Raw genomic sequence first — 56,438 nt, 5'->3', positions numbered from 1 at the left:
GGCGCGCGCGGCGTTCTGCTTGCCAACACCAAGCAGAGCGTCAATCGTCTGTTCACCGTGCCGCTAATCTTCGCGGCAGCGCTGCTCAGCTTCGCGCATGGCTCGAACGACGTGGCGAACGCGGTCGGTCCGCTGGCCGCCATCGTGGATGTGGTGTCCAACGCGGGCGTCGTGAACAAGTCCGCGCCGATTCCGACCTGGGTCATGATGGTCGGCGCGCTCGGTATCGCGCTCGGGCTGGCGCTGTTCGGACCCAAGGTGATCCGCACCGTGGGGTCGGAGATCACCGAGCTCGACCAGATGCGCGCCTACTGCATCGCCATGGCGGCGACGCTGACCGTGATCGTGGCCAGTCAGATGGGGCTTCCGGTCAGCTCCACGCACATTGCCGTGGGCGGTGTGTTCGGGGTCGGCTTCCTGCGCGAATACCTGAAGAGCAACTACGATCGCATGGTGGCCGAGATCAAGGCGCATCACCCCGAGGGCGACCTCGCCGCGATCGAAGCCTTCATTGCCCGCTTCGAGAAGGCGTCGATCGAAGAGAAGGGCGAGATGCTGCGGGACCTGAAGGAGCGCTCCAAGAAGGCCGAGGACCCCGCGCACTTCTCCAAGACCGAACGCAAGGGGTTGCGCAAGGTCTATCGGCGCGAACTGGTGAAGCGCTCGCAGCTGATGCGGATCGCCGCAGCGTGGGTCATCACGGTGCCTGCGTCGGCGCTGATGGCGGCGATTCTGTTCTTCACCATCCGCGGCATGATGTTGCCCTGAGCGGCCTGCGGACATGAGCTTCGTCGAACTGCTGACGGTCCTGATGCTCGGTGGCATCGTCTGGTTCTGGTTCGACAGCCTGAAGGCGCGCGAGGCCGGTTTGGAGGCCGCACGACGCGCCTGTCTGCGGGAGGGGCTGCAGTTTCTCGATGAAACGGTGGTCGGCCACGGCCTCAAGCTGGCCCGTGACGAGCACGGCCACATGGTGCTGCGTCGAGGTTTCGACTTCGAGTATTCGCTGACCGGTAACGACCGCTACCGGGGCGCCGTGGTGATCGAAGGGCGCGAAGTGGTTCTTGTGGATCTTACCGAGCACCGGGCGCAGGTCGTCAGCCTGTTCTGAACGCCGGGCGGCTCATGGGCGGCCGTCCTTGCAGCCTCAGCCAGAGACTGCGCGCAGGAATTCGTTGCGGGCCTGCGCCGAGCGTTCGAACTCGCCACTGAAGGCCTGCGTCACCACGCGTTCGTCGCCGCGCCTGTCCTCGCCTAGCAGCAGGCACAGCTGCTCGGCTTCGATCACGCAGGCTGCGCCGGCGGCCTTGCCGTGCTGCATCAAGGCGTCGGCAATGTCGCGCGTCATCCATTCCTGATAGGTGAAGCGGTGGCCGATCGCATCGACCAGCCGTGCGATGCGGCCAAAACCGTGCAGGCGTCCGCCCGGCAGGTAGGCGACGTGTGCCACGCCACGGAAGGGCACCAGATGATGGGGGCAGACGCCATGCACCGCGATGCCGCGGACCACGACCATGTCGCGGCGCTCGTCCTCGAAGCCGTCGCCCAGTACCTCGGCAGGGTCGAGGTCGTAACCGCCGAGCAGGCGCTTCTGCCATAGCTCGCGTACCCGTTGCGCGGTGCGACCGGTGTGCGAGGTGGCGGCGTCGATGCCGCAGGCACGCAGCAGGTCGCCGATGGCGCGCTCGAACGCCGGCGCATCGAAGTCGCCGGTGCGGGCGATGCCGACGCTGCGCGGGCGGGGCGGGGCGGGGTGATCGTGCTCGTCGTGGTCGTGTCGGGACATGGCGTTGCTCCACGCGCGTCGGCGCAAACGGGGAGGCAATGATACGCGGATCGCGCGGCCGTGGCCCGAAACGGCCGGGGTGTCAGGCGATGAAGACGGGGTCGGAGAACACCAGCGTGCCGTCCTTGCGCATCATCAGGTTGTTCGCGTTCAGGATGTCGGGCAGCACGTGGTACTCCTCGACGAAGTCCGACAGGGCCTTGAGCGCCCGCTGCATGCTGTCGGTCATGGCCAGCGGATTGACGGTCAGGTGATACAGGGCGATGCGCCCCATGTCCATGCCCAGGCGGCTCCATTGCTCGCAGGCCGACCAATAGGTGTCGATCAGGCGCAGTGCGAGGTCGGCGGCGGCTGAGTCCTGTGCGAGCGGATACAGCTTCTCCATCTCGATCAGATGCAGCGGATAGCCCGAATGGGCGCGGCCGATGATGCCGTGGTCGGCGTAGATGACCGGGAAGTGCTCGCCGCACGGGCGGTCGTCGGCGGTATAGAGGAAGTAGTCGGCGGGCGAACTGACGATCTTGTAGACCCGTTCGCCATCGCCCTTGTCGAGCACGATCGAATACTCGCCGCGGCCGATTTCCGGCTTGCCGTCGAGCAGCGGGTGTGCCGGAACCGGGTCCGGCAGCAGAATGTCACCACGGCCGATGCGGGCGCGTGCTGCAGCGAGGTCGATCATGGGCTCGGCTCCGTGTGCTTACGCCATGATGTTATAGCCGGCGTCGACGAAATGGACCCCGCCGGTCACCAGGCGGCCGGCGTCCGACACCAGGAAGGCGGTCAGCGCGCCGATGTCTTCCGGCGTGACGAGTGCATGCATCGGCGAGCGCTCGACCGCAGCGGCCATCAGCCCGTCGAAACCAGCGATGCCGGAGGCGGCACGCGTCATCAGCGGGCCGGGCGACACGGCGTTCACGCGGATGCCCTTGGCACCGAGTTCGGCCGCCATGTAGCGGGTGGCGGCCTCGAGCGCGGCCTTGCACAAGCCCATCACGCCGTAGTTCGGGATGACCTTCTCCGAGCCGAGGTAGGTCATCGTCACCAGCGCGCCGCCGCCGGCCTTTGCCAACAGCGGTTCGGCCTTCTTGGCCAGGCGTACGAAGGAGTGGGTCGACACGTCCATCGCCAGCGCGAATCCGTCGGCCGACGTGTCCACCACGCGGCCGTGCAGGTCGTCGCGCTTGGCGAAGGCCATGCTATGCACCGCGAAGTCGAGCTTGCCATGGCGCGCTTCGATCTCGGCGAACACCGCGTCCATGGCTTCCGGCTGGGTGACGTCGAGCAGTAGCACGTCCTCCACGCCCAGGCGCTGGATGATCGGCTCGATGAAGGCGCGGGTCTTGTCGTTCTGGTAGGTGATGACCAGCTTCGCGCCGGCTTGTGCGCAGGCTTCGGCGACACCGGTCGAAATGGACTTCTCGTTGGCGATGCCCGTGATGAGACCGACCTTGCCCTGCAGGTTGACGATGGGATTCATGCTTATAGTCCTCGCAATAAAAGGGAATTTTGTGCGCTGCGCAAGCCGTCATCAAAGCATCGGACGATGACAATCTTTCGCATGTTCCGTGACGAAAGCGGCAGACGTCGATGAGTTGTAATGGAGTATATTCTGCAATGCAGCATTAACGAACCGCTGCATCACGCCTATTTGGCATTGAGAGTGCAACATGACACGCAACGCATACATCTTCATGGACTTCGACGGCGTCACCCACCCCTGGGGCGAGGTCGAGGATTTTCGCTGCCTGCCGCTCATCGAGACGGTTGTGCGCGAATTCGAAGAGGCGCGCGTGGTGATCGCCTCTGACTGGCGCATGCTGTTCTCGATGCAGAAGCTGGTCGCCCGCTTCTCCGAGGACATCCGTCCCCGCATCGTCGGTGCGACGCCGCACGTGCTGCCCAAGCATGGCGCCGAACTGCACGGCCTGCGCGAACGTGAGGCGATGTTGTGGCTGGCCCAGCACGAAGCCGACCATCGCAATGCCGCGTGGTGCGCGCTCGACGATGCGCCGGGCAACTGGATGACCCGTTCGCGCCTGCTGCTGACCGACTTCAAGCGCGGCTTCACGGAGGAGGACGCCGGTGCACTGCGGCGTCTGCTGCAGGATTTTCGCGACGGTCGCGAGAATCGTGCCGAGCCCGATTCGCCGTCGCTGTGGGCGCGCAGCATCGCCTGAATGCTGTGGCCGCCCGGTGTCCGATTGCCTAGCCGGTTGGCGCTGTGCACAATGTGCGCCCCTTTCCCGATACGCCGGCACCCATGACTGCGCCCGACTCCGTCCTCGCCCCCGATCCTCTTGCCGCCTGTGTCGATGCGCAGGCGCAACGCCAGGCCGCTCATCTGGCCCAGGAGGCCTTCGCACGCGTGTTTCGGCTCAGCGTGGGCGAAACCGACGAGATCCGCCTGCGCGGGGTGGAGCAACTGCGCCGCGAGCTGAGCGACTGGGCCGCGGCCGAGGCTGGCGAGGAGGCACGGGCGCTGCGCCTTGCCCTGCTGCTCACCGGCATGGATCAATGGGGCGTGGCGTGGAGCCAGGCCTTCGAGCTGGTCGCGATTCCCGGGCTGACCGAGTTGATCGGCTCGCTGCGTACCGGCCTCGATGAAGGCGACGAGGCGCGTTTCCTGCAGCAGTTCGAGGCCATCGGTCGTGCAGAGGAAAACGCCATCGACTTCAAGGTCGAGCTGCGGCGCGGCATCCATCTTGCGCTGTGGCATTCGTCGATCGCCACGCAGGATCGCGGTGAAGCCCTGAGGCTCGCGACCCAGCTCGGCAGCCGTCTGCTCGGCCTGCTGCGCGAGATGCCGGTTGCAGGCTGGCGCCTGGTGGCCGACGCGCTGGCGTTCATCCAGATCCGCTGCCTGGCCGACGGGCTCGCATCCGAAGGGATCGGCCAGGAAGCGACGCAGGCATTGCTCGCGGCGCTGTCGCGCGAGCTGCCGAAGGCGGAACGCGACCTGGTGATGGCCCATGCGGCGCGTGCCGTGATCGCCTGGCAGCAGGCCAATCGTCCGCCCGAGCAGGTGCATTGATGGCGCTGAAGGCAACGATCTTCAAGGCCGACATCCAGATAGCGGACATGGATCGCGGCCACTATGCCGACTACAGCCTGACGCTTGCGCGCCATCCGTCCGAGACCGACGAGCGCATGATGGTGCGCCTGCTGGGCTTCGCGCTGTTTGCGGACCCCGCGCTGGCGTTTGGCAAGGGCTTGTGCGTCGACGACGAACCGGACCTGTGGCAAAAGGACCTGACCGGCGCCATCCAACGCTGGATCGATGTCGGTCAGCCCGACGAAAAGTGGGTGCGCAAGGCCTGTGGCCGGGCCACCGAGGTCGTCGTACTGACTTACGGGCGTGCGCTCGAGGTGTGGTGGGCCGGCGTGCGCGACAAGCTTTCACGCCAGGCAACGCTCCGTGTGATCGAGGTTTCGCGCGAGGCAAGCAGCGAACTGGCGAAGCTGGCAGAACGCACGATGCGCCTGCAGTTCAGCATCCAGGACGGACATGTCTGGGTGACCAATGGCCGTGACACGGTGCAGATCGAGCCTCGCACCCTGTTGGGCGCCGACCGCGTCTAGCGCCGCCTGGCGCGCCGCTTAGGCGGTGGTTCGCAGAAAATCGGCGACGGCCGCTGCGGCGCGATCTGGATCTTCCTGCATGAAGCAGTGCCCACCCGGCAGCACCTCGCGGCGCGCGACGGGATTGCTGCGCGTCCAGCGCTCCACGGCGCGTGCGGCGAAGGGGTAGGTGTCCTCGCCACGTAGCACCAGCGTCGGCGTGGTGATGCGCGCCAGCGATGCCCATAGCCGGCGCGGATACGAACCGAAGATTTCCGCTTCACGCGACGGGCGGCATTTCAGCTCCACGCCGCCGCCCGGATGATCGCGCAGCGCGTGCTGCACATAGGCTTGCAGCGCATCGTCGCGCCAGCCCTTGAACATGCCGCGGTTGCGCAGGCCGTCCATCGCCTCTGCACGGCTGTTCCAGTGGTGCCGGCGCTTGCTCGCGCGCTGTGCCAGCGTATTGCGCGAGTACAGCCCCACGACGTCCGACAGTGCCATCAGCCCGATCATGGCGGGTGGAAACAGCACCGGGTCGAGCAGTACGGCACGCCTGAAAGTTTCCGGCGAGCGCGCGAGCATCAGCGTGCTGAGGACCGAACCGAAACTGTGGCCGACCGCGTGGACGTCCACGTTCCCGAAGCGTGGCTGATGAGCCCGCCAGGCCTCGAGGGCGAACTCGGCGCAATGGTTCCAGCCCGGGAAGCGTCCGCCGTGATCGCTGTCGCCATGGCCCGGTACGTCCGACAGGAAGAGATCGAAGCGTTCGGACAGGCGTTCGAGCATTGGTGCATAGGTGAGGCCGCAATAGCCGTTGCCATGCAGGAAATGGATCACCGGTCGGCCCGATGGCGGCGAATGGTGGCCGCGCAGGGTATGTCCATTGCCAAGGCGGTGCGACCAGGAGAGCAGTTTCATTCGGTTGGGAAGCGCGTGGGCAGGGGGTCAGCCGTGCTCCGCAGCGGCCTCGCCGGTTGCGGCGGTGTACCAGACGATCCAGCCGGGGACGTGCGCCGCGGGCATCGGCCGCGCGATGCCGTAGCCCTGGCCGAGTCGGCAGCCGATCTCGATCAGGGCCTCGGCATGATCCATGGTCTCGACGCCCTCGGCAATCACCTGGCGGTCGAACGCCTGGGCCAGATGGACCACGCTGAGCACGATCGCGCGGTCGTCGGCGTCGGACAGCATGTCGCGCACGAAGCTGCGATCGATCTTGAGCAGGTCGACCGGCAGGCGGCGGAAGTAGGCCAGCGAGGCGTAGCCGGTGCCGAAATCATCAAGGGCGAGCCGCACGCCCAATGCACGACAGGCCGTCAGCACATCGAGCGCCGCATTCATGTCGGTGATCGCGGTCGACTCGACGATCTCGAGTTCGAGCCGGTCGGGCGCGATGTCCGGATGTTCGTCGAGCATCGCCTTCAGGTCGGCGACGAAGTTCGCCTTGAGCAGATGGCGCGCACTGATGTTGACGGCCACCGGCAGGTCAAGACCCGCCGCGCGCCAGTTGGCGACCTGCTCGAGCGCCGTGCGGATGACCCATTCGCCCAGCGTGATCTCGAGTTCGTTGCCTTCGAGTGCAGGCAGGAAGTCGGCGGGGGGGCGCAGTCCGACTTCGGGATGGTTCCAGCGCACCAGGGCCTCGGCGCCTACCGGCCGGCGCTCGAACATGTCGACCTTGGGCTGGAAGTGGAGCACGAACTCGCCCTGCTCGAGAGCCTGCGCCAGCCGGCGCAGCAGTTCCTGCTTCTGGCGCAGCGAGGCCTCGACGCTGGAGTCGAAGACCTGCACGCAGTTGCGACCGCGCTGCTTTGCGAGATACATCGCCTGATCCGCATGACGCAGCAGGGTGTCGGCATCGACCCGGTCGTCCGGATACAGCGCGACCCCGATGCTGGCCGACACCGCCACGCTGTCGTCGCGCAACTGGACGGGTTCGCTGACCGCTTCCAGGATGCGGTCGAAGACGCTGTGGCTGTCGAGGTCTCCGAGCAGGATCACGAACTCGTCACCACCGAGGCGGGCAATGGTATCCACCGAGCGCAGCATCGTCTGCAGGCGGTCGACGATCTCCACGAGCAGTTGGTCGCCCGCCTCGTGGCCATACTGGTCGTTGATCGGCTTGAAGCCGTCGAGGTCGAGCAGGCAAACGGCGAGCGGCCTGCGGCTGCGGTCGGCGTGGGCGATGGCTTGGCGCAGGCGATCCTCCAGCAGGCGGCGGTTGGGCACGCCGGTCAGCGGATCGAAGTGGGCGATGCGGTCGAGTTCCTCCGCATGCGCCTTCAGGCGGCTGACGTCCGAGAAGACCGCCACGTGGTGGACCAGCCTGCCGTTGTCGTCGAGCACGCGGGTGATGGACAGCGATTCCGCGAACAGCTCGCCGTTCTTGCGTCGGTTCCAGACCTCGCCACGCCAGTGGTCGGTGGTCTGCAGGCTGCGCCACAGCTGCGTGTAGAAGTCGCGCGATTGTTTGCCCGAGCTGAGGATGGACGGGTTCTGGCCCAGCACCTCCTCGCGCGCGTAGCCGGTGATGCGGGTGAATGAGGGATTGACGTCCACGATGCGGTTGTCCGCATCGGTGATCAGGATGGCCTCGTAGCTGTTCTGGAACACGCTGGCAGACAGGCGCAGCGCGTCTTCCGACTGCTTGCGCTCGGTAATGTCCTCATGCGTGCCCGCCATCAGCTGCGGCGAGCCGTCGCGTGCGCTGGTGATCACGCTGCCGCAGGAGTGGATCCAGACCCAGTGTCCGTCCTTGTGCCGCATCCGGATGTCGTGGCGGAAACCCGGCACCTCGCCGGCGAAATGGGCCCGCAGCTTGCGCTTGATGGCGATCTGGTCGTCGGAGTGGGTGAGCCTGTGCCAGGTCTCGATGGTGACGGGGGCGAGCTCCTCGGGGGTGTAGCCCAGCATCTCGGCCCAGCGCCGATTGATCTGGAGTTCGCCGGTCGGGATCGTCCACTCCCAGGTGCCGACCTGTGTGGCGGCGATCACGTTGTCCAGTCGCTCGCGCTCGAGCTTCATCGCTACCGCCAGATGTCGGGCCTGACGGTTGGACCGGTCCAGTTGGCGGTTGCGTCGGGCGAGCCCGATGGCAAGTGCGAGGATGATGCAGCCGGCGCCGAGGAGCGAGATCACGACGGGCTGGTAGCGGTCGAAGACGTCCTGCCAGGTGAACTCGGGCAGTTGGTCGAACGGAGGGGCGCGCAGGCTGCGCATCGCCGATTCGACCGGGGCATAGTCGGCGGGGATGGAGAAGCCGTGAATGCCGGCGGCGATGGCGGCCGGGTCGTCGGCCTCGAGGTTGAGCAGGCGGGCGGCGATCACGCGCGCCGTCTCGCTGTTGACCTGTGGCAACGCGACCAGCGGCCATTCGGGATACAGGCGGGTGGACAGCGCGTAGGGAAAGCCCGGGAGATTCTGGCGGTTCAGGATGCGCAACTGCGAGATATCGGTCCGGCCCTCGCGTGCGAGATCCTCCAGCACGCCGGTGCGGACGAAACCGGCGTCTGCCTCGCCCTTGAGCACGGCATCGACGATTCGGTCATGCAACTGGGCGCTCGACTCGAACTGGATGCGGTCGAGATCGAGGCCGGCGTCGAAAAGCTCGAACGCCTGCGAGACGTAGCCACCGAGAAAACTGGGCGCCGGCGTCGCCACCCGCTTGCCGTAGAGGTCGTGCAGGGTCGTGATGTCGTCGCGGTCGTCGCGCACGATCATGACACCGCCGATGGCCGGCACGATGTGACCCTTCTCGGCACGGACCACGGTGGCGAGCGCACCGGAGAGCAGGTTGCCGGAGCGCAGGCTGATGTAGTGCGCCGGGTTCGTGAAAACGAAATCCAGTTCGTGGCGTTGCAGCGCACCTTCCATCTCGGCCGGGTTCAGGACGCGCAGTCGAACCTCGTGGCCAGGCACGGCCTGCGTGAGGTAGTTCGCGAGCGGCTGCCAGGTGCGCTGCATGATCGCCTTGGGACGATAGCTGAGCACGCCCAGGGTCAGGACCTCGCCAGCCCAGGCGCCCGGCGTGAAGATGAGGACTGCGAGCAGGAGGATGAGCCCGCGCCGCATCATGGACGCACTCCGGCCGGCAGGAAGCGGGGCGTCGTGAGGCCGTCCAGCGACGCGGGCTGGCCCAGTTGGCCAGACCGGAGCATCAGGTCGGAGACACGGCGGGCTGCATCGCGCAGGCGCGAATCGCCGGGGTCGAGATAGGCGCGATTGGCGTCGATGCCGGGCAGCGACAATCCACGGAAGGTGGGCATGACCGCTTGCCCGGGCAGGCCGAGGCGGCGGGCGAGACGGAAGGCCGTGTCGCCCGGGTTGCGTTGCAAGGCATGCAGTCCGCGAAAATGGACGGCGATGAGGTGGGTCAGGGCCTTGCGGTGAACGTCCAGCCAGTCACGGTGCACAGCCAGCACGTCGAAGATGGTCTCGGGGATGCGCCGGCTGTCGAACAGCCGGTGGGCATCGCCGGCGAGGAGGGTGCTCGCGACCGGTTCGTAGGTGATCAGCGCATTCACGCGGCCGTCCTGCCAGGCCTGCGCATGCTGGTCGATGCGCAGGGGCACGCGGACCACTTCACTGGCCTCGAGTCCGGCGTGCTGCAGCAGATGCGCCAGCATCACGCCACCCACGGCGGTTTCCTCGACACCGATGCGGGCCCCGCGCAAGGCGTTGAGCGCGGTAACCGACGGCCGCGCGACAACGACGTCGGCACCGAGCGAGACGTCGAACACCAGCACGATGGTCAGCGGCAGGCCCTGGTCGCGTGCGCGCAGGACTTCGTCCAGCGTCAGTGCGGCCGCAACCACGTCGCGGCGGGCAAGGGCGTCCAGCGATGCGGTGGCCGATGCCGTCTCGACAAGCCGGACCTGCCGGGTGTCGAGCCAGCCTTCGTCACGCGCGACGAACATGAACTCGTAGCCGGGCCACACGTGGCTCGCGACCGATAGCGGTTGCGCTGGCGTACAGCCACCCAGCCCGCCCATGCCTCCCAGCATGAGGCCCCCCACGAGCTTGCGCAGCAAGGTGCGCCGGGAATGCATCATCGACTGCGCGTGTCCGTGTCAGAAAGGGAGCGAAGGATACGATACGCGGCCACCGGTCCGCCGTGACCGAGTTGTCACACTGGCGCGACGGCCGCGATGTCTTCAGTCCTCGCGGCGCTTGCGCGGCTTGCCCGCGGAGTAGGGCGCGTTGGCCGGGCGCGAGAACGACTTGTGGTGCGCACCCGAGTCGGGCCGTGCGTCACGCCGGGGCGCAGGGTGGTCGTCCTTGCGCGGTGCACCGGCCGGGCGCTTGCCGTCCCGCTCCCAGTTCCCGCGGGGCTTTTCGCTGCGCGGGAACTTGTCGCCCCGCTCGCCGCCTGGCTGCTTCTGCCAGCCGCCTTCGCGCCGTTCGCCCGCGAAGCCTTCGTCACGTGGCGGCCGGCGGCGCTCGGGCGTGGCAGCGGCCTCGGCCGCGCTCAGGGCGCGGATGTTCAGCGCCATCTGGCGTACGCGCGTGCGCTTCAGGATGCCCATCAGGTCATCGGGCAGGTTGGCCGGCAACTCCACCGTCGAGAAGTCATCGAACAGATGAATCTGGCCGATGAACTTGCCCTCGATTCCGCCTTCGTTGGCGATGGCGCCGACGATCTCCTTCGGGCTCGCACCCTGGTTGCGGCCGACCTCGATGCGATAGCGCACCAAGGCGCCGTCGGCGAACGAGCGGCGGCGCGCGAGGATCTCGTCGCGGTTGGGGCGCGGCGTGCGCTCGCGCGGGGCGCCGGTGGTGAAGTGCTCTTCGCGCGGTGCGCGACCGCCGCTGCCGGGCTCGGCGGTGGCGAGGTCCCAGCCGCGGCCGGACTGTTCGATCTGCAGCGGACGTTCGCGCTGGGCAATGAGGGTCAGCGCGGCGGCGACTTCGTGGATGTCGAGTTCGTTTTCCTCGACCAGGTCGTTGACGACGCCCATGAAGAAGCCGAGATCCTCGCTGCCGATGGCGTCGACCACCTGGCGCTTGAACTGCGCCACGCGCAGGTTCGTCACTTCCTCGCTGCTCGGCAGTGCGATCGGCGTGATCGGCTGGCGGGTGGCGCGCTCGATCATCTTCAGCATGCGCGTCTCGCGCGGCGCGACGAAGAGGATCGCCACGCCTTCACGGCCGGCGCGGCCGGTACGGCCGATGCGGTGCACGTAGGCTTCGGTGTCGTAGGGGATGTCGTAGTTGATGACGTGCGACACGCGCGGCACGTCGATGCCGCGCGCGGCAACGTCGGTGGCGATGACGATGTCGAGCGCGCCGTTCTTCAGCTGCTCGATCACGCGTTCGCGCAGGCCCTGGGTCATGTCGCCGTTGAGGGCTGCGGCGGCGTAGCCGCGGGCGGCGAGCTTGTCGGCGAGTTCGTCGGTGGCGATCTTGGTGCGCACGAAGACGATGGCGGCATCGAAACTCTCTTCGGCGTCGAGGATGCGGGTGAGGGCGTCGAGCTTGTCGACACCGCGGACGAGCCAGTAGCGCTGGCTGATCTTCGACACCGTGGCGGTGGCGGCGCGGATCTTGATCTCTTCCGGTTCGCGCAGATGGCGGCGGGCGACATCGCGGATCACGTTCGGCATCGTGGCCGAGAACAGCGCCGTCTGGCGCTCGGCCGGGGTGTGCTCGAGAATCCACTCGACGTCATCGATGAAGCCCATGCGCAGCATCTCGTCGGCCTCGTCGAGCACGATGGCCTTGAGCGCGTCGAGCTTCAGGCTTTCGCGTTCGAGGTGGTCCATGACCCGCCCCGGGGTGCCGACGATGACCTGGGCACCTCGCGACAGCTGGCGCAGCTGCACCACCATGCTCTGGCCGCCATAGATGGGGAGGACGTGGAAATTCTTCAAGTGGTGCGCGTACTTGGCGAAGGCCTCGGCCACCTGGATGGCGAGTTCGCGCGTGGGGGTGAGCACCAGCACCTGCGGCCGCGTGTCGGGCAGGTCGAGGCGCGCCAGCATGGGCAGCGCAAACGCAGCCGTCTTGCCGGTGCCGGTCTGGGCCTCGCCGAGGATGTCGCGGCCCGCCAGCAATTGCGGAATGCAGGCGGCCTGGATGGGCGACGGCGTCTCGTAGCCGACTTCGGCCAGCGCATTCAGGAGGGGAGTGGGCAGGTCGAGGTCGGCGAAGCGCAGGGCAGCCTCGGGGCTGGCGGGTTCGGTGCGGGCAGAGTCGGTCATGGCAGTCGGGCCGTGGTGGCGGCGATGTGCAGCAGCGCTGCGAAGTCGCAATTATCGGCGATTCTGGCGCTGCAAACGAAAAAAGCGGCTCGTGGCCGCAGCGGGGCAGTTCGGCAAGGGCCCGGCGAGGGCGCCCCGGAAAAGCAAAAACGCGGCGCAAGGCCGCGTTTCGGATGAATCGATGGACGTCTGGGACGTCGGATCGATTACAGCGGGCGGATGTTGGCCGCCTGCAGGCCCTTCGGGCCGGTCTTGACTTCGAATTCGACGCGCTGGTTTTCGGCCAGGCTCTTGAAGCCCTTGCTCTGGATTTCAGAGAAGTGGGCGAACAGGTCGTCGCCGCCGTTTTCCGGGGTGATGAAGCCGAAGCCCTTGGCGTCGTTGAACCACTTGACGGTACCGGTTTGAGTGCTCATTTGCGTTCCATATAAAAAATGACTGGGCTTGCGCCCCAAAATGCAGGAACGATCAAGAAACGTAATCCAGAGGAATCAGACCGGCACGCGCTCTTGTAGAACACGCTGGGTAACCACCAGAACAACCACTGCTTGAATCGACTGCGAGCAGCACAATACACGGTTTCCAGGGCGTGGGGAATTTATTTCGCGTGGAAACCGCAAAAAAACATTTCGTGGCCATCTCGGCTGGGAACCCATTCCGATCGGGCGTGGAGTTCTGCATCGCAATTTGCCGCCGGGGTGGAATAATGCGCGCTGTTCCAAACTGGTGAATCCAGCATGCCTATACAGTGGTTTCCCGGTCACATGGCTTCGGCGCGCAAGAAGGCGGCCGATGCGATGGCGGCCATCGATGTCGTCATCGAGGTGACCGACGCCCGCCTGCCCGAGGCGAGCAGCAATCCGATGATTGGCGAGTTGCGGCGCTTCCGCAACCGTCCCTGCCTGAAGCTGCTGAACAAGGCCGATCTCGCCGATCCGGCAGCGACGCAGGCCTGGATGGACTTCTACAACCGCCAGCCCGGCGTGAAGGCGGTTGCGATCTCGGCGAAGAGTCCGTCCGATGCGGCGCGCGTGCCGGCGCTCTGTCGTCAGCTCGCGCCGCATCGCGATGACGGCACCAAGCCGCTGCGGATGATGATCATGGGCATCCCCAACGTCGGCAAATCGACGCTGATGAATGCCCTGCTGAAGCGCAAGGTAGCGAAGGTGGGTGACGAGCCGGCGGTGACCAAGCACCAGCAGACGCTCGATCTCGGGCCGGGCATGACGCTGACCGACACGCCGGGCATGATGTGGCCCAAGATCGACTACGACTCGGACGGCTACATGCTGGCGGCGAGCCATGCGATTGGCCGCAATGCGGTGATCGACGAGGAGGTCGCGACCTTCCTCGGCGGCATCCTGCTCGAGCGCTATCCGGCCCTGCTGGCGGCGCGCTATCGCGTCGATCCGGTGCAACTCGATGGGCCCGCGCTGCTCGAAGCGGTGGGGCGCCGTCGCGGCTGCCTGGTCAAGGGCGGCGGGCTCGATCTGGAGAAGGCGGCGCTGATCCTGCTGCAGGACTATCGCGACGGCGTGCTTGGGCGCATCAGCCTGGAAACCCCGGAATCGCGTGCGCGCATGATCGCGGTGGCGGATGCCGCGCGCGCCGAGGCCGCCGCAAGCGAGCAGGGCAGCGGAGACGACGGCGAGGAGTAAGGGCGTCGGCGCCCGATGTTGGCGCTAGACCTCGGCGACGATCGCGATCCAGCGCAGCCATTGGCCGCACGCATTGCGCGGCCCGCGCAGCGAGCCGTGCCAGGGGCCTTCGTTGCAGGTGCCGCGGCTGTTGTCAGGGTCGAGTCTTACGGTGTGACCGTCCGCCTCGAGCGCGCGTTTGCCGCCCCAGCGGTTGCAGGTGGGGCAGCGGCGGAGTTCGGCGGTCAGTGGTGCGGTCATCGGGGTGTATTCGGGGTGTATTCGGGACCGGGGGCGCCGGCAATGATAGTCCGTCGACCGTCCCGCTGCAGCCCGGCTGCGGCGGAGGTGGCGGGTGACGGTCGACGCTTTGTTATGATTCGGCGATGAAGAATTCCCGCTCCCGCTTCCTCGATATCCGCGGCTTACGCTTGCATCTTCGCGAATGGGGTGCCGCGGGCGCAGCGCGACTCTATCTGCTGCACGGCTGGATGGATGCGTCTGCGTCGTTCCAGTTCATCGTCGATGCGCTGGCACACGACTGGCACGTGATCGCGCCCGATTGGCGCGGCTTTGGCAAGAGTGCCTGGTGCGGCGCCGACAGCTACTGGTTCCCGGACTATTTCGCCGACCTCGATGCCATCCTGCGCGTGGTCGAAGGCGAAGACGAGGCGCCGGTGCGTCTGGTGGGGCACAGCATGGGCGGCAATGTCGCGCTGATGTACGCGGGGATCCGGCCCGCAAGGGTCGCCGGCGTCGTCGTGCTGGATGCCTTCGGCCTGCCCGACCGTCCCGCGGCCGAGGCGCCGGGGCGCTACCAGAAATGGTTGCGTGAATTGACCGAGGCGCAGCGGCCGCGTGTTTACCCCGACCACGACGCGCTGGCCGCACGCCTGCAGCAGGACAATCCGCGTCTTGTGCCGGAGCGGGCGCGCTGGCTCGCGCGCGAGCTGGCACAGGCCGACGGCGAAGGCTTTCGCATTGCGGGCGACCCTGCCCATCGCCGAGTAAATCCGATCCTGTATCGCCGCGCCGAGGCCGAGGCGTGCTGGCGGCGGGTTTCTGCACCCGTGCTGGCGGTGGAGCCCGAAGGTGACCGGCTGCGTGAGCGTTTCGGCATCAGCGACGCGGACCATGCGGCGGCGTTCGCCTGCTTTGGCTCGATCGAGGTCCGCACGCTCGCCGCGGCGGGCCACAACCTGCACCATGACCAGCCCGAGGCAGTGGCCGGAATCATCGAGGCCTTCTTCCTGTCCCAGCACGTATGACGATCCTTCTTTCGAAGTCCGGCGACCTCGCCGCTCTGCACGCGATGAATGCCGACCTGCATTGCCATTCCACCGTTTCCGATGGCTGGCTGGAGCCGGTCGAGGTGGTTCGCCGCGCCAAGACGAATGGGGTCGATCTGCTTGCATTGACCGACCATGACGAGCTTGGTGGGCTGGCGCTGGCGGCTGCGGCCGCAGCCGAATCGGGCGTCGGCTTCGTGGCGGGCGTGGAGGTCTCGGTGTCCTTCGCTGGCGAGACGATTCATATCGTCGGCCTCGGCATCGACCCCGGCAATCCGGACCTCATCGCCGGTCTGCGGCAGGTGAGGGCGGGGCGCGACGCGCGGGCGCAGCGCATGAGCGAGGCGCTGGCAGCGGTAGGGATTGCCGGCGCGCTGGAAGGCGCGCATCGCTTCGCCCGCAACCCGGCGCTGGTCAGTCGCGCGCATTTCGCCCGTCACCTGGTTGCGAGCGGTGTGATGCCCGACGTCAGGACGGTGTTCGACCACTACCTGGTGCGTGGCAAACCCGGCTTCGTCGAGCACGAGTGGGCGTCGCTGGAAGAGGCGGTGGGCTGGATCGTCGGTGCCGGGGGCATCGCCGTGGTCGCGCATCCGGCGCGCTATCGCCTGTCGGCGGCGGACATGACCCGGCTGCTCGACCGTTTCGTCGCTGCCGGTGGCGATGCCATCGAAGTGGTGTCTGGCGCGCACTCCGACGACGAGATGCGCCGCTTCGCCACCGTGGCCCGCCAGCGCGGGCTGCTCGCTTCGCGCGCGTCCGACTTTCATGGCGAGAAGGAAAGTCCGGTCGACCTCGGTCGCTGCAATCCATTACCCTCCGACCTCACGCCGGTGTGGTCGCGCCTGATCTGAGAAAAAAAGACAAGAACCATGGCCCAGTATTTTTCCCTTCATCCCGAGCAGCCGCAGCCGCGCCTGATCCGTCAGGCGGCCGAAATCGTCCGCGGTGGCGGCCTGGTGGTGCTGCCGACCGATTCCGCCTATGCCCTGGTGTGCGCCGTTGGCGACGCGAGCCAGCTCGAGCGGATCCGCAAGATCCGCGGCGTCGACGACCGCCATCACTTCACGCTGATGTGTCGTGACCTGTCCGAGATCGCGACCTATGCGCGCGTCGACAACAGCCAGTACCGGCTGCTGAAGGCGACCACGCCGGGTCCTTACACCTTCATTCTCGAAGGTACGAAGGAGTTGCCGCGGCGCGTGCTCCATCCCAAACGCAAGACGATCGGCCTGCGCATTCCCGAGCATGCCGTGATTTCTGCGCTGCTGGCCGAGCTCGACGGTCCGCTGCTCACGTCCACGCTGCTGCTGCCGGGCGAGGATCTGCCGCTGACCGATCCCGACGAGATCCGGGAGCGGCTGGAGAAGCAGGTGGATCTCGTGATCGAGGCCGGCTACTGCGGTCCGGAGGCGACCACCGTCATCGATCTCACGTCCGGCTCGCCGCAGCTCGTCCGGGCGGGGCGCGGCGCGCTCGAGCCCTTCGGCCTCAATGCCGACTGAGGGTCGACTGAGGGGCGCTCTGCTAGAATGCGCGGTTTCCAGCTGATGCTCCCATGGACTCATTGATCTCGACGCTGGCGATCTGGGCCTTGCCGGTGTTGCTCGCCATCACGCTGCACGAGGCTGCGCACGGCTACGTCGCCCGGCATTTCGGCGACCCGACAGCGGACCTCGCAGGCCGGATCACGCTCAATCCGCTGCGCCACATCGACCCGGTCGGAACCGTGCTGGTGCCAGCCGGCATTCTGGCGCTCAGCACGCTGTTCGGCGGGGGCGGAATCCTGTTCGGCTGGGCGAAGCCGGTGCCGGTCAATTTCGGTCGTCTGCGCAATCCCAAGGCCGACATGCTGTGGGTGGCGGCAGCGGGGCCGGCGACCAACCTGGTCATGGCGATCGGCTGGGCGATCCTGTTCCGGATCGCCATCTCGGGTGAGCCGGGCGCCTATACGCTGCCGATGATGAAGATGGCCGATGCCGGCATGCAGATCAACGCGGTGCTGATGGTGCTCAACCTGCTGCCGATCCCGCCGCTCGATGGTGGCCGCATCGCGGTCAGCCTGCTGCCGCATCGCCTGGCGTGGAGTTTCGCGCGCCTCGAGCCCTACGGCTTTCCAATCCTGCTCGTGCTGCTGTTCACGGGCGTGCTCGGAACGATCCTGTGGCCGCTGATCGCCGGTTTCCGGTTCCTGCTCGGCGTGGTGATCGGGGTCTGACGCGCGTGCGCTCATGAACATGCCGCTGGACCTGGCGCCTGTCGATGCGCCCGAGGTGCTCGAACAGGTCGTGCGCATCTACGGCGAGCCTCTGCTCGAACTGCCGAAAGACCTGTATATTCCGCCCGACGCGCTGCAGGTGTTTCTCGAAGCCTTCGAGGGGCCACTGGACTTGCTGCTGTATCTGATCCGCAAGGCCAACCTCGACGTGCTCGACATACCGATGGCGCCGCTGACGGCGCAGTATCTGGAATACGTCGAGGCAATGCGCGCGACGAACCTGGAGCTTGCGGCCGAGTACCTGCTGATGGCGGCGATGCTGCTCGAGATCAAGTCGCGCATGCTGCTGCCGCGGCCGCCGCGCGCGAGCGCGGAAGAAGAGGATCCGCGGGCCGAACTGGTGCGTCGCCTGATGGAATACGAGCGCATGAAGCTCGCTGCGGCCCGACTGGACATGTTGCCGCGGGCTGAGCGGGATTTCGAATGGGTCGGGGTGTTCGTTGCCGAGAAGGTGGTCGAGCGCCTGCCCGAAGTCAGCCTGCATGACCTGCAGTTGGCCTGGCTGCGGATCATGAAGAAGGCGCGCCTCACGCAGCATCATCGTGTCGGGCGGGAGCAACTGTCGGTGCGCGAGCACATGAGCGCAATTCTGCGCAAACTGGGCGATGGGGCCTTCGTCGTGTTCGACACCCTGTTCGATGTAAAGCTCGGGGCGTCGGGGCTCGTGGTGAGTTTTCTTGCGGTCCTCGAGCTGGTGAAGGAAAAGCTGGTCGAAGTGAGCCAGAACGAGGCGTTTTCGCCCATTTACGTCAAATTGGCCGATGCATCCCGCGACGACGCCTGAGGCTTGGCTGCGCGTCATCGAGGCGGCGCTGCTGGCGGCGCCGGCGCCGTTGCCGGTGTCGGAGTTGCGTCGCTTGTTCGACGAGGATCCGGGGCCCGATCTCGTGCGCAAGTTGCTGGACGAGCTGCGCGCGGAGTGGTTTGCCGCGGGGAAGGGGGTTGAATTGGTGCAGCTGGCGACCGGCTGGCGCTTCCAGACCCGCCCCGAGTACCAGATCTATCTGGACCGGCTGAAAGAAGAGAAGCCGCCGCGCTATTCGCGGGCGGTGATGGAAACGCTGGCGATCATTGCCTATCGGCAACCCGTCACGCGCGGCGACATCGAAGAGGTGCGTGGCGTGGCGGTGTCGCCCAACATATTGAAAACACTTGAATCGCGCGGCTGGATCGACATCGTCGGTCACCGCGACACGCCGGGTCGTCCGGCGCTTTTCGCCACCACCCGGCGCTTTCTCGATGACATGGGTCTGCGCAGCCTCACCGAGCTGCCTGCGCTGACCGAGATCGAAAAAATCATGGACCTTGTCGATGCCTCGCAAACCGAACAGCCCGTTCCGGCCCCCGCAGAAGAAGTCTGAAGCGATCGAGATCCTCGATCGTCCCGCGCGTTCGTCGCGCGGTGAACGCGGCGGCGCACGGGACGACGATGCCCAGCCGCAGGATCCGAATGCGCATCTCAATGCCGACCCGCGCGGTCCTCGTGCCTCGCGCGGCGGGCGCGGCGGAAGCCGTCCGGCGGGCGATCCGGCGCGGCGTGCGGATGCGCATGTTTCCGCACTCGGGCAGGCCGAGCGCGGTGAAGGAGCGTCACGCGGGCGACCCCAGGGCCAGGGGCGTGGGCGCAATGCGCCGACCACGCTGACCGAGCCCGAGCGCCTGCAGAAGGTTCTGGCGCAGGCCGGTGTCGCCTCGCGACGCGAGATCGAGGAGTGGGTGATTGCCGGTCGTATCTCGGTGAATGGCCTGCCGGCGACGCTTGGCCAGAAGATCGGGCCGGGCGACCGCGTCAAGGTCAACGGCAAGCTGATTCCGCTGCGCTTCACGCAGCGTTCGCCGCGTGTGCTGATCTACCACAAGCCCGAGGGCGAGATCGTGTCGCGCGACGATCCGGAGGGGCGTCCGACAGTGTTCGAGCGTCTGCCGGTGCTGCGCAAGGGGCGCTGGCTGGCGGTCGGTCGTCTCGACTTCAATACGTCCGGGCTGCTGCTGTTTACCAACGACGGCGATCTGGCGAACAAGCTGATGCATCCCCGTTACGAGCTCGAGCGCGAATACGCGGTGCGCCTGCTGGGTGAGCTGACCGAAGAACAGGCGAAGTCCCTGACCGAAGGCATTCAGCTCGAGGATGGTCCGGCGAAGTTCAACACCCTGCGTGACGAGGGGGGTGAAGGCGCCAACCACTGGTATCGCGTGACCATCTCCGAGGGGCGCAACCGCGAGGTGCGGCGCATGTTCGAGGCCGTCGGTCTCACGGTGAGCCGCCTGATGCGGGTGCGCTACGGCGCCGTGGAGCTGCCGGCGCGTCTCAAGCGCGGCATGTGGATGGAGATGCCCGAGGCCGATGCCTGCAAGCTGGCGGGGGTCGCCGCGCCGCAGCGGCAGGGGCAGGATGAAAAGCGCGTCAAGCGCCCGCCGAAGATGCATCGCACGACGCCGTCGCCGCGCTGAGCTTCGCCAGCGACGCTTCCATGCGTCAAGGGCCAGGCAAGCTGCTGCGTTGCAGCAGTTTGCCTGGCTGTCCGTTTTGCAGCTATAATTCCGCGGCTTTGATGGATGGCTTGGTTCTGATGGCGCCTTGCAGGTGCCTTGGTCGCGTCCGTCATTCGGTTGTGACCAGCGGCGTGTTCCCGGCAGGAACAATTGTTTGATGGGCGTTAGGCCCATTTTTTATTTGTGCGCGACGATTTCGCGCGTGGTGGAAGAAAGGCATGCGAGCAGGAATCGAGAATCTGATCGAACAGGTGGTGACCGGTCTCGGCTATGAACTCGTCGATATCGAGTTCTCGCCGCGCGGGCGTCTGCTGCGCGTGTTTCTCGACATCGAGCGCGGGATCACGGTCGACGACTGTGCAACGGTGAGCAACCAGTTGCAGCGTGTGTTCGAGGTCGAGAATGTCGACTACGACCGCCTCGAGGTGTCCTCGCCGGGTCTGGATCGCCCGTTGAAAAAGCTGGCCGACTTCGAACGCTACGCTGGCGAAGACGTTCAGATCCGACTGTCGCTGCCGGTCAATAATCAACGTAATTTTGCGGGTGTGCTCGGCGGTGTGCGCGATGGCGCCGTGGTGATCACGACCGAGAAGGGTGAGCAGTTGCTGCCCTTCGAAGACATCGAGAAAGCACGCCTTGTACCCAAATTCTGAGACTGTGGATGTGGAGGTTTTCCTGAAATGAGCCGCGAGATCCTGCTGCTTGTTGATGCATTGGCGCGTGAGAAGAACGTCGCCAAGGACATCGTTTTTGCCGCGCTTGAGTCCGCGCTGGCCTCCGCGACCAAGAAGCGCATCCATGACGACGCCGACGTGGTCGTGTCCATCGATCGCGATACGGGCGACCACACTTCGTGTCGGCGCTGGATCGTCATGCCCGACGAAGAAGTCACCAACGATGAAGCCGAGATGGGTATCATCGATGCGCGCGACATCAATCCCGACATCCAACTCGGCGAGTACATCACCGAAGAGCTCGAGCCGATCGACTTCGGCCGTATCGGCGCCCAGGCGGCCAAGCAGGTCATTCTGCAGAAGATCCGCGATGCCGAGCGCGAGCAAGTGCTCAACGACTTCCTCGAGCGCAAGGAGTTCCTGGTCTCGGGTTCGATCAAGCGCATGGAGCGCGGCAACGCGATCATCGAGGTCGGCCGCATGGAAGCCGTGCTGCCGCGCGATCAGCAGATCCCGCGCGAGAACCTGCGCGTCGGCGATCGTGTCAAGGCCTTCCTGCTGCGCATCGACCGCGGCGCCCGCGGTCCGCAGCTGATCCTCTCGCGTACCGCGCCCGAGTTCCTGATGAAGCTGTTCGAACTCGAAGTCCCCGAGATCGAGGACGGCCTGCTCGAGATCAAGGCCTGCGCCCGTGATCCGGGTCTGCGCGCCAAGATCGGTGTCAAGTCCAACGACCCGCGCATCGATCCGATCGGCACCTGCGTTGGCTTGCGCGGTTCGCGCGTCACCGCCGTCCGTAACGAGATCGGCGGCGAGCAGATCGATATCATCGTCTGGGCGGCTGATCCGGCCCAGTTCGTCGTCGCTGCCCTGCAGCCGGCAGAAGTCGTATCGATCGTGGTGGACGAGGAAGCTCACGCGATGGACGTCGTGGTCGACGAAAACAACCTGGCCATCGCCATTGGTCGTAACGGCCAGAACGTCAAGCTCGCGTCCGAGTTGACCGGTTGGACCATCAACCTGATGAGCGAGCAGGAGTCGGCCGAGAAGACCGCGCAGGAGCAGCAGGGTCTGCGCGCGCTGTTCATGGAAAAACTGGATGTCGACGAGGAAATTGCCGACATCCTGATCGAGGAGGGCTTCTCCTCCCTGGAAGAAATCGCCTACGTTCCGCTGGCCGAGATGCTCGAAATCGAGGCCTTCGACGAGGACACGGTCAACGAACTGCGCAATCGTGCGCGGAACGTGCTGCTGACCGAGGCGATCGTGACCGAAGAGCAGCTGGAGAATGTCTCCGATGATCTGCTCAATCTCGACGGCATGGAGAAGTCGCTTGCCGCCAAACTGGCCCAGCAGGGTATCCGTGCCCGCGACGACCTGGCCGACCTTGGGGTCGACGAGCTGGTCGAAATGGCCGGGATCGACGAAGAAAGAGCCAAGGCGCTGATTTCCGTTGCGCGCGCCCATTGGTTCGAAGAATGATGGGAGGGCAGTAATGGAAAATATGAGCGTGACCCAGTTTGCCGGCGAACTGAAGATGCCGGCCGCGGTACTGCTCGAGCAGTTGAAGCGTGCCGGTGTGGAAAAGAGCGGCCCGACAGACCTGCTGACTGAACAGGACAAGGCCCGACTGCTGGAGTACCTGCGTCGAGCCCACGGCGACACCGAGCCGAAGGGCAAGATCACCCTGACGCGCAAGCAGACGACCGAGATCCGCGCAACGGACTCGACCGGACGTGCTCGCACGGTGCAGGTCGAGGTGCGCAAGAAGCGCACGTTCGTCAAGCGCGACGAACTCGTGGCTGACCAGCCTGCCCCGGAAGTCGCCGCGCTGGCGGAAGAGCCGGTCGCGGAAGTCGTCGAGCCGGTGGGCGCGCCCGAGCCCGTCGCGTCCGTCGAGGCTGTCGCGCCTGTCGCTCCCGAGCCGGTTGCTGAAACGCCGGCGCCCGAGCCGGCTCCGGTGGTCGTCGAGCCCGAGCCTGCGCCCGAGCCGGTCGCCGAAGTTCAGCCCGAGCCGGAGGTCGCCGCGCCCGCCGCTGCGCCCCAGCAGCAAGAGGCGAAGCCGAAGACCACCACCACGCTGGTGCGTTCCAAGCCGCTGCCCCTCAGCGAGATCCTGGGCGACGAAGAGATCGCCGCGCGCAAGCGCGACGAAGAGCGTCAGCGCGCGCTCAAGGAACGCCAGGCGGCGGACCTGCGTGCCCGCCAGGAACGCGAAGCGGCTGCCCGTGCGGCGGCCGAAGCGCGCAAGGTCGAGGAAGAGTCCCGCCTGCGCGCCGAGCAGCAGAAGAAGGAAGAGGCCGTCAAGCCCGCTGCAGCCAAGCCGGGTAGCGGCACGCTGCACCGTCCGGCAAAGGCCGAAGACAAGGCCGGCAGCAAGGATGCCAAGCGTGGCACCGGTGCGCCGGCACGCGAGACCGACGGCGCCAAGCGCCGCGGCGGCCTGAAGACCCGCGGCGAGGTGGGTGCCACCACCGGCAGCAACTGGCGCGGTGCAGGCAAGGGGGGCGGCCGGCACGGTCGTCACCAGCAGGACGACCGCTCGAACTTCCAGGCGCCGAGCGAGCCGATCGTGCGCGAAGTGCATGTGCCGGAAACCATCACCGTGGCCGATCTCGCCCACAAGATGGCAGTGAAGGCCACCGAAGTGATCAAGGCCCTGATGAAGATGGGTTCGATGGTCACGATCAACCAGGTGCTGGACCAGGACACGGCGATGATCATCGTCGAGGAAATGGGGCACACCGCGATGGCGGCGAAGCTGGACGATCCGGATGCCTTCCTGGACGAGCACGACGAACACAAGGACGTCGAACTCCTGCCGCGTGCGCCGGTCGTTACCGTCATGGGGCACGTCGACCACGGCAAGACCTCGCTGCTCGACTACATCCGTCGTGCCAAGGTCGCTTCGGGCGAGTTCGGCGGTATCACGCAGCACATCGGCGCCTACCACGTCGAGACGTCGCGCGGCATGGTGACCTTCCTCGATACCCCGGGTCACGAAGCCTTCACGGCGATGCGTGCGCGTGGTGCCAAGGCGACCGACATCGTCATTCTGGTGGTGGCGGCGGACGACGGCGTGATGCCGCAGACGCGCGAGGCCATCCACCACGCCAAGGCGGCCGGCGTGCCGCTGGTGGTGGCGATCAACAAGATCGACAAGCCGGAAGCCAACCCCGACCGCGTCAAGCAGGAACTGATCGCCGAGAGCGTCATTCCGGAAGAGTACGGTGGCGACGTCATGTTCGTGCCGGTGTCCGCGAAGAAGGGTACGGGCGTCGACGAACTGCTCGAAGCCATCCTGCTGCAGGCCGAGGTGCTGGAACTGACCGCGCCGGTCGATGCACCGGCCAAGGGCCTGATCATCGAAGCCCGCCTCGACAAGGGCCGCGGCCCGGTGGCCTCGCTGCTGGTGCAGTCCGGCACCCTGCGCAAGGGCGACGTGGTGCTGGCCGGGGCAACCTTCGGCCGCATCCGTGCGATGCTGGACGAGAACGGCAAGCAGGTCGATGAAGCAGGGCCGTCCATTCCGGTCGAGATTCTCGGCCTGTCGGACGTGCCGTCTGCAGGCGACGAAGCGATTGCGCTCGCCGACGAGAAGAAGGCGCGCGAAATTGCCCTGTTCCGTCAGGGCAAGTTCCGCGACGTCAAACTCGCCAAGCAGCAGGCCGCCAAGCTCGAGACCCTCATGGAGCAGATGTCCGAGGGCGAGGTCAAGAGCCTGCCCCTCATCATCAAGGCCGACGTGCAGGGTTCGCAGGAAGCGCTGGTGCAGTCGCTTGTCAAGCTCTCGACCGACGAGGTGCGCGTCAATGTCATCCATGCCGCGGTCGGCGCGATCTCCGAGTCGGACGTCAACCTGGCGCAGGCTTCGGGTGCCGTCATCCTCGGCTTCAGCGTCCGTGCGGATGCTGGCGCACGCAAGCTGGCGGAGACCTTCGGCGTCGATATTCGCTACTACAACATCATCTACGATGCAGTGGATGAGGTGAAGGCGGCGCTGTCCGGCATGCTTGCGCCCGAGAAGCGCGAAGAGGTCATCGGCCTGGTCGAGATCCGCCAGGTGTTCACGATCTCGAGGGTGGGCTCGATCGCGGGTTGCTACGTGCTGGAAGGCGTGGTCAAGCGCGGTTCGCACGTCCGTCTGCTGCGCAATCACACGGTGCTGTGGACGGGCGAGCTCGAGTCGCTCAAGCGCTTCAAGGACGACGTCAAGGAAGTCAAGTTCGGCTACGAGTGCGGTCTGCAGCTCAGGAACTACAACGACATCCAGGAAGGCGACCAGCTCGAGGTGTTCGAGATCAAGGAAGTGGCGAGGACGCTGTAAGCCATGCCCAAGGAGTATTCCCGCAGCCAGCGCGTGGTGGAGCAGATCCGCCGCGAGCTGGCGGAACTGATCAGGCTCGAGGTGAAAGACCCTCGAGTCGGCTTCATCACGCTCACCGATGTCGAGATCACGCCTGACTACGCGCACGCCAAGGTGTTCTTCACCTCGATGACGGGCGAGGCCGACGTGCCCGAGATCCTGCAGGGCCTGCGTCGGGCGAGCGGCTTCCTGCGCCGCGAGCTGGGCCGCCGCATCCGGATCCATACGATTCCCGAGCTGCACTTCCACTACGATCGCTCGGTCGAGGAGGGCTCGCGCCTTTCCCGTCTGATCGATGATGTGGTGCGGGAGGACGAGGCCCGTCACCACGATGAAGACGGCGAAACCGACCATACGTCGGCTGGCGATGACGGAAGCGCGAAGTCCTGAAGCAGCGGCGCGTCCCCGCCGACCGAAGCAGCCGCAACGCAAGATCGTCCGCCGCCTCGTCGATGGCGTGCTCTTGCTCGACAAGCCGCAGGGCATGAGCTCCAACGGCGCGCTGCAGGCCGCGCGCCGTCTGCTCAACGCCGCAAAGGCGGGCCATACCGGCACGCTGGATCCGATGGCGAGCGGCCTGTTGCCGCTGACCTTCGGCGAGGCCACCAAGTTTTCGCAGATGCTGCTCGACGCCGACAAGACTTACGAGGCCGTCGTGCAGCTGGGTGTCGAGACCGACAGCGGCGATGCGGAGGGTGCGGTGCTGGCCAGGCATCCGGTGGCGGTCGAGCGGCCGCAGCTGGAAGCGGTGCTCGACCGCTTCCGTGGCGAGATCGAGCAGGTGCCTCCGATGTATTCGGCGCTCAAGCGCAACGGCAAGGCGCTGTATGAGTACGCCCGTGCCGGCATCGAGGTCGAGCGCGAGGCGCGTCGGGTCACGATCCATGCACTCGATCTGCTCGACTTCGCGTCTGATAGCTTCACGATCCGAGTGGCGTGCAGCAAGGGCACGTACATTCGCAGCCTGGCGATGGACATCGGCACGGCACTGGACTGCGGTGCGCACCTTGCGGCGTTGCGCCGCACGCGGATCGGATCGTTCGACGTGGCCAACGCCGTTTCGCTGGACGCGCTCGAAGCGTGCGCGGCCGAGGAGCGTGACGGCTTGCTGGCTTCGGCCGACGCGCTGGTCGCGGTGTACCCGGCGTTGCGGCTCGACGCGGAGCAGGCCCGTGGTCTGCTGCAGGGAAGAGTTTTGTCGCTGGGGCGGGCCGACACCGAAGGCTTGGTGCGGGTCTACGGGCCGAAGGGTTTCCTCGGTCTCGGGCAGTGGCAGGACGGGGGCAAGCTGGCCGCACGGCGGCTGATTGCCACCGATGGCGGGGCGCTCGACGCATCCGCATGATAGCGATTGAGTTTTTGGTGCGGCTTTGGGTATAATCCGCCGCTTCTGATTGGCAGAAAAACACGAGTAAAGACACACATGGCTCTTGATACCGCATCCAAGTCGAAGATCGTCTCCGACTTCCAGCGCGCCCAGGGCGACACCGGTTCGCCGGAAGTCCAGGTTGCGCTCCTGACCGCCCGCATCAACGGGCTCGCTCCTCACTTCAAGGCCCACGGCAAGGATCACCACTCCCGCCGCGGTCTGCTGAAGATGGTCAGCCAGCGCCGCAAGCTGCTGGACTACCTGAAGGGCCGCAACGCCGACAGCTATCGCAATCTGATCGAGCGTCTGGGCCTGCGCAAGTAATTGCGTCCGTGACCAGCCCGACAGCGCCGATCAGGGCGAAGTAAGCCATCAAAGCCGGTGCGTGCCCCTGCGGCACGGCCGGCTTTGTGCCGTCTGAGGCCGTGCTTGCGTCGGGTTCGTCTTCCAGCGGATAGGGGTCGCTCGACCCGAACACCGCGCGCAGTTGTGGTTCGCTGCACTCATTGTTAAAGGAATTCCCTTGCTGAACGCAATCAAGAAAACTTTCGCCTACGGCGCCCATACCGTCACGCTCGAAACCGGCGAGGTTGCTCGCCAGGCCGGCGGTGCCGTCATCGTGAACATGGACGAGACCGTGGTGCTGGCCACCGTGGTCGCCGCCAAGGAAGCGCGTCCGGGGCAGGACTTCTTCCCGCTCACCGTCGATTACGTTGAGAAGTTCTACGCGGCCGGTCGCATTCCCGGCGGCTTCTTCAAGCGCGAAGGCCGTCCGTCCGAGAAGGAAATCCTCACCTCGCGCCTGATCGATCGTCCGATCCGCCCGCTGTTCCCCGAAGGCTTCATGAATGAAGTCCAGGTGATCGTGACGGTGCTGTCGCTGAACCCCGAGGTCGATGCCGACATCCCGGCGATGATTGGCGCCTCGGCTGCGCTCGCCATCTCCGGCATCCCGTTCGACGGCCCGATCGGCGCGGCACGCGTCGGTTATGCCGACGGCCAGTACATCCTCAACCCCACGGCCACCGAGCTGCAGACGAGCCAGATGAACCTGGTCGTCGCCGGTACCCAGGCAGCGGTGCTGATGGTCGAGTCCGAAGCCCAGGAGTTGTCCGAGCAGGTCATGCTGGGCGCCGTCGTGTTCGGTCACGAGCAGATGCAGACTGCGATCAAGGCCATCAACGAGCTGGTCGAAGTCGCCGGCAAGCCCGAATGGGATTGGCAGGCACCGGCAGCCAACGAAGCGCTGATCGCCAAGGTCACCGAGCTGGCCAAGGCCGAGATGGAAGAGGCCTTCCGCATCACCAGCAAGCAGGAGCGTTCGACCCGTCTGGGCGAGATCCGCAAGCGCGTGATGGCCACGCTGAGCGAAGGCGTGGAGAACCCGTCGTCGGCCACCGAGGTGAAGGACATCTTCTTCAACATCGAGTCGGGCATCGTCCGCAGCCGCATCCTGAATGGCGAGCCGCGTATCGACGGTCGCGACACCCGCACCGTGCGTCCGATCACGATCCGCACCGGCGTGCTGCCGCGCACCCACGGTTCGGCGCTGTTCACCCGCGGTGAAACCCAGGCGCTGGTCGTGGCCACGCTGGGCACCGGTCGCGACGAGCAGATCATCGACGCCATCGCTGGCGAGTACAAGGAGCGCTTCCTGCTCCACTACAACTTCCCGCCGTTCTGCACCGGCGAAACCGGCCGTTTCGGCGTGACCAAGCGCCGCGAAGTGGGCCACGGCCGCCTGGCCAAGCGCTCGCTGGTCGCGGTGCTGCCGAAGGCCGAGGACTTCTCCTACACCGTGCGCGTGGTGTCCGAGATCACCGAGTCCAACGGTTCGTCGTCCATGGCTTCGGTCTGCGGCGGCTCGCTGGCCATGATGGATGCGGGCGTCCCGCTTAAGGACCACGTCGCCGGCATCGCGATGGGCCTGATCAAGGACGGCAACCGTTTCGCCGTGCTGACCGACATCCTGGGCGATGAGGATCACCTCGGCGACATGGACTTCAAGGTCGCCGGTACCGAAAACGGCGTGACCGGTCTGCAGATGGACATCAAGATCCAGGGCATCACCAAGGACATCATGCAAGCTGCGCTGGAGCAGGCCAAGACGGGCCGTCTGCACATCCTCGGCATCATGAAGCAGTCGCTGGCCTCGTCGCGTGGCGAAGTGTCCGAGTATGCGCCGCGCATGATCAACATGAAGATCAACCCCGAGAAGATCCGTGACGTGATCGGCAAGGGCGGTGCGGTGATCCGTGCGCTGCAGGAAGAAACCGGCACCGTGATCGAGATCGAGGACGATGGCGCGATCACCATCTCGTCGGTGAGCGCCGAAGGTGCCCAGGCTGCGAAGGCCAAGATCGAGGCGATCACCGCCGAGGTCGAGGTCGGCAAGATCTACGAGGGCACGGTCATCCGCCTGCTGGACTTCGGCGCGATCGTCAACATCATGCCGGGCCGCGATGGCCTGCTGCACGTCTCGCAGATCGCCAACGAGCGCGTCAACAATGTGGCCGACTACGTCAAGGAAGGCCAGGCTGTGCGCGTCAAGGTGCTCGAGACCGACGAGCGCGGCAAGATCCGCCTGAGCATGAAGGCGCTGCTGGGCGAGAACGCCGGCTGAGTGCGATGTGAGGGGTGGCAGTAAGGGCACCCCGCGCTGAACAAATGGGACGCTGCGGCGTCCCATTTTTTTCGCAGCCGTGGGTGGGCCTGGTCTTGGGGCGCGGTCGAAAAAAAGGACGCCGCAGCGTCCCCTTGTCGATTACGCAGTCCGCTTACTTCGCGACCTGGCGCTCCCGCATTTCTTCCAGCGTCTTGCAGTCGATGCACATGGTGGCCGTCGGACGGGCCTCCAGGCGCTTCAGGCCGATTTCCACGCCACAGCTGTCGCAGTAGCCATATTCGCCAGCCTCGATGCGACCCAGCGCCTCGTCGATCTTCTTGATCAGCTTGCGTTCGCGATCGCGGTTGCGCAGTTCCAGTGCGATGTCCGACTCCTGGCTGGCGCGGTCGTTCGGGTCGGCAAACACCGTGGCCTCGTCCTGCATCGTGTGCACGGTACGCTCGATGTCATCCATCAGCTCGCTCTTGAGCGTGCTGAGGATCTCGCGGAAGTGGCCCATCTGCTTCTCGCTCATGTATTCCTCGCCAGCGGCGGGAACGTAGGGCGGGAATTGCTTGTGCAGGGTATCGTCAGCCATGAATCAACTTCCGTAGGTTGGTGAATGGATAGAGGCGACTTAATAGCAGAATCGGCCTGATGCGGCAAGCCGAGGGGCATGAACGGCGCAGGTTCGGCACTGCGCGCACTGCCTGCGCCCGTGCGAGAATCGCGCCCTCGTTCAATCGCCCGGAGTTCCTCGATGCCCGTCTCGCAGCACACTGTCACCCAGCTGATCGTCCATCGCCTCGTCAAGGAGGCGGACAAGCCCGCATCGCTGGTCTGCCGACCCGCGGCCTGCGCACTGGATGCAGTGGCGGTGCGTCTGGTCGAGCGGCTCTGCGGGCAGTACGAGTCGCGCTCTGCGAAGGGCTTCGGACGTTTCGAGGAGGACGAGGAGGCCTTCCCGCTCGCACGCTGGCTGCGCGAGTTGGTGAGCGAGCAGGGGCTCGATTTCGTTGCCTTCTCGGGTCAGGTCGCGCAGCACCTGAAAGCGATTGCGGACGAGGAGGAATTGGAGCAGGGCGGCCTGGTCATCGTGGCGCGCATTGACGAAGGCGGTGCCGACTGCCTGTGGATCGCGCTGGTCGCGGAGGAGGCCGGAGTCGCGGTGAGCGGCGGACTCGACGTGAGCGATTGCCTGCACGTCGATTTTGCGGGTCTGCAGGCGGCCGGTCGAATCGATCTCGATGGCTGGCGACGAGGGGACGAGCGCTACATCGGATTCTTGCGTGGACGCGGCAAGGGTGGGGCCTTCTTCAAGCGTTTTCTTGGCTGCAGCGATGTGGTCGTCGCCTTGCAGGAGACGAAGAAGCTGGTGGCCACGCTCAGCCACTTCGCCGAGCAGCAGCAACTCGAGCCGACACGGCGCGACAGCCTGCTCGAGCGCGCCCACGATTATCTGGACTCACTGGGCGAGAACGGGGAGACCGTCAGCTTCGAGGAGCTGGCACAGGAAGTGTATCCGGAGCAACCGGCAAGGCTCGGGTCGGCGCTCAATGCGCCCGAGGCCCGCCTGGTCAGCGGGTTCGTGCCCAACCGGCGCGCGATCAGGCCGCTGGTCCGCTTCAGCGCCAGCGGCGAGCAGTGGAAGGTGGAGTTCGATCGCAGCAGCCTGCATTCGGGCGCCGTGCATTACGATCCAGCGACCGATACCTTGGTGCTGGCGGGCGTGCCCGACTATCTGAAGCGCATGCTCGAGGAAGGCTGACGGCCACGGTGGCGGGCCGGGGGGCTCGCAAAAAAGAAAAGCCCGAGCGCTTGTGGCGCTCGGGCTAAATCCACACCAAAGGAGGAAGTGGAGGAGACGGTTCGAATAATAATGCAGGGATTGTTGCGTTGCAACAATGCGACGTGCAAAATTTTTCTATCGACGCATTTCCTCGACTTCGGCCTTCTTGGGTGCTGCTGCGATCCGGTTCGATCAGAACACGAAATCCATGGTGACGCTTAAGACGGTCATGTCTCCGTCCCAGTCGGGGGTTTCGCCACGGTAGGGGAAGATCGATTCGGGTTTGCCGTCGATGCGGTCAATCTGCCCCTTGAGCGCGATCTGCGGCGCGACGTCCCAGCGCACGCCTAGCGCAAGAGTGTTCTGGTGCGCGTAGAAATTGCTGGTGATGAGGTCGATCAGCGGACGGGCGCCGGGCGGGATGGGCGACCGGATGTCCGGCGCGGAAGAGCGGATCTGCGAATAGCCGAGGTAGGGCGTGACCGAGCCAATACGGTAGGCGCCGATCACGTAGGCCGAGCGGGTGTCGCGATAGAACTCGCTGTCATGGACGACACGGTTCGCCATGGCCTGAATTTCGAGCGGGCCGTCCTCGTAGGCAAGGCCGATCGCGTCATAACGCGTCTTGCGTCCCTTGACCTTCAGTTCAGGCGCGATGGCGAAGGCATTGGCGCCCACCAGTTCGACGATCGGAATCTCGTGCTCGAAGCGGACCTGCGTCGTACCCAGGCGCAGTTGCCAGGGGCCGACCGTGTAGTCGAGGTAGCCGCCACGAATGTCCGAGCCGCGCAGGTCCCAGGTCAGCGAGTCCTTCATCGAGGTCTTCTCGGCTGCCTGACCGGCAAACAGCTTGGCCTCGAGCAGGCCTTTCCCGAGCGGGAAGGTGCCGGTCACGTCGACGCCATCGAAGTAGGAAAAGATGAGCTGGCCGTAGAAGTCCTGTGGCGGGCGCACGGTGAGATTGGCATAGCCGACGAGGCGGGAGTCGGCATGCATGTAGAAGTCCGTGCCCATCCGGCCAAGGCGGCCTGCCCATTGAGACGAGAACTCGTGGCGCAGGAAGGCCCATGAGATCTCGGGGCCATAGCTGCCGTCGTAACGATAGCGGCTCAGCGCCTGCACCACTGCGTTCGTCTGCGGCGTCAGGCGCATGTTGGCCTGAAGGCCAAGCAGCGAGTCGATCTTGGGGCTCCAGTTGGTCCGTACCCCATAGGCTTGCGAGAGGTCGCGCACGAACTCCGCATTGTCATCGTTGGAGCGTGCAAAGCCGAGCGTGCCGAAACCGAGCAGGCTGACGGATGGCGGGTAGGTGGAAGAGACAGGGCCCGGCTCGGCCTGGCCAGTCCGCGGGACAGTGCAAAGCACCATCGACAGGGCCATAGGCAGGCATGCTGCAAGCATGTGCATGGCGGGTGGGTGCCCGCGCCGCGTCACCGTAGTGCGCCGGCGAGTGTTGGCCAAGTCCATTTCAATTCCGCAAGACCGGTGGATATGCAGCGCAGTATAGCGGAATGATCCATGACAACGTCGAGGGCCAGGCCGCGCGCGCGGGACGCAGGCCGGCGCGGTGAGGGCGATGCAGGGTGAGGGTGGCAGGCTCGCCAGCCCCGCCCCGTGACCGTGCGGGTTCACGAAAAAAGCCCGCGGCGGAAGACCGCGGCGGGCTTTCGAGCTTTGGTCCGATGTCCGGTCAGCGCGCGATCGGCTTGTAGCGGATACGCTTCGGCTTCGCGCCTTCCTCGCCCAGGCGCTTCTTCTTGTCCTCTTCGTACTCCTGGTAGTTGCCGGCGAAGAAGGTCCATTGCGAATCGCCTTCGGCCGCCAGGATGTGCGTGCAGATGCGGTCGAGGAACCAGCGGTCGTGCGAGATCACCAGCGCGCAACCGGCGAACTCCAGCAAGGCGTCTTCGAGCGCGCGCAGGGTCTCGACGTCGAGGTCGTTGGACGGTTCGTCCAGCAGCAGCACGTTGCCGCCCTGGATGAGGGTCTTGGCCAGGTGCAGTCGGCCGCGCTCGCCGCCGGAGAGGTTGCCGACGATCTTCTGCTGGTCGCCGCCCTTGAAGTTGAAGCGGCCGATATAGGCGCGGCTGGGCATTTCGAAGCGACCCACGGTGAGCACGTCGGCGCCATCGGAAATGGCGTCGAACACCGTCTTGTCGTTGGCGAGGCCCTCGCGGGTCTGGTCGACCGCGGCGATCTTGACCGTGGCGCCGATCTCGACCGTGCCCGAATCGGGGGCGTCGCGGCCTTCGATCATCTTGAACAGCGTCGACTTGCCGGCGCCGTTGGGGCCGATGATGCCGACGATGGCGCCCGGCGGGATGCTGAAGCTGACGTTGTCCATCAGCAGCTTGTCGCCGAAGGCCTTGCTGACGTTGTGGAACTCGATGACCTTGTCGCCGAGGCGCTCGCCAGGCGGAATGAAGATCTCCTGCGTCTCGTTGCGGCGCTGGTACTCGACGCTCGCCATCTCCTCGTAGCGGGCCAGGCGGGCCTTCGACTTGGCCTGGCGCGCCTTGGGGTTGGAGCGCGCCCATTCCAGTTCGGTCTTCATCGCCTTCTGGTGCGCAGCCTCCTGCTTGGCTTCCTGCGCCAGGCGCTCGCCCTTCTGCTCGAGCCAGGACGAGTAGTTGCCCTTCCACGGGATGCCGTGGCCGCGGTCGAGTTCGAGGATCCACTCGGCGGCGTTGTCGAGGAAGTAGCGGTCGTGGGTGACGGCCACCACGGTGCCGGGGAAGCGGGTCAGGAACTGCTCCAGCCAGTCGACCGATTCGGCGTCGAGGTGGTTGGTCGGTTCGTCGAGCAGTAGCATGTCGGGCTTGGATAGCAGCAGCTTGCACAGCGCGACGCGGCGCTTCTCGCCCCCCGACAGATTGCCGATGACGGCGTCCCAGGGCGGCAGGCGCAGCGCGTCGGCGGCGATCTCCATCTGGGTCTCGACGTCGCTGCCGGCCGTCGACAGGATGTTCTCGTACCTGGCCTGTTCCTCGGCGAGCTTGTCGAAGTCCGCGTCGGGTTCGGCGTAGGCGGCATAGACCTCCTCAAGCTTCTGGCGCGCCTCCATGATCTCGCCGAGCGCGGATTCGACCTCTTCCTTCACGGTCTTGGCGGGGTCGAGCTCGGGTTCCTGCGGCAGATAGCCGATGCGCTGGCCGGCAAGCCACTGCACCTCGCCGTCGTACTCCTTGTCCACGCCAGCCATGATGCGCAGCACGGTGGACTTGCCCGAGCCGTTGAGGCCGAGCAGGCCGATCTTGGCGCCGGGAAAGAAGGAGAGGGAGATGTCCTTGATGATCTGACGCTTGGGCGGAACGATCTTGCTCACCCGGAGCATCGACATGACGTATTGGGCCATGGGGGAGAGGTCCTGCTAAGTCGGAAAGGGCGAGAGTCTACAGCATCCCCTCGATATCCTTCACCAGTTCCTCCGGCGCGGTCGTCGGTGCGTAGCGTTCGATCTGCTGCCCGTCGCGGCTCACCAGGAACTTGGTGAAGTTCCACTTGATGGCTTCGGTGCCGAGGATGCCCTTGGCGTGCTGCTTCAAGTACTTGTACAGGGGATGGGCGCCGTCGCCGTTGACGTCGATCTTGGCGAACATCGGAAAACTCACGCCGTAGTTCTTCGAGCAGAAGGCGCCGATTTCCTCGGCACTGCCGGGTTCCTGCGCGCCGAACTGATTGCACGGGAAGCCGAGCACGACCAGGCCGCGGTCCTTGTAGGTCTGGTAGAGCGTCTCGAGACCGGCATAGTGCGGGGTCAGCCCGCACTGGCTGGCGGTGTTGACGATCAGCAATACCTTGCCGGCGTACTCGCCGAGGGTGGTGGTGGCGCCCGAGAGGCGATCGACTTCGATTTCGTACAGGGTAGAAGACATGCGGGGCTCCTGAGTGAGGAGGGGGTCGGAAGCGCTTCGAGCCCCGCATGCGGAAAAAGTTTGACGCGCCGATGCGGTCGGGCGGCGGTGCTCGCCGCGTGATATTACTTCTCGAACTTACTTCTCGACGAAGGCGCGTTCGATCACGTAGTCGCCGGGCTGGCCGATACGCGGCGACATCGCGAAGCCGCGGGCGTCGAGCAAGGCGCAGCAATCGGCATTCATCGCCTGGCTGCCGCAGATCATCACCCGGTCCTGCGCCGGGTCCAGATCCGGCAGGCCGACATCGGCGAACAGCTTGCCGGACTCGATGACGTGGGTGATGCGGCCTGTGTTGCGGAAGGGCTCGCGCGTCACCGTCGGGTAGTAGATGAGCTGGTCGCGCACCTGCTCGCCGAAGAACTCGTTCTGCGGCAGCACGCGGGTGATGAAGTCCGTATAGGCCAGTTCCGACACGAAGCGCACGCCATGCACCAACACCACCTTCTCGAAGCGCTCGTAGGTCTCCGGGTCCTGGATCACGCTCAGGAATGGCGCGAGCCCGGTGCCGGTGGCGAGCAGGTAGAGATGCTTGCCCGGGTTCAGGTCGTGCAATACGAGGGTGCCGGTGGGCTTCTTGCTGACGACGATCGGGTCGCCCTCGCGCAGGTGCTGCAGGCGCGAGGTCAGCGGGCCGTCAGGCACCTTGATGCTGAAGAACTCCAGGTGTTCTTCGTAGTTGGGGCTGGCGATGCTGTAGGCGCGCGTCAGCGGCTTGCCTTCCACGTCGAGCCCGATCATCACGAACTGGCCGTTCTCGAAACGCAGGCCCGGGTCGCGGGTGGTGCGGAAGCTGAACAACGAGTCGTTCCAGTGATGGACGCTGAGGACGCGTTCGGTAAGCAGGTTGCTCATGGCGGTGCTTGTGCAGGCGGATTGACGATGGAGCAGATTCTAGGTGCGCTGCATTAGCGGTTAAGTGGATAATTTGAATATCCGTTACCGGAAAAATAGATATGCGATTCACCCTGCGCCAGATCCAGGCCTTCGTCGCCATCGCCAGCAGCGAGAACGTGTCACGCGCGGCCGAGGCGCTGAGCCTGTCCCAGTCCGCCACCAGCGCGGCGCTGGCCGAACTCGAGAACCAGTTCGACCAGCAGTTGTTCGACCGCCACGGCAAGCGTCTGCGCCTCAACGAGCAGGGCCGGCTGCTGCTGCCGCACGCCGTGGAACTGCTCGACCGCGCCGAGGAGATGGACGCCTTGCTGCGCGGCGAACGCGGCCTGGGCAGCCTGCGGGTCGGGGCCACGCTGACGATCGGCAACTACCTGCTGCCGCTCATCGTGTCGGGTTTCCTGCAGCGCCACCCGGAGAGCCGGGTCAAGCTCGAGGTGCGCAACACCGCAACCATTGCGGCGATGCTGGCGCGCTACGAGATCGACCTCGGGCTGGTGGAGGGGCAGGTGGTCGATGGCGAACTCGAATCGCAACCCTGGGTGGAGGATGAGCTGGTGGTTTTCTGTGCGCCGGAGCACCGGCTGGTCGGGCGTGGTAGCGTCGCCTTTGCCGAGATCGCCGCCGAACCGTGGATCCTGCGCGAGCACGGTTCCGGCACGCGCGAGACCTTCGATCAGGCCTTGCGGCACTGGCCGGGTGGCGTGGTGCCGCGGCTGGAGCTGGAACATACCGAGGCGGTCAAGCGCGCGGTGGAGAGCGGGCTGGGCCTGGGCTGCCTGTCACGTCTGTCGCTGCGCGACGCCTTCCGTCGCGGCAGCCTGGTGCCGCTGGAGACGCCCGAGCTGGACCTGAAGCGCCATTTCAGCTTCGTGTGGCATCGCGGCAAGTACCACAGCGCGGCCATCCGCCGCTTTCTCGAGGATTGCCGCGCCTTTGCCGCGGGTGCCCGGCGCAGCGACGAGATTGCACTGCCGGCCGTGCGCTGATGCCGGGTTCAGAACCCGGTCGGGACGGGAACTTCCTCTGCCGCATTCCTTCAGATCCACACAGGCCCAACGGGTGCGCGATCGCCGTCGGGCAGGCCCCGGGCTCGCGGCCTGTAATACACTCGACACCCCCAACCGAATCCCAACGTACGGTGCAGCCATGAGCGTCATCGAATCCGTCCGTCCTTTGCACGGCAAACTCACCGCCATCCGTCGCGACATCCACGCCCACCCCGAACTCGCATTCGAGGAACACCGCACGGCCGCACTCGTCGCGCGCCATCTCGAGGCGCTGGGCATCGAGACGCACCGCGGCATCGGCGGCACCGGCGTGGTCGGCGTCGTGCGCGGCGGTCGCAGCCTGCGTGCCATCGGCCTGCGTGCCGACATGGATGCGCTGCCGATCACCGAGCGCAACGCGTTCGCGCACCGATCCACCGTGCAGGGCTGCATGCACGCCTGCGGCCACGACGGGCACACGACGATGCTGCTGGGCGCGGCCGAGGCGCTGGCGGCGCGCAAGGATTTCGACGGCACCGTGTATCTGATCTTCCAGCCCGCCGAGGAAGGCGAGGGCGGTGCCCCCGCGATGATCGCCGACGGCCTGTTCGACCGCTTCCCGATGGAGGCGGTGTTCGGCATGCACAACTGGCCGGGCATGGACGCCGGCAGCTTCGCCATCCACAGCGGTCCGGTGATGGCCAGTGCCGACCGCTTCGACATCCGTTTCACCGGCGTCGGCGCGCATGCCGCCATGCCGCACCTCGGCGTCGATCCGGTGGTCGCCGGCGCCGCCTTCGTGCAGGCCGCGCAGACCCTCGTCAGCCGCAGCCTCGATCCGATCGACGCCGGCGTGGTGTCGATCACGCAGTTCCATGCTGGCGAGGCCTACAACGTCATTCCCGACCGCGCCGAGCTGTGTGGCACGGTGCGCACCTTCTCGGCGGAGGTGCGCGACCGGCTCGAGCACGGCCTGCGTCAGGTCGCAGAAGGTATCGCGCAGAGCCATGGCGTGCAGGTCGCCTTCGAATATCGCCGCGGTTACCCGCCGACCATCAACACCGCTGACGAGGCGGCGTTGTGCGCCCGGGTCGCGCGTGCCGTGGTCGGGCCCGACCGCGTCTTCACCGACCGTCGCCCCAGCATGGGCGCGGAGGATTTCGCCTATTTCCTGCAGGAGAAGCCGGGCGCCTACGTATGGGTCGGCAACGGTCCGGGCGAGGGCGGCTGCATGCTGCACAACCCCAACTACGACTTCAACGACGAAGTCCTGCCCACCGGTGTCGCCTACTGGTGCGAGCTGGCGCGCACGCTGCTGTCGACCGCGCGCTGAGCGGAAGGGATGATGAAGACGCTGCGCCTCGCCTTCCGCATGATGTTGCGCGACTTGCGCGCGGGCGAACTGCACCTGCTCGGGCTGGCGATCGTCATCGCGGTGGCCAGCCTCACCAGCGTCGGCTTCCTGGCCGACCGCGTCGGGCGTGCGCTGGACCGCGAGGCCAACCAGCTGCTCGGCGGCGACCTGCTGCTGCGCGCCGACCGCCCCTGGCCCGCCGGCTTCGCCGACGAGGCGGGCGAGCGCGGCCTGCGCACCGCCGAGACCGTGCTGTTCACCAGCATGGCGAGCACGGACGAGGCCGCGGTGCTGGCCGGCGTCAAGGTGGTCGAGGACGGCTACCCGCTGCGCGGCGCGATCCGCATCGCCCCCGGTCCCAACCAGCCGGATGAGGTGGCTGGCCGCGCGCCGGCGCCCGGCGAGCTGTGGCTGGACGAGCGCCTGTTCGCCGAGCTGGGCGTCAAGGTCGGCGACAAGGTGGGCCTGGGCGAGACCGAGTTCCGCGTCGGCGCCATGGTCAGCTTCGAGTCCGACCGCGGTGCCAACTTCTTCAGCCTGCTGCCGCGCGCGATCTTCAACCTCAAGGACCTGGACGCGACCGGCCTCATCGCCGAGGGCAGCCGCGCCACCTGGCGCCTGCACGTGGCCGGCGATGCGCAGGCTGTCGAAGCCTACGAGAAATGGGCGCGGGCCAACCTGGGCCGCGGCCAGCGTGTCGAGACGGTAGAGAACGCCCGGCCGGAGGTGCGCGCCGCGCTCGACCAGGCGCAGCGCTTCCTGCGCCTGGCGGCACTGCTGGCGGTGATCCTTGCCGCGGTTGCGGTCGGGCTGTCGGCGCGGCGCTTCATGGCGCGTCATCTCGACGGCTGCGCGGTGATGCGCGTGCTCGGTGCGCGCCAGTCGCAGGTGCTGGGCATCGTCGTCGGCGAATTCCTGCTGTTCGGCCTGACGGCGGCGGTGGTCGGCACCGCGCTCGGCTGGTCGGTGCAATGGGGGCTGGCAGGCGGACTGCGCGAGATCCTCGCCACCGAACTGCCCGCGCCCTCGCTGCTGCCGCTGGCGCATGGCGTGGTGGTCGGCATGGCGCTGCTGGCGGGCTTCGTGCTGCCGCAGTTGCTGCGCCTGGGCAAGGTCAGCACTTTGCGCGTGCTGCGGCGCGAGTTCGAGCTGGCCGAGCCGCTGTCCGGCACCGCCTGGGCCCTGGGCCTGGCCGCGCTGCTCGGGCTGATCTTCTGGATCGCCGCGGATGCGCGCCTCGGCGCGATGGTCGCGGCCGGCTTCGCGGTGGCGCTGGGGGTGTTCGCGCTCGCCGCGTGGTGGGTCTTGCACCTGGCCGGACGCCTGAAGGGGCAGGGCAGCCTGCGCGGCGGCGGCTGGCGCTACGGCGTGGCGTCGCTTGGCCGGCGCATGGGCGGCAGCGTCATTCAGGCCGCGGCGCTAGGCCTGGGCATGACGGCGCTGCTGTTGCTGACCCTGGTGCGCGCCGACCTGCTCGACAACTGGCGCGCGATGGCGCCGCCCGACGCGCCCAACCGCTTCGTCATCAACATCCAGCCCGATCAGCGTGCCGCCGTCGCCGACCTGTTCGTTGCCGAAGGCCTGTCGCGACCCAACATCCAGCCGATGATCCGCGGCCGCATGGTGGCGATCAACGGCGAGGCGATCGACCCCAGTCGCTACGACGAGGAGCGCACCCGCCGCCTGGCCGAGCGCGAGTTCAACCTGTCCTACGCCGCCGAGCTGCCGGGTGGCAACGCGGTCTCCGCCGGGCGCTGGCACGGCGCCGAACGAACGCCGCAGTTCTCGGTGGAGCAGGGGCTGGCGCAGACCTTCAATCTCAAGGTGGGCGACCGTGTCGCCTTCGAGATCGCCGGCCAGCGCGTCGAGGCGCCGATCACCAGCGTGCGCAAGCTCGACTGGGATTCGATGCGGGTGAACTTCTTCTTCATCGCCTCCGAGGGCCTGCTCGAGGCCTACCCCGCCAGCCTCATTACCAGCTTCCACCTGCCGGCCTCCAACCACGACTTCACCACTAGGCTGATTGGCGCCTTCCCCAACCTGTCGGTGATCGACATCGCCGCGGTGATCGCCCAGGTGCAGGCCATGACCGACAAGCTCATCCTCATCGTGCAGTTCGTGTTCGGCTTCGCGGTGCTGGCGGGCCTGGTGGTGCTGTATGCGGCGCTGCAATCGACGCACGACGAGCGCGAGTACGAACTGGCCATGCTGCGCACGCTGGGTGCGCGCAACCGCCAGGTGCGGCAGGCGCTGCTGGCCGAATTCCTCGTGCTGGGCGGCGTGGCCGGCGTGCTGGCCGGCGTCGGCGCCAGCGCCATCGGCTGGGTGCTGGCCGAGCAGGTGTTCAGGATGACTTATGTGCCGGCCCTGTTGCCGGTGGTGGTGGCGGTGCTGCTTGGTGCGGGTGGCGTGGTGGCGGGTGGCTGGCTGGGCACGCGCAAGCTGCTGTCGCGCCCGCCGCTGGCCAGCCTGCGCGCGTTGGCCTGACGGCGCCGCATGCTGCCGATGACCCCGTCCGAACTGTTGCTGGCCGGCCTGCTCGCCGCCGTGCTGGTGCTGCTGGTGTGGCTGCTGGTGCGCAGCTACACGCGCGAGCGCGCGGTGCGCGACCAGCTCGTCGATGCGCTGGCCGACCAGATGGAACAACAGCTCGGCGCCCAGCACCGCGAGATCCTGCGCGACCTGCACGAAGGCCTCGCGCGCCAGACCGACCGCATCGGCGAGCACGCCCGCGCCGACCGCGACCTGCTACAGCGCGGCCTCACCGCCGCCTCGATGCAGCTGTCGCGCGGCATGCAGGCGCTGACGCAGAGCGTCGACGGCCGGCTCGATACCTTGTCGGGGCAGGTGAACCAGCGCCTGGACGAAGGCTTTCGCAAGACCAACGAGACCTTCGCCAGCGTGATGGCGCGGCTGGCGACCATCGACGAGGCGCAGAAGAAGATCGACGGTCTCACCACCAACGTCGTCAGCCTGCAGGAACTGCTCGGCGACAAGCGTGCGCGCGGCGCCTTCGGCGAGGTGCAGCTCGAAGCGCTGGTACAGAACATGCTGCCGCCCGACGCCTTCGCCTTCCAGCACGTGCTGTCCAATGGCACGCGCGTCGACTGCCTGCTGACCTTGCCCGCGCCCACCGGCCTGGTCGCGGTCGACGCCAAGTTCCCGCTCGAGAACTACCACCGCATGTTCGATGCGGCTTCGGGCGAACTGGAGCGCCGTGCCGCGCAGCAGGCCTTCCGCGCCGACGTCAAGCGCCACGTCGACGCCATTGCCGGAAAGTACATCCTGCCCGGCACCACGTCGGATGGCGCGGTGATGTTCTTGCCCGCCGAGGCCGTGTTCGCCGAGGTCCACGCCTACCACCCGGAAATCGTCGCCTATGCGCAGCAGAAACGGGTATGGATCGTGTCGCCCACCACGCTGATGGCCGTGCTCAACACGGCCCGCGCGGTGCTGAAGGACGTCGAGACGCGCAAGCAGGTCCACGTCATCCAGGACGCGCTCGGCAAGCTGGCGAAGGACTTCCAGCGCTTCGACGAACGCATGGCGGCACTCGCCCGCCATATCGAGCAGGCCAGCCGCGACGTGCAGGAGGTGCAGACCTCCAGCCGCAAGATCAGCGCGCATTTCCACAAGATCGAGGCGGCGCGCTTCGACGAGCTGGAACCGGACGCCGACGCGGTTCCGCTGCCGCGGACTTGACCCCGGACAGGTACAGGCCGCGCGCAGCCACCTAGACTGGGGCTGTTCCCGATGACCTGCCGAGGCGCTCGCCCATGTCCAGATTCCTGCCGGTGTTGTTCCTGATCGGGCTGTTCTTCTTCATGTGGCTGTTCCTGTATGCGCACCAGCGCCGCGAGAAGCAGAAGCGCGCCCTGCCGTTGCGCGAGGACTACCTCGCGGCCCACGGCCATGACGAGCCGGCCTGCTTTGCCTGCGGCAAGGGGCCGTTGAAGGACGAGGGGCTGGGTTCGGGGCAGGACTCCCGCCGCGTCGTGTCGTGCGAGGGCTGCAACACCCTGCTGTATCGCTACGAGCGCCCGGCAGCGCCCGAATTCGAGTCCTAGTCCTAGTCCTGGTCCTGGTCCGGGTTTCGTCGACCCGGCGTATCGGGCGAAACCTGTTCCCTGTCGCGAGCCGTCCGTCCCCGTGATCGGTAAGATCCTTGCTCGTGGTCTTTGCCGGCAAAGGGAAGGGAAAGCGTGAACAAGGGAAACTGGAAGAGTCGTGTCCGCATGCAGCACCTGCGGACGGTGCTTGCCGTGGCCAGAAGCGCCAGCGTGTCGCGCGCGGCTGAGAGCCTCGGCCTGACCCAGCCCGCGGTGACGCGCATCATCCATGAACTCGAGTCCGAACTCGAAGTGCCGCTCTTCGTCCGTACCAGCCGCGGCACGCACTGCACGAACTTCGGGCAGATCGTCGCCGATCATGCCGAACTGGTCTTCGCCCAGCTCGATCGCGCCGAGGACGAGGTCCGTGAGGCGCGCGAGGGCTTGAGCGGCCGGGTGACGGTCGGGGTGCTTGTGGCGGGCGCGGCGTCGATCCTGCCAAGGGCGCTGGTCCGTTTCCAGCATGAGCGCCCGGGGGTGCGGGTGACGCTGATCGAAGGGACCTACGACTACCTGATCCCGCTTCTGCATCAGGGCGGGCTGGATTTCATCTGTGGCCGCCTCCCGGCCTACCGCTACCGCGAGGGCCTGGAAGTCGAGGCCTTCCACCAGGAGGAGGTGGCCCTGGTGGCGCGTCCGGGGCATCCCGTGCTGGCGGGCGGGCCTGTTTCACTCGCGGGCTTGCGCGCCTGGCCCTGGATCCTGCCCCTGGCCGACACCACGCTGCGCCAGCTGATCGACAATGCCTTCCTCGACCTGGGCTTGCCGCTGCCCCACATTGCCTGCCAGTCGGTGTCGGTGATCGCGAACCGGCGCATGCTGCTCGAGACGGACTGGATCTGTGCGTTCCCGCGTCAGGTGGTCGAGCCGGACATCGACGCGGGCATGCTGGCGCGCGTGCCGGTCGAGCCGCTGCTGTCCTTCGGGCCGGTCGGAATCTGCCAGCGGCGGGATGTGCCTCTGTCGCGCGCCGCGGAAGGCCTGGTGGCGGTCCTGCGGGGGGATTCGGAGGGCCGGGTATCGATTCCGGGCTGAGGCGGTGTCGCTGTCCGGTCATAACGCCAGGTAATGGCGGAGGACTGAAGATTCATTTCCGGTCATGGTCAATGCGGCGATAGACTGCCTCCCACAGAACGGGCTGCGTACGCAATGAGACGCAGCCGACCAGGAGGAGACCATGATCGATCTGCAGGATGTGCGCTATGTGCGCCTGGGTACGCGGGATATCGAGGCAGCCATCGATTTCGCGTGCAAGGTGGTGGGGCTGGAACTGGTGCGGCGGGAGCAGGGGTGTGCGTACTTCCGCTCTGACAGCAAGGACCATACCCTGGTCTATTTCGAGGGCGACCCGCGCGACCACACGCTGGCTTTCGAAGTCGCGCGCGGCGACGTGCTCGATGCCGCCGGTGCCGAGCTGGAGCGTGCAGGCATGGCGGTGCACGAAGGCAGTGCCGAGGAATGCGAGTTGCGCCGGGTGAAGCGCTTCATCCGCTTCCGCGATCTGACGGGCAATGCGATCGAGCTGGTCTGGCGCCCGCACGCGAGCGGCCGGCGCTACTTTCCGTCGCGGGATGCGGGCATCACCGGCTTCAGCCATGTCGGCCTGTGCTCGACCGACCCGGCGCGTGACGAGCGTTTCTGGACCGAGATCTGCAATGCACGGGTGAGCGACTGGATCGGCCCTTCGCCGCTGCTGCGCATCGACGACGTGCACCATCGCATCGCACTGTTCCCGACCGACCGCAGCGGCATCCAGCACATCAACCATCAGGTCGAATCCGTCGATGACATCATGCGCAGCTGGTACTTCCTGCAGGAGCGGGGCGTTCCGGTGGTGTTCGGCCCCGGGCGGCATCCGACCTCGGGCGCGCGCTTCATCTATTTCGAAGGGCCGGACGGCATGATCTTCGAGTACTCCTGCGGCGTCTCGAGCATCACCGACGAGGCCGCGCATCGGCCGCGACAGTTCCCGCTTGAGCCTTCGGGCTTCTGCATGTGGGGCTCGAAGCCGAACATCCGCGAGTTCCAGAAGTAGGTCCGCACCCGCGGCCATCTCACCGGACATTGTCATGATCAAGGACAGATTGGACGCGTCGGCAGACGCGACCGGGGCCGCGCTCGGCCCCGATTTCCGCGAAGCCCGCGAGCGGACGCTGCGGCGTGCCGCACGGGCCCTCGGCAAGCACGGGCTCGTACATGCCTACGGCCACTGCAGCCTGCGCGTCGACGACGATCATTTTCTCGTCTGTGCGCCCAAGCCGCTCGCCACGATCGCGCCGGGTGAGGCGGGTACGCTGGTGTCGATCCATGACGAACTGCCGCCGGATGTGCTCGGCGAAGTCAGGATTCATCGCGAGATCTATCGACGCCGGCGCGACGTCGGGGGGATCGTGCGCAGCATGCCGCCGAAGGCGATGTCCCTGTCGGTGATGTGCCGCACGCCGATTCCGACGCATGGCATGGGCGCGTATTTCGCACCCGCGATTCCGCTGTGGAACGATCCGCAGCTCATCCGCAACGACAGCGAGGCGCAGCGCATTGCCGGCCAGCTCGGAGACGCGCCGGCAATCGTGATGCGCGGCAATGGCGTCGTCGTGGCCGCACCCTCGGTCGAGGACGCGGTGGTGCTGACCTGGTACCTCGAGGACGCCGCACGCATCGAGCTCGACTGCCTGGCTGCCGGCGTCGCGCCAATCCGTCTCGACGAGGACGAGGCGCGCCGGCGTGCCACCCGGTCCGGGCGAATCTTCGAACGGATGTGGGACTTCCTGACCCATGGGGATCCGGAGTGAATCACGATCCGCGACCGCATCCGCGGATGACGGACCGGAGCTGGATGGCGCCTGGCGCCCAACGATCATCGATGCCAAACGCGCATCGAAGTAAGCGAAGAGGAGACGAAGAATGAAGATGCGCAAGATTGCCGCGGGCCTGTGCGCCGCGTTGTCGCTGGGGGCCGCGGCCTCGTCGGCCCAGGCCCAGGAGGTGGTCCTCAAGGTCGCCCACTTCCTGCCGCCCGTCACGCCCATGCACGCACAGGTCATCGTGCCGTGGTGCGACCGGATCGAAACCCAGTCGCAGGGCAGGATGAAGTGCCAGATTTACCCGGCGATGCAACTGGGCGGTACGCCGCCGCAACTGCTCAATCAGGTGCGCGATGGCGTGGCTGACATCGTGTGGACGCTGCCGGGCTACACGCCGGGCCGCTTCCCGCTGTCCGAAGTGTTCGAGCTGCCCTTCATCAGCACCACGCACGAGGCGACGGCGCGCGCCCTCTGGGATTTCGTCGAGAAGCATGGCGCGAAGGAGTTCGAGGGGGTCAAGCCCATCGCGACCTGGACCAATGGACCCAACGTGCTGAACCTGCGCGACCGCCGCGTGGATACGCTGGAGGACTTCAAGGGCATGAAGGTGCGGGCGCCGTCGCGCCTGGGCAACAAGATGCTGACCGCACTCGGCGCGACGGCGGTGGGCATGCCCGTGCCGCAGATGACCGAGGCGCTCTCCAAGGGCGTCATCGAAGCCGGCCTGGTGGCCTGGGAAGTGGTGCCGGCCACCAAGACGCACGAGTTGACACGTTTCCATCTCGAGTCCGGTGGCGGTCGGGCCATGACCACGGCGACCATGATCTACGTGATGAACCAGAAGAAGTACGACAGCCTGCCGGCGGACCTGAAGAAGGTCATCGACGACAACAGTGGTCGCGAGACGTCGGCCTGGGTGGCGGCGGAGCATCTCAAGGCCGATACGGTCGGTCGCAACGCGGCGGCGGCGCGGGGCAACACCATCTACCAGCTTTCGCCGGCCGAGTCGGTACGCTGGGAGGCGGCTGCGGCACCGGTCACCGCGGAATGGGTCCGCGAGACCTCGGAGAAGGGCGTCGATGGACGCAAGCTCTACGAGGAGGCGCGGGCGCTCGTGGACAAGTATTCGCAGTAGGTAGATGCGGGCGCGGCGCGAAGCGGGCGTCGCGTCGCGGAAGCCGACGGACTGCCCCTGCATGCCGGGGCAGTCCGTATTACCATGCGCACTCCGCGGTCTGTCGCGATTCCGACCTTTAGGAGTGATGCCATGAAGCTGGGTACCCCGCTTTCGTCCAGTGCTGTGCGCGTGATGCTGCTCGGCGCTGGCGAACTCGGCAAGGAAGTCGTCATTGCGCTGCAGCGACTGGGGGTCGAGGTGATCGCGGTCGATCGCTACGCCAACGCGCCGGGCCATCAGGTGGCGCACCGCGCGCACGTGATCCCGATGACCGACGGCGCCGCCCTGCGCGCGCTGGTCGAGGCCGAGCGCCCGCACCTGATCGTGCCCGAGATCGAGGCCATCGCCACCGACATGCTGGGCGAGATCGAGGCGGCCGGTCTGGCCGAGGTGATCCCCACCGCGCGCGCCACCCGCCTCACGATGAACCGCGAGGGCATCCGTCGCCTGGCGGCCGAGGAGCTGGGCCTGCCGACTTCGCCCTATCGCTTCGCCGATTCGCTGGAAGAGCTGCAGGCCGCCATCGACGGCGGCATCGGCTACCCGTGCATCGTCAAGCCGGTGATGTCCTCGTCGGGCAAGGGCCAGTCGATGCTGCGCGGGCCGGAGGACGTGAAGAAGGCCTGGGACCATGCGATGCAGGGCGGGCGCGTCGCGCAGAGCCGGATCATCGTCGAGGGCTTCGTCGACTTCGACTACGAGATCACCTTGCTGACCGTGCGCGCGTGCGATGCCGGCGGCGCGGTGCAGACCTATTTCTGCGAGCCGATCGGCCACGTGCAGGTCGCCGGCGATTACGTCGAGTCCTGGCAGCCGCAGCCGATGAGCCCGGTCGCGCTGGCCGAATCGCGGCGCATTGCCGCGGCGGTCACCGGCAACCTCGGCGGGCGCGGGCTGTTCGGCGTGGAGCTGTTCGTCAAGGGCGACCAGGTGTGGTTCTCCGAGGTCAGCCCGCGTCCGCACGACACCGGACTGGTCACGCTGTGCTCGCAGCGCTTTTCCGAATTCGAGCTGCACGCGCGCGCGATTCTCGGCCTGCCGGTCGACACCACGCTGCGCGAGCCGGGTGCGTCGGCGGTGATCTACGGCGGCATGGACGAGGCCGGTATCGCCTTCGAAGGCGTGGCCGAGGCGCTGGCCGTGCCACGCAGCGACCTGCGCCTGTTCGGCAAGCCGGAATCCTTCGTCAAGCGGCGCATGGGCGTGGCGGTGGCCAACGGTGCCGACATTGCCGAGGCGCGCGAACGGGCGAAACTGGCGGCGAGCAGGGTGAGGCCGGTCAAGGACTGAATGACATGAGCCTTGTCCTGATCATCATCGCCGCGAGCGCTCCGTGAGAACCCAGGAAGTACAGCATCCTGCCCGTGTTGTCCCGCTGGCCTTCCTGATTGCGATCCTGATCGGGACGGCGGTGCTGATGCTGCCGGTCGCGCATGCGCAGGCGACGGGCGCGCCGTGGATCGTCGCACTGTTCACCGCGGTGTCGGCGGTGTGCGTGACCGGCCTGGTCACGGTCGATACCGGTACCTACTGGTCGCCGTTTGGCCAGTGGGTGATCCTGGTGCTGTTCCAGATCGGCGGATTCGGCATGATGACGGCCGCCACCCTGCTCGGGCTGATGGTGAATCGCTCGCTGCGCCTGCGCACGCGCCTCACCATGCAGGCCGAGACGCACACGCTGGGCCTCGGCGACGTCACCAGCGTGGCGAAGCTGGTGTTCGTGGTCACGCTGATCGTCGAATTGCTCGTGGCCCTGGCGCTCATTTTCCGCTTGCGCAGCGCTTATGCGCTGCCCTGGCCCGATGCCGTCTGGAGCGGAGTGTTCCACGCCATCTCGGCGTTCAACAACGCGGGCTTCTCGATCCACGCCGACGGCCTGGTGCGCTATGCCTCGGACGCCTTCATCCTCAGCCCGATCATGCTGGCGATCGTGATCGGCGGCCTCGGCCTGCCGGTGCTGCACGACCTGCGCAACAAGCTCGGAGATCCGCATCACTGGTCGGTACATACCAAGCTGACGCTGCTCGGCTCGGCCGTCTTGCTGGTCGGCGGTGCGCTGATCCTGCTCGTCTTCGAGTGGGCGAATCCGCGCACGCTTGGTCCGATGTCGATCGCGGACAAGGTGTTGTCGGCGGTGTTCGCCTCGGTGTCGGCCCGCACGGCCGGCTTCAACGCGATCGACATCGGCGGGCTGACGCACGAGAGCCTCGGGCTGCACTACCTGCTGATGTTCATCGGCGGCGGCAGCGCCGGCACGGCAGGCGGGGTCAAGGTCGGCACGGCGATGATCCTGATGCTGCTGGTGATCGCCGAGATCCGCGGCCGCATGGACACCGAGGCCTTCGGCCGCCGCATCAGTCAATCGTCCCAGCGCCAGGCGATCACCGTGCTCGTGCTGGGCAGCGCGGTCGTCGTGCTCGGTACCGTGTTCGTCCTGCACACCACCGACATCGCAACCGACAAGGTCATCTTCGAGGTCATCTCCGCCTTCGGCACGGTGGGGCTGTCGACGGGCATCACGGCCGACCTGCCCGCGTCTGCGCAGTTGATGCTGGCGCTGCTGATGTACATTGGCCGTGTCGGCACCATCACGCTTGCGGCGTCGCTGGCGCTGGGCGAGCATCGCATGCCATATCGCTACCCTGAGGAGCATCCCGTTGTTGGCTAGGCTATTCACCGAACAGTTCTCCTTCGCGAAGGGCGACAGCGTCGTCGTCATCGGCCTCGGTCGCTTTGGCGGCGCCGTGGCGCATTCGCTGATGCAACTCGGACACGACGTCATGGGGATCGACCGCGATGAGGAGCCGGTGCACGAATGGGCCGACCTGCTCACGCATGCCGTCCAGGCGGACTCCACCAATGCGATGACCATGCGCCAGCTCGGCGTGGCCGACTTCGCGCACGCGATCGTCGGCATCGGCGGTGACCTCGCCGCCAGCCTGATGACGGTGATGGCGCTGAGCGAGCTGCAGATCCCGGACATCTGGGTGAAGGCGATGACGCCCGAACACGGCAAGCTGGCCGAACGCATCGGTGCCCACCACGTGGTGTATCCCGAAGCCGACATGGGGGAGCGCGTGGCCCACCTGATCAGTGGCCGCATGATGGACTACATCGAGTTCGATGACGGCTTCGCGATCGCCAAGATCCACGCCCCAGCGGCCACGCATGACCTGTCGCTGGCCCAGTCCGCGGTACGCGAGAAGTTCGGTGTCACCGTCGTCGGCATCAAGCGCGCCCACGAGGATTTCCAGCACGGCAAACCGGGCAGCGTCGTGCGACCGGGCGACCTGCTGATCGTCTCCGGGCCGACCAAGAAGGTCGAGGCCTTCGCCGCGAGCGGCAGGCGGCGCTAGCCCGTGCCGGACGCGGGCTGAAAATCCCCGTCTGCAAGGCGTCGTTTGAAATTCGGACAGCCTTACTCGCCGGCGAAAACCTCGACCAGCCGCGAGGTGATCGAAGCCATCCGTCCCAGCGCAGGACGATCGGGTTCGAGTCCGGGCTGGAAACCAAGGCCGGCGAGGCGGTCGAGCACCACCGCGTTGCCCGTGATCACGTGCATCGGCACGTCCCAGTCGGCGCCGGGGCCGGTCACCGTGCCCATGGGCTGATGGTCGCCCACCACGATCACCACGGCGTCGGCGGGTGCGTGTGCGGAAAGCCAGCCCGCCAGCCAGTCGAACTGGTAGCGCACGGCGGAGAGATAGGCGGGGACCGGGTCGTCCCATGACGCCGGAACCTGGCGTGCGGAGACCGCGTCGGGGCTGTCGTAGGCATCGGCACCGAGCACGGCGGACCAGTCCGTCACGTAGGGCGCCAGTGGGCGGAAGGGCGCGTGCGTGCTGACGGTGGGGAAGACCACCAGGCGCGGGCGACGGGCGTCGTCACGCTGCGGGCCGAGTTCCTGCGCCTGCAGCTGCGCTATCGAAGCCTGGTCGGGGATGCGCCAGTAGCCGAAGAGCGAGCCGCGGTAGCCGATGCCGTCGGCGTCGGCGATGCGGTCAAAGCCGTAGAAGCGACCTTCGGGCCAGGGGCGCTGGATGCCCGGCATCCAGCCGACGGTGCGATAGCCGTGCGCGGCGAAATGGCTGACCAGCGTGGGGCGCTGCGTCGTCAGCAGCAGCCGGTAGTCGTTGGGGTCGCGCATGTCGAGGCCGGACAGCAGTTCCGCGTGCGCGAGCCACGAGCCGCCGCCGAAGGTCGGCGAAACGAGCCGGGCGGAGAGGACGCGGCGCCCGCTGGCGTCAACGGCGTCCGCCAGCCGCTGGCGCGAGGCCGCCAGGGCGCTGGAAAGATCGGGGTTGTCGAGCGTGACCGCGCCGTAGGCTTCGGCGAACACGATGACCACGTCGGCCCCCGCGAGCGCACCGAGCGTGCCGTCGAAGGCTGGACTCGCGCCGAGCAGGCGCTCGTCGTCACTGGCGTCGTGTGCGCGATGCAGCAGGCGCGCCTGTTCGGCGACGAGGGTGCCGACCGATGGGGCGAAGGCGTGCTGCAGCGCGGGCAGGCCCTGCGGCGCCAGCAAGCCGGCGCCCAGCACAGCGGATGACGCGGCCACCAGCCCGATGCGCAGTCGGGCGGACTGCAGGCTCTCGGCGAGCGTGGCCACGCCGCGCCGGATCAGGCGGTACAGCGCCGCGATCGCGAGCGCGACGATGACGGCCACGCCGACGAACTTCATCGCCGACGGGCTGGCCGCGCCCATCTTGAGGACTTCCCAGGCGTGCTGCCCGTCCCAGTAAAGGTCGAGCCGGCGCCCGAGCACGGCGGGCACGGTGACGTTGAGGTAGTGCAGCAGGACGCAGGTGGCGAGCACCGCCGACGTCCAGACGACGGTCGCGCGACGCAAGGGGCCGTGCAGGCTCAGCAACGACAGGCCCAGCACGACTGCGGCCAGATCGATCGACAGCCGTGCTTCCGGGCGTGGCCACAGCGTCGGCCAGGCGTTGCCGAAGCTCAGCAGCAGGTTCAGCACGACAAGCGCGACAAGGGCCTGGCGTAGGGCGCGACGGGTATTCATCGCGTCCCTTCGTCCTTGCGGGCGGTCGGCGGAATGGGCGAAACACACCCGCGCGGGGACCGGCATGGAGGACGCAGCGGCAGACCCCGATGGTCGGGGCTGGTCCGCAAGCGGCGGGCCGGCTAGCATGCGCGTCATTCCCAGGCACGATGGAGTGCGTCCCATGTCCCACCCAGCCGAGCGAAGTCCAGCAATCCCGTGGTGGCAGGATCGAACGCCAGGGGAGATCGCCGCACTCGCTGCCGCCGACGGCGTGGCGCTGCTGCCGCTGGCCGCGATCGAACAGCATGGCGAGCACCTGCCGCTGTCGACCGACCTCGACATCGCGCTCGGCCTCATCGACGCCGCCTTGCCGCGCGTGCGCGCAGGGCTGCCGGTGTGCGTGCTGCCGCCGCTCGCGGTGGGACTGAGCCTGGAACACTGCGCGTTTGCCGGCACGCTGAGCCTGAGCCCGGAAACGGCGCTGGCGGTCATCGTCGAACTGGGCGAGCGCGTGGCGGCCGCGGGTTTCCGCCGTCTGGTGCTGTTCAACAGCCACGGCGGCAACAAGGCGCTGGTCGATCTGGCGGGGCTCAAGCTGCGCGTTGCGCAGCGGATGCTGGTGGTGCGTGCCAACTACTTCCGCTTCGCGCCGCCGCCGGATGTGCTGCCCGCTGACGAGCTGCGGCATGGCTTGCATGGCGGCGCGCTCGAGACGGCCATGATGCTGCACCTGGCACCGGCCAAGGTGCGCATGGACGGCATCGCGCACTTCGACTCGCTCGGGCGGGAGATGGCGCGTGAAGGACGGCTGCTGGGCCCCGAAGGCGAGGCCGGTTTCGCCTGGATGGCGCAGGACCTGAATGCGGGGGGCGCGACGGGCGATGCGCGCCTGGCTACGCCCGCCTTGGGTGCGCGCCTCGTCGAGCATTTCGCCGGGCAGCTCGCGCGGCTGATCGAGGACGCGCACGCGTTCGATCTCGCCCGCCTTGCCGACGGGCCGCTCGACGGCGCGGGCTGAGCTGCGGCCGCGCGCCATCGTCGCCGTGCCGCTCAGCCGCGCGCGGCGGCCTCGGGGGCCGGCAGGCTCTCGGGTGTGGGCGAGGAGGGCTCGCCCTGCTCGTTGAGCAGTTCGTGTAACCAGTGGCCGTGGCGGCTGGCCTTGGTCTTGAGATAACGCTGGTTCTGCTGCGTGACTTCGCCGTAGATGGCCTGGCGTGCGGTGACGTTGATGCCCGCGCGCTGCAGGGCCTCGACCTTGCTCGGGTTGTTGGTGAGCAGCAGGATGCGCGACACGCCCAACTGCTCGAGCATCTCGTGGGCGACGCGGAAATCGCGCTCGTCCTTCGAGAAACCGATCGTCTGGTCGGCGTCGATGGTGTCCAGCCCTTCATCCTGCAGCCCGTAGGCGCGCAGCTTGTTGGCCAGACCGATGCCGCGTCCTTCCTGCGACAGGTAGAGCAGGATGCCGCCGCCCTGGGCGTTGATCGCCGCGACGCCACGGCGCAGCTGCTCGCCACAGTCGCAACGCAGGCTGCCGAAGAGGTCGCCGGTGAGGCAGGACGAATGCAGGCGCACCGGCACGTCCAGCGGCCACTCGGCCGGATTGCCGATGACGATGGCGACGTGCTCGTGGATGCCGTCCGCCTCGCGGAACAGCACGAAGCGGCTGTTCTCGGCTTCGGCCAGCGGCACGCGCGCCTCGCTGATGCGGGTCAGTGCGCCGGGGCCGCTGGCGCACAGCTCGAGCGCGGTGTCGGCGTCGACCGCGAGCAGGTTGCCGCGCGCCACTTCCGCCGCGATGCGTTCGGCCTGTGCCGGCGCCACCGCGCAGGCGATGGCGGCAGGAACGAGCTGGGCGCGCGACAGCAGGCGGATCGCCGCCTGGCTCGCCTTGTCGGCAACGGCCTGGCGGGCGTCTGTCGGCAGGTGCGCGCCGCGCATGCAGGCGAACTCCCGCAGCTGCTGGCTGTCTGGGAGGGGCGACAGTGTGATCGCGAGGGGCGCGGACGCATCGGCGATGCCGAGCGCGGCCATGCGGTGGCTGGAGAGCACCAGGCGGGGCGCGGAGCCGCTCAGGGTCCGGAGTTCGGTCAGCGCCTTGTCGTCGAGGCCTTCGACGGCCTGGACGAGGGTGGTGCTGCCGTTGTCACGCACGAGGATGGGAAGGCCGCGTCGCAGGTCGAAAATGGCACGTTCGGCTTGGCGCATCGGGTGTTCTCCGTGGGAGTGTTCGGGTTCTTATTGGCGCGTGTGTTCCGCCGGGGCGGTGTGGGCAGGCGCAAACCGAATCAGTCGAGGTTGTCGGATGTCAGGTACAGAACTTGGGTCAGATTGGGGCTGGCGCTGCATTTTGCAAGCCCATGCGCACGCTTGGTCCTTACAGCCCGTCACAAGGTTCCGTGAGGGCGATCACTCGCTCGAGGTCCGAGTCGGCGGTGACTGGCGCTGCGGACACGCCATGGCGCCCGAAGCTGTTGATCTGCTGTCGCTTTTTCTGCCGCTCGTGGCGCGCACCGGGCCGCTCGCCATCGCCCAGCTTGGGCAAAGCCTGGATGGCCGCATCGCGACCGAAAGCGGGGCCTCGCACTATATCAACGGATTGGAGGCCCGCACACACCTGCACCGGCTGCGCGCGGTGGTGGATGCCGTGGTGGTGGGCGTGGATACGGTCAACGACGACGATCCGCAACTGACGGTGCGCCATGTGGCGGGGCGCAACCCGGTGCGTGTGGTGCTGGACCCGCGCGGCCGGGTGCGCCAGCGCAGCCAGCTCCTGCACGACGGGGCGGCGCGCACCGTGCATGTCGTCTCCAGTGCTGCGGGGGGCGAGCTTGCCGCCGGCGTGCAGCGGGTCGTGCTGCCGGTGTCCGCGGACGGACGGTTTGCGCCGACGGTGGTACTGAACTGGCTGCAGGCGCAGGGCTTGCGCCGCGTGCTGGTCGAAGGCGGAGGGCGCACGGTGTCTGCCTTCATGCATGGTGGCGGCCTTGACCGCCTGCACCTGCTGGTGGCGCCGTTGCTGATCGGCTCCGGCCGGCCGGGCCTGCAACTGCCGCCGGTTTCGACGCTCGACGAGGCCTTGCGCCCGCGCTGCCACAGCTACCGCTGCGGCGAGGACACCATCTTCGACCTGGAACTGCGCCGCAGCCTGGGCTAGGGCGCTCGCCGTGCCAGCACCCAGGCGCCGGGCAAGGTCGACAGCAGCACGACGAGACCGTAACTGATCGAGATTGTCACGCCCTGCGCCACGTCCAGTTCCGCGGCGGCCCACAACAGCGCGGCGGCGCCTTCGCGCAGGCCCCAGCCGGCCAAGGACAGCGGCAGCGCCATCGCCAGCAGCACCCAGGGAATCAGCGCCAGCAGGGTCGTGGCCGGGGTGTCGATGCCCAGCATGCGGGCGCAGCAGAAATACACCGCGATGTAACTCGCCGAGATCGCCAGCGAGGCGAGCAGTTGCCGCCACAGTGCGTCGCGGGCGAGCAGCGCACGCTGGCCGGCATTCGCGAGGTGGCGCAGGAATCCGCTCCGACGCAGTACGAACAGCAGCAGCACGAGCGCTGCGCCGATCAGTGCGAGACGGAGCGGCAACGGAGCCATGTCACCGCTCTGGCCGATGCCGGCGAACGTCCGGCCGAGGATCTGTCCGATCAGCGGCGAGACCAACAGGGTCGCGAGCGCGATCAGCAGCAGGGCGAACTGGCCGGAAGCGCGCTCCAGCACCACCGCCAGCCAGGCCGCGCGTGGACCGGGCGAGGCGGCGGCCTGGATTCGCGCATGGCGCCACGCGCGGCTGGCGTCGCCGAGCACGCCACCGGGCAGGACCTGGTTGAGGAAGCTGCTGAGGTAGTACTCGGCCACGGCGCGGCCGAAGGGCAGCGGCGCATCGAGCCGCTGCGCGGTAAGCTGCCAGCGCCAGGCGGACAGGGCCATCTGCGGCACGCCCAGCAGCAATGCGGCCGCGAGCCAGCCGGGCGAGGGTGCGACGAGGGTGGCAGCCAGGGCGTCGTCGTCCAGCCAGGCGAACACGGCGGCCAGCAGCGCGAAGCTGCCCAGTGCAGGCAGCAGGCGGGCGGCGAGGTGTCGGCTAGTTGGCATCGCGATCGCAGGCGGTGGTTCGCGGCAAGGCGATCATCCGGCCCCGCGGCTTGGTGGCAGCGCCAGCAGGTCGAGGTGGCCGACCTCGATTCGCAGTCGGCCGTGCGCCAGTTCGGACAGACGGTGCCGGTGCCACGCGGCGATGCGCGCGTGGGCCTCGGGGCGTTGCTCGGTGGCGGCCTCGCGCCAGCCGTCCAGCAGCGCGCGGGCGAGGGCGACCTGCGCCGGGGTGGCCGCGGCGAGCTGCCACGGACTGGGCGCCAGTTGCACCGAAAATCCCTGCGCGCGCAGCAAGGCCGCGAGACGGGGGGGGGCATCGGGACCGAGCGCCCGGCCCGCGCCCTTTTCGCGACGCTGGTGGGCGTTGAAGGCGGCGCGCACGAAGGCGTCCTCGGTCCCGTCGGCCTGATGAGCGCTGTCGGTGTTGTCGAGCGCCTCGATCCGCCAGTTCCCATCCACGCTCAGCGCGATCAGCAACGCGCAGCCGGCTTCGCGGCAGGCCTCGGCCAGACGCTGCAGCCAGCGCTCGTCGACCAGGTCGAGCAGGGCCGAGGCGGTGACGAGGTCGAAGCCGGCCAACAGGGACGGATCGAGTGTCTGCAGGTCGGCCACGAGCGATTCGACCGCCAGTGCGTGGCCGTCGCGGTCGTTGATGTGGTGGCAGTTCTCGACTGCACGCGCCAGTAGCGCGGGGTCGTGGTCGAGCAAGGTCCAGCGCTGCGGGCCGGGCAGGCGTGGGGCAAGGTAGTGCGGATTCGAGCCGCTGCCGGTGCCGAGATCGAGGATGCGTAGCGGACGGTGGCTGCGCGGCGCAAGCCAGTCGGCGGCCAGCGCGCTCAGCCGCGGGTTGCGTGCGGCGTGGTCGGCCGCGCGGCGCAGCGCCAGCCAGTCGGCGTCGAACACGGTGTCGGGGTGGAGTCGTGAGCCGGAAGGGGGCTGCAGGCCGGACAGGCGCTCGAGCGCCGCGACGAAGCGTGCACCGGCCTGCGTCCAGTCCGCCAGCCGCACGCGCGCCGCGCGGGCGCCATCGCGTAGCGCGAGGCGTTCGGCGGGGTTC

At 67.1% G+C, this 56,438-nt stretch carries 53 protein-coding genes (1 of these 53 running past the window's edge); 35 read left to right on the top strand and 18 right to left on the bottom strand.

Features of this window, described 5'->3' with window-relative positions; translation table 11 throughout:
• On the top strand, window positions 1-768 hold the 3' portion of the coding sequence (locus C664_RS12465) for an inorganic phosphate transporter (RefSeq protein WP_004260660.1). Its footprint begins 813 nt before the window's first position; the window shows 768 of its 1,581 coding nt (coding positions 814-1,581); its start codon lies off the left edge, out of view; its stop codon occupies window positions 766-768.
• Between the two features lie 13 nt (window positions 769-781).
• Window positions 782-1,111 (top strand): DUF3301 domain-containing protein, encoded by a 330-nt coding sequence (locus C664_RS12460; protein ID WP_004260658.1) that lies wholly within the window; start codon window positions 782-784, stop codon window positions 1,109-1,111.
• A gap of 36 nt (window positions 1,112-1,147) precedes the next feature.
• On the opposite strand, the gene folE is transcribed toward C664_RS12460, so the two are convergent.
• The 3 genes from folE to fabI all read right to left on the bottom strand — a co-directional run bounded on the left by folE (window position 1,148) and on the right by fabI (window position 3,263).
• Window positions 1,148-1,786, bottom strand: a complete 639-nt coding sequence (gene folE, locus C664_RS12455) for a GTP cyclohydrolase I FolE (protein WP_004260656.1) — start codon at window positions 1,784-1,786, stop codon at window positions 1,148-1,150.
• An 82-nt stretch (window positions 1,787-1,868) separates the two neighbouring features.
• Window positions 1,869-2,465 (bottom strand): hypothetical protein, encoded by a 597-nt coding sequence (locus C664_RS12450; protein WP_004260653.1) that lies wholly within the window; start codon window positions 2,463-2,465, stop codon window positions 1,869-1,871.
• 18 nt (window positions 2,466-2,483) lie between these two features.
• Entirely contained in the window at window positions 2,484-3,263 is a 780-nt protein-coding gene (gene fabI / locus C664_RS12445) for an enoyl-ACP reductase FabI (protein ID WP_004260650.1), read from the bottom strand.
• Window positions 3,264-3,453: 190 nt separating this feature from the next.
• Between fabI and C664_RS12440 the strand changes: the two genes are divergently transcribed.
• The 3 genes from C664_RS12440 (at window position 3,454) to C664_RS12430 (ending at window position 5,365) form a co-directional block, all read left to right on the top strand.
• On the top strand, window positions 3,454-3,963 hold the full coding sequence (locus tag C664_RS12440) for an HAD domain-containing protein (protein ID WP_004260647.1): 510 nt from the start codon (window positions 3,454-3,456) through the stop codon (window positions 3,961-3,963).
• 83 nt (window positions 3,964-4,046) lie between these two features.
• Window positions 4,047-4,817, top strand: coding sequence for a hypothetical protein (locus C664_RS12435; protein ID WP_004260645.1), 771 nt, complete (start codon window positions 4,047-4,049; stop codon window positions 4,815-4,817).
• A complete protein-coding gene (locus C664_RS12430; protein WP_004260641.1) occupies window positions 4,817-5,365 on the top strand; it encodes a YaeQ family protein in 549 nt (182 codons plus the stop codon). Before C664_RS12435 ends, C664_RS12430 begins: the two co-directional genes overlap by 1 nt.
• An 18-nt stretch (window positions 5,366-5,383) precedes the next feature.
• Here C664_RS12430 and C664_RS12425 read toward each other — a convergent pair whose 3' ends face one another.
• The 5 genes from C664_RS12425 to cspE all read right to left on the bottom strand — a co-directional run bounded on the left by C664_RS12425 (window position 5,384) and on the right by cspE (window position 12,959).
• Window positions 5,384-6,265 (bottom strand): alpha/beta fold hydrolase, encoded by an 882-nt coding sequence (locus C664_RS12425; protein WP_004260638.1) that lies wholly within the window; start codon window positions 6,263-6,265, stop codon window positions 5,384-5,386.
• A 27-nt stretch (window positions 6,266-6,292) separates the two neighbouring features.
• Window positions 6,293-9,418 carry an EAL domain-containing protein gene (locus C664_RS12420; RefSeq protein ID WP_004260636.1) on the bottom strand — a complete coding sequence of 1,042 codons (3,126 nt, stop codon included), beginning with the start codon at window positions 9,416-9,418 and terminating at the stop codon, window positions 6,293-6,295.
• Window positions 9,415-10,395, bottom strand: a complete 981-nt coding sequence (locus C664_RS12415) for an ABC transporter substrate-binding protein (protein WP_004260634.1) — start codon at window positions 10,393-10,395, stop codon at window positions 9,415-9,417. The genes C664_RS12420 and C664_RS12415 overlap by 4 nt, the downstream gene beginning before the upstream one ends.
• 102 nt (window positions 10,396-10,497) lie before the next feature.
• Window positions 10,498-12,543, bottom strand: a complete 2,046-nt coding sequence (locus C664_RS12410) for a DEAD/DEAH box helicase (RefSeq protein ID WP_004260633.1) — start codon at window positions 12,541-12,543, stop codon at window positions 10,498-10,500.
• A gap of 206 nt (window positions 12,544-12,749) precedes the next feature.
• Window positions 12,750-12,959, bottom strand: a complete 210-nt coding sequence (gene cspE, locus C664_RS12405) for a transcription antiterminator/RNA stability regulator CspE (protein ID WP_004260632.1) — start codon at window positions 12,957-12,959, stop codon at window positions 12,750-12,752.
• A 321-nt stretch (window positions 12,960-13,280) separates the two neighbouring features.
• On the opposite strand from cspE, the gene ylqF reads away from it, so the two are divergent.
• Complete coding sequence (ylqF, locus tag C664_RS12400; protein WP_038011702.1) at window positions 13,281-14,201, top strand: ribosome biogenesis GTPase YlqF; 921 nt, start codon at window positions 13,281-13,283, stop codon at window positions 14,199-14,201.
• Between the two features lie 24 nt (window positions 14,202-14,225).
• Here ylqF and C664_RS12395 read toward each other — a convergent pair whose 3' ends face one another.
• A complete protein-coding gene (locus C664_RS12395; RefSeq protein ID WP_004260630.1) occupies window positions 14,226-14,441 on the bottom strand; it encodes a hypothetical protein in 216 nt (71 codons plus the stop codon).
• 125 nt (window positions 14,442-14,566) lie between these two features.
• Between C664_RS12395 and C664_RS12390 the strand changes: the two genes are divergently transcribed.
• The 14 genes from C664_RS12390 to pnp all read left to right on the top strand — a co-directional run bounded on the left by C664_RS12390 (window position 14,567) and on the right by pnp (window position 29,272).
• Complete coding sequence (locus C664_RS12390; RefSeq protein WP_004260628.1) at window positions 14,567-15,448, top strand: alpha/beta fold hydrolase; 882 nt, start codon at window positions 14,567-14,569, stop codon at window positions 15,446-15,448.
• The gene (locus tag C664_RS12385) at window positions 15,445-16,323 is read left to right on the top strand and encodes a 3',5'-nucleoside bisphosphate phosphatase (protein WP_004260626.1); all 879 of its coding nucleotides are present in this window, start codon (window positions 15,445-15,447) and stop codon (window positions 16,321-16,323) included. Before C664_RS12390 ends, C664_RS12385 begins: the two co-directional genes overlap by 4 nt.
• An 18-nt stretch (window positions 16,324-16,341) precedes the next feature.
• Window positions 16,342-16,974: an L-threonylcarbamoyladenylate synthase gene (locus tag C664_RS12380; RefSeq protein ID WP_004260625.1), complete on the top strand. Its 633-nt coding sequence runs from the start codon at window positions 16,342-16,344 to the stop codon at window positions 16,972-16,974.
• Window positions 16,975-17,027: 53 nt separating this feature from the next.
• Complete coding sequence (locus C664_RS12375) at window positions 17,028-17,687, top strand: site-2 protease family protein (RefSeq protein WP_004260623.1); 660 nt, start codon at window positions 17,028-17,030, stop codon at window positions 17,685-17,687.
• 13 nt (window positions 17,688-17,700) lie between these two features.
• Complete coding sequence (locus tag C664_RS12370) at window positions 17,701-18,531, top strand: segregation and condensation protein A (RefSeq protein WP_004260621.1); 831 nt, start codon at window positions 17,701-17,703, stop codon at window positions 18,529-18,531.
• Window positions 18,509-19,108, top strand: coding sequence for an SMC-Scp complex subunit ScpB (scpB, locus tag C664_RS12365; RefSeq protein WP_004260617.1), 600 nt, complete (start codon window positions 18,509-18,511; stop codon window positions 19,106-19,108). Before C664_RS12370 ends, scpB begins: the two co-directional genes overlap by 23 nt.
• Window positions 19,059-20,198, top strand: a complete 1,140-nt coding sequence (rluB, locus tag C664_RS12360; RefSeq protein ID WP_004260615.1) for a 23S rRNA pseudouridine(2605) synthase RluB — start codon at window positions 19,059-19,061, stop codon at window positions 20,196-20,198. Before scpB ends, rluB begins: the two co-directional genes overlap by 50 nt.
• A 260-nt stretch (window positions 20,199-20,458) precedes the next feature.
• The gene (rimP, locus tag C664_RS12355) at window positions 20,459-20,893 is read left to right on the top strand and encodes a ribosome maturation factor RimP (RefSeq protein WP_004260612.1); all 435 of its coding nucleotides are present in this window, start codon (window positions 20,459-20,461) and stop codon (window positions 20,891-20,893) included.
• A gap of 27 nt (window positions 20,894-20,920) precedes the next feature.
• On the top strand, window positions 20,921-22,396 hold the full coding sequence (gene nusA, locus C664_RS12350; RefSeq protein WP_004260609.1) for a transcription termination factor NusA: 1,476 nt from the start codon (window positions 20,921-20,923) through the stop codon (window positions 22,394-22,396).
• Window positions 22,397-22,409: 13 nt separating this feature from the next.
• Window positions 22,410-25,241, top strand: a complete 2,832-nt coding sequence (gene infB, locus C664_RS12345; RefSeq protein ID WP_038011699.1) for a translation initiation factor IF-2 — start codon at window positions 22,410-22,412, stop codon at window positions 25,239-25,241.
• Between the two features lie 3 nt (window positions 25,242-25,244).
• Window positions 25,245-25,670 carry a 30S ribosome-binding factor RbfA gene (gene rbfA, locus C664_RS12340; RefSeq protein ID WP_004260603.1) on the top strand — a complete coding sequence of 142 codons (426 nt, stop codon included), beginning with the start codon at window positions 25,245-25,247 and terminating at the stop codon, window positions 25,668-25,670.
• Window positions 25,648-26,625 (top strand): tRNA pseudouridine(55) synthase TruB, encoded by a 978-nt coding sequence (gene truB / locus C664_RS12335; protein WP_004260600.1) that lies wholly within the window; start codon window positions 25,648-25,650, stop codon window positions 26,623-26,625. Before rbfA ends, truB begins: the two co-directional genes overlap by 23 nt.
• 78 nt (window positions 26,626-26,703) lie before the next feature.
• Window positions 26,704-26,973 (top strand): 30S ribosomal protein S15, encoded by a 270-nt coding sequence (gene rpsO, locus C664_RS12330; protein WP_004260598.1) that lies wholly within the window; start codon window positions 26,704-26,706, stop codon window positions 26,971-26,973.
• Between the two features lie 199 nt (window positions 26,974-27,172).
• Window positions 27,173-29,272, top strand: coding sequence for a polyribonucleotide nucleotidyltransferase (gene pnp / locus C664_RS12325; protein WP_004260595.1), 2,100 nt, complete (start codon window positions 27,173-27,175; stop codon window positions 29,270-29,272).
• 154 nt (window positions 29,273-29,426) lie between these two features.
• Here pnp and dksA read toward each other — a convergent pair whose 3' ends face one another.
• Window positions 29,427-29,852 carry an RNA polymerase-binding protein DksA gene (dksA, locus tag C664_RS12320; RefSeq protein ID WP_004260592.1) on the bottom strand — a complete coding sequence of 142 codons (426 nt, stop codon included), beginning with the start codon at window positions 29,850-29,852 and terminating at the stop codon, window positions 29,427-29,429.
• A gap of 162 nt (window positions 29,853-30,014) precedes the next feature.
• Here dksA and C664_RS12315 point away from each other — a divergent pair, with 162 nt between their 5' ends.
• The gene (locus C664_RS12315) at window positions 30,015-31,022 is read left to right on the top strand and encodes a nucleoid-associated protein (protein WP_004260590.1); all 1,008 of its coding nucleotides are present in this window, start codon (window positions 30,015-30,017) and stop codon (window positions 31,020-31,022) included.
• A gap of 213 nt (window positions 31,023-31,235) precedes the next feature.
• Here C664_RS12315 and C664_RS12310 read toward each other — a convergent pair whose 3' ends face one another.
• The 4 genes from C664_RS12310 to C664_RS12295 form a co-directional block, all read right to left on the bottom strand.
• Window positions 31,236-32,423, bottom strand: a complete 1,188-nt coding sequence (locus C664_RS12310) for a hypothetical protein (RefSeq protein WP_004260582.1) — start codon at window positions 32,421-32,423, stop codon at window positions 31,236-31,238.
• Window positions 32,424-32,733: 310 nt separating this feature from the next.
• A complete protein-coding gene (gene ettA, locus C664_RS12305; protein ID WP_004260579.1) occupies window positions 32,734-34,398 on the bottom strand; it encodes an energy-dependent translational throttle protein EttA in 1,665 nt (554 codons plus the stop codon).
• Window positions 34,399-34,435: 37 nt separating this feature from the next.
• The gene (locus tag C664_RS12300) at window positions 34,436-34,918 is read right to left on the bottom strand and encodes a glutathione peroxidase (RefSeq protein ID WP_004260576.1); all 483 of its coding nucleotides are present in this window, start codon (window positions 34,916-34,918) and stop codon (window positions 34,436-34,438) included.
• Between the two features lie 117 nt (window positions 34,919-35,035).
• Window positions 35,036-35,812 (bottom strand): ferredoxin--NADP reductase, encoded by a 777-nt coding sequence (locus tag C664_RS12295; protein ID WP_004260567.1) that lies wholly within the window; start codon window positions 35,810-35,812, stop codon window positions 35,036-35,038.
• 101 nt (window positions 35,813-35,913) lie between these two features.
• Between C664_RS12295 and C664_RS12290 the strand changes: the two genes are divergently transcribed.
• The 12 genes from C664_RS12290 to C664_RS12235 all read left to right on the top strand — a co-directional run bounded on the left by C664_RS12290 (window position 35,914) and on the right by C664_RS12235 (window position 49,640).
• Window positions 35,914-36,840 carry a LysR family transcriptional regulator gene (locus tag C664_RS12290; protein ID WP_004260564.1) on the top strand — a complete coding sequence of 309 codons (927 nt, stop codon included), beginning with the start codon at window positions 35,914-35,916 and terminating at the stop codon, window positions 36,838-36,840.
• Between the two features lie 160 nt (window positions 36,841-37,000).
• On the top strand, window positions 37,001-38,173 hold the full coding sequence (locus C664_RS12285; RefSeq protein WP_004260560.1) for a M20 aminoacylase family protein: 1,173 nt from the start codon (window positions 37,001-37,003) through the stop codon (window positions 38,171-38,173).
• Between the two features lie 9 nt (window positions 38,174-38,182).
• Window positions 38,183-40,681, top strand: coding sequence for an ABC transporter permease (locus C664_RS12280; RefSeq protein WP_004260557.1), 2,499 nt, complete (start codon window positions 38,183-38,185; stop codon window positions 40,679-40,681).
• Window positions 40,682-40,690: 9 nt separating this feature from the next.
• Window positions 40,691-41,896: a DNA recombination protein RmuC gene (locus tag C664_RS12275; protein ID WP_004260554.1), complete on the top strand. Its 1,206-nt coding sequence runs from the start codon at window positions 40,691-40,693 to the stop codon at window positions 41,894-41,896.
• 74 nt (window positions 41,897-41,970) lie between these two features.
• A complete protein-coding gene (locus tag C664_RS12270) occupies window positions 41,971-42,261 on the top strand; it encodes a hypothetical protein (RefSeq protein ID WP_004260550.1) in 291 nt (96 codons plus the stop codon).
• 135 nt (window positions 42,262-42,396) lie between these two features.
• On the top strand, window positions 42,397-43,338 hold the full coding sequence (locus C664_RS12265) for a LysR substrate-binding domain-containing protein (RefSeq protein ID WP_198291524.1): 942 nt from the start codon (window positions 42,397-42,399) through the stop codon (window positions 43,336-43,338).
• Between the two features lie 142 nt (window positions 43,339-43,480).
• Complete coding sequence (locus tag C664_RS12260; protein ID WP_004260542.1) at window positions 43,481-44,338, top strand: VOC family protein; 858 nt, start codon at window positions 43,481-43,483, stop codon at window positions 44,336-44,338.
• Between the two features lie 34 nt (window positions 44,339-44,372).
• Entirely contained in the window at window positions 44,373-45,095 is a 723-nt protein-coding gene (locus tag C664_RS12255; RefSeq protein WP_004260539.1) for a class II aldolase/adducin family protein, read from the top strand.
• 112 nt (window positions 45,096-45,207) lie between these two features.
• Window positions 45,208-46,242 (top strand): TRAP transporter substrate-binding protein, encoded by a 1,035-nt coding sequence (locus C664_RS12250; protein WP_004260535.1) that lies wholly within the window; start codon window positions 45,208-45,210, stop codon window positions 46,240-46,242.
• A gap of 132 nt (window positions 46,243-46,374) precedes the next feature.
• Window positions 46,375-47,574 carry a formate-dependent phosphoribosylglycinamide formyltransferase gene (gene purT, locus C664_RS12245; protein WP_004260531.1) on the top strand — a complete coding sequence of 400 codons (1,200 nt, stop codon included), beginning with the start codon at window positions 46,375-46,377 and terminating at the stop codon, window positions 47,572-47,574.
• Between the two features lie 43 nt (window positions 47,575-47,617).
• Window positions 47,618-48,952 carry a TrkH family potassium uptake protein gene (locus C664_RS12240; RefSeq protein ID WP_004260528.1) on the top strand — a complete coding sequence of 445 codons (1,335 nt, stop codon included), beginning with the start codon at window positions 47,618-47,620 and terminating at the stop codon, window positions 48,950-48,952.
• Complete coding sequence (locus tag C664_RS12235) at window positions 48,945-49,640, top strand: potassium channel family protein (protein WP_004260523.1); 696 nt, start codon at window positions 48,945-48,947, stop codon at window positions 49,638-49,640. The genes C664_RS12240 and C664_RS12235 overlap by 8 nt, the downstream gene beginning before the upstream one ends.
• A gap of 62 nt (window positions 49,641-49,702) precedes the next feature.
• Here the strand turns inward: C664_RS12235 and C664_RS12230 are convergent, their stop codons facing one another.
• Window positions 49,703-51,304, bottom strand: coding sequence for a hypothetical protein (locus C664_RS12230; protein ID WP_004260519.1), 1,602 nt, complete (start codon window positions 51,302-51,304; stop codon window positions 49,703-49,705).
• A 163-nt stretch (window positions 51,305-51,467) separates the two neighbouring features.
• Between C664_RS12230 and C664_RS12225 the strand changes: the two genes are divergently transcribed.
• Window positions 51,468-52,304: a creatininase family protein gene (locus tag C664_RS12225; RefSeq protein ID WP_038011695.1), complete on the top strand. Its 837-nt coding sequence runs from the start codon at window positions 51,468-51,470 to the stop codon at window positions 52,302-52,304.
• Window positions 52,305-52,336: 32 nt separating this feature from the next.
• Here the strand turns inward: C664_RS12225 and C664_RS12220 are convergent, their stop codons facing one another.
• A complete protein-coding gene (locus C664_RS12220) occupies window positions 52,337-53,494 on the bottom strand; it encodes a GTP cyclohydrolase II (protein ID WP_004260509.1) in 1,158 nt (385 codons plus the stop codon).
• Between the two features lie 250 nt (window positions 53,495-53,744).
• Here C664_RS12220 and C664_RS12215 point away from each other — a divergent pair, with 250 nt between their 5' ends.
• Complete coding sequence (locus tag C664_RS12215; protein ID WP_004260506.1) at window positions 53,745-54,443, top strand: RibD family protein; 699 nt, start codon at window positions 53,745-53,747, stop codon at window positions 54,441-54,443.
• Here C664_RS12215 and C664_RS12210 read toward each other — a convergent pair.
• Both C664_RS12210 and C664_RS12205 read right to left on the bottom strand, forming a co-directional pair.
• Complete coding sequence (locus C664_RS12210; protein WP_004260499.1) at window positions 54,440-55,381, bottom strand: lysylphosphatidylglycerol synthase transmembrane domain-containing protein; 942 nt, start codon at window positions 55,379-55,381, stop codon at window positions 54,440-54,442. The two genes, C664_RS12215 and C664_RS12210, sit on opposite strands and share 4 nt — an antisense overlap.
• A 33-nt stretch (window positions 55,382-55,414) precedes the next feature.
• The coding region (locus C664_RS12205; RefSeq protein WP_004260497.1) for a class I SAM-dependent methyltransferase at window positions 55,415-56,438 on the bottom strand (1,024 nt) is incomplete at its 5' end.

This window comes from Thauera sp. 63 (assembly GCF_000310165.2).
GTDB classification, from domain to species: Bacteria; Pseudomonadota; Gammaproteobacteria; order Burkholderiales; family Rhodocyclaceae; genus Thauera; species Thauera humireducens.
This window is presented reverse-complemented; position numbering and strand designations above follow the sequence as displayed.

Coding starts and splice junctions, on each gene's coding strand:
- C664_RS12460 (WP_004260658.1), top strand. CDS start 782: ATGAGCTTCGTCGAACTGCTGACGGTCCTGATGCTCGGTGGCATCGTC.
- folE (WP_004260656.1), bottom strand. CDS start 1,786: ATGTCCCGACACGACCACGACGAGCACGATCACCCCGCCCCGCCCCGC.
- C664_RS12450 (WP_004260653.1), bottom strand. CDS start 2,465: ATGATCGACCTCGCTGCAGCACGCGCCCGCATCGGCCGTGGTGACATT.
- fabI (WP_004260650.1), bottom strand. CDS start 3,263: ATGAATCCCATCGTCAACCTGCAGGGCAAGGTCGGTCTCATCACGGGC.
- C664_RS12440 (WP_004260647.1), top strand. CDS start 3,454: ATGACACGCAACGCATACATCTTCATGGACTTCGACGGCGTCACCCAC.
- C664_RS12435 (WP_004260645.1), top strand. CDS start 4,047: ATGACTGCGCCCGACTCCGTCCTCGCCCCCGATCCTCTTGCCGCCTGT.
- C664_RS12430 (WP_004260641.1), top strand. CDS start 4,817: ATGGCGCTGAAGGCAACGATCTTCAAGGCCGACATCCAGATAGCGGAC.
- C664_RS12425 (WP_004260638.1), bottom strand. CDS start 6,265: ATGAAACTGCTCTCCTGGTCGCACCGCCTTGGCAATGGACATACCCTG.
- C664_RS12420 (WP_004260636.1), bottom strand. CDS start 9,418: ATGATGCGGCGCGGGCTCATCCTCCTGCTCGCAGTCCTCATCTTCACG.
- C664_RS12415 (WP_004260634.1), bottom strand. CDS start 10,395: ATGATGCATTCCCGGCGCACCTTGCTGCGCAAGCTCGTGGGGGGCCTC.
- C664_RS12410 (WP_004260633.1), bottom strand. CDS start 12,543: ATGACCGACTCTGCCCGCACCGAACCCGCCAGCCCCGAGGCTGCCCTG.
- cspE (WP_004260632.1), bottom strand. CDS start 12,959: ATGAGCACTCAAACCGGTACCGTCAAGTGGTTCAACGACGCCAAGGGC.
- ylqF (WP_038011702.1), top strand. CDS start 13,281: ATGCCTATACAGTGGTTTCCCGGTCACATGGCTTCGGCGCGCAAGAAG.
- C664_RS12395 (WP_004260630.1), bottom strand. CDS start 14,441: ATGACCGCACCACTGACCGCCGAACTCCGCCGCTGCCCCACCTGCAAC.
- C664_RS12390 (WP_004260628.1), top strand. CDS start 14,567: ATGAAGAATTCCCGCTCCCGCTTCCTCGATATCCGCGGCTTACGCTTG.
- C664_RS12385 (WP_004260626.1), top strand. CDS start 15,445: ATGACGATCCTTCTTTCGAAGTCCGGCGACCTCGCCGCTCTGCACGCG.
- C664_RS12380 (WP_004260625.1), top strand. CDS start 16,342: ATGGCCCAGTATTTTTCCCTTCATCCCGAGCAGCCGCAGCCGCGCCTG.
- C664_RS12375 (WP_004260623.1), top strand. CDS start 17,028: ATGGACTCATTGATCTCGACGCTGGCGATCTGGGCCTTGCCGGTGTTG.
- C664_RS12370 (WP_004260621.1), top strand. CDS start 17,701: ATGAACATGCCGCTGGACCTGGCGCCTGTCGATGCGCCCGAGGTGCTC.
- scpB (WP_004260617.1), top strand. CDS start 18,509: ATGCATCCCGCGACGACGCCTGAGGCTTGGCTGCGCGTCATCGAGGCG.
- rluB (WP_004260615.1), top strand. CDS start 19,059: ATGCCTCGCAAACCGAACAGCCCGTTCCGGCCCCCGCAGAAGAAGTCT.
- rimP (WP_004260612.1), top strand. CDS start 20,459: ATGCGAGCAGGAATCGAGAATCTGATCGAACAGGTGGTGACCGGTCTC.
- nusA (WP_004260609.1), top strand. CDS start 20,921: ATGAGCCGCGAGATCCTGCTGCTTGTTGATGCATTGGCGCGTGAGAAG.
- infB (WP_038011699.1), top strand. CDS start 22,410: ATGGAAAATATGAGCGTGACCCAGTTTGCCGGCGAACTGAAGATGCCG.
- rbfA (WP_004260603.1), top strand. CDS start 25,245: ATGCCCAAGGAGTATTCCCGCAGCCAGCGCGTGGTGGAGCAGATCCGC.
- truB (WP_004260600.1), top strand. CDS start 25,648: ATGACGGAAGCGCGAAGTCCTGAAGCAGCGGCGCGTCCCCGCCGACCG.
- rpsO (WP_004260598.1), top strand. CDS start 26,704: ATGGCTCTTGATACCGCATCCAAGTCGAAGATCGTCTCCGACTTCCAG.
- dksA (WP_004260592.1), bottom strand. CDS start 29,852: ATGGCTGACGATACCCTGCACAAGCAATTCCCGCCCTACGTTCCCGCC.
- C664_RS12315 (WP_004260590.1), top strand. CDS start 30,015: ATGCCCGTCTCGCAGCACACTGTCACCCAGCTGATCGTCCATCGCCTC.
- C664_RS12310 (WP_004260582.1), bottom strand. CDS start 32,423: ATGGCCCTGTCGATGGTGCTTTGCACTGTCCCGCGGACTGGCCAGGCC.
- ettA (WP_004260579.1), bottom strand. CDS start 34,398: ATGGCCCAATACGTCATGTCGATGCTCCGGGTGAGCAAGATCGTTCCG.
- C664_RS12300 (WP_004260576.1), bottom strand. CDS start 34,918: ATGTCTTCTACCCTGTACGAAATCGAAGTCGATCGCCTCTCGGGCGCC.
- C664_RS12295 (WP_004260567.1), bottom strand. CDS start 35,812: ATGAGCAACCTGCTTACCGAACGCGTCCTCAGCGTCCATCACTGGAAC.
- C664_RS12290 (WP_004260564.1), top strand. CDS start 35,914: ATGCGATTCACCCTGCGCCAGATCCAGGCCTTCGTCGCCATCGCCAGC.
- C664_RS12285 (WP_004260560.1), top strand. CDS start 37,001: ATGAGCGTCATCGAATCCGTCCGTCCTTTGCACGGCAAACTCACCGCC.
- C664_RS12280 (WP_004260557.1), top strand. CDS start 38,183: ATGATGAAGACGCTGCGCCTCGCCTTCCGCATGATGTTGCGCGACTTG.
- C664_RS12275 (WP_004260554.1), top strand. CDS start 40,691: ATGCTGCCGATGACCCCGTCCGAACTGTTGCTGGCCGGCCTGCTCGCC.
- C664_RS12270 (WP_004260550.1), top strand. CDS start 41,971: ATGTCCAGATTCCTGCCGGTGTTGTTCCTGATCGGGCTGTTCTTCTTC.
- C664_RS12260 (WP_004260542.1), top strand. CDS start 43,481: ATGATCGATCTGCAGGATGTGCGCTATGTGCGCCTGGGTACGCGGGAT.
- C664_RS12255 (WP_004260539.1), top strand. CDS start 44,373: ATGATCAAGGACAGATTGGACGCGTCGGCAGACGCGACCGGGGCCGCG.
- C664_RS12250 (WP_004260535.1), top strand. CDS start 45,208: ATGAAGATGCGCAAGATTGCCGCGGGCCTGTGCGCCGCGTTGTCGCTG.
- purT (WP_004260531.1), top strand. CDS start 46,375: ATGAAGCTGGGTACCCCGCTTTCGTCCAGTGCTGTGCGCGTGATGCTG.
- C664_RS12230 (WP_004260519.1), bottom strand. CDS start 51,304: ATGAATACCCGTCGCGCCCTACGCCAGGCCCTTGTCGCGCTTGTCGTG.
- C664_RS12225 (WP_038011695.1), top strand. CDS start 51,468: ATGTCCCACCCAGCCGAGCGAAGTCCAGCAATCCCGTGGTGGCAGGAT.
- C664_RS12220 (WP_004260509.1), bottom strand. CDS start 53,494: ATGCGCCAAGCCGAACGTGCCATTTTCGACCTGCGACGCGGCCTTCCC.
- C664_RS12215 (WP_004260506.1), top strand. CDS start 53,745: ATGGCGCCCGAAGCTGTTGATCTGCTGTCGCTTTTTCTGCCGCTCGTG.
- C664_RS12210 (WP_004260499.1), bottom strand. CDS start 55,381: ATGCCAACTAGCCGACACCTCGCCGCCCGCCTGCTGCCTGCACTGGGC.